General features: G+C 62.6%; 50 protein-coding genes and 1 tRNA gene (2 of these 51 cut by a window edge). 15 read left to right on the plus strand and 36 right to left on the minus strand.

What is annotated here, in order from left to right:
- Nucleotides 1-46 carry the final stretch of an NAD(+)--rifampin ADP-ribosyltransferase gene (gene arr, locus AC0L26_RS04310; RefSeq protein WP_473631538.1) on the plus strand. It extends 368 nt beyond the left edge of the window, so 46 of the gene's 414 nt are visible here — the last part of the coding sequence; its start codon lies off the left edge, out of view; the stop codon is at nt 44-46.
- 248 nt (nt 47-294) lie between these two features.
- Here arr and AC0L26_RS04315 read toward each other — a convergent pair whose 3' ends face one another.
- From AC0L26_RS04315 to zwf, 4 genes are all read right to left on the minus strand, one after another.
- On the minus strand, nt 295-807 hold the full coding sequence (locus AC0L26_RS04315; RefSeq protein WP_473631404.1) for a RidA family protein: 513 nt from the start codon (nt 805-807) through the stop codon (nt 295-297).
- A gap of 226 nt (nt 808-1033) precedes the next feature.
- Complete coding sequence (edd, locus tag AC0L26_RS04320; protein WP_473631405.1) at nt 1034-2875, minus strand: phosphogluconate dehydratase; 1842 nt, start codon at nt 2873-2875, stop codon at nt 1034-1036.
- A 74-nt stretch (nt 2876-2949) separates the two neighbouring features.
- Nucleotides 2950-3666: a 6-phosphogluconolactonase gene (pgl, locus tag AC0L26_RS04325; protein ID WP_473631406.1), complete on the minus strand. Its 717-nt coding sequence runs from the start codon at nt 3664-3666 to the stop codon at nt 2950-2952.
- Nucleotides 3648-5117, minus strand: coding sequence for a glucose-6-phosphate dehydrogenase (gene zwf, locus AC0L26_RS04330; RefSeq protein ID WP_352937109.1), 1470 nt, complete (start codon nt 5115-5117; stop codon nt 3648-3650). The genes pgl and zwf overlap by 19 nt, the downstream gene beginning before the upstream one ends.
- A gap of 305 nt (nt 5118-5422) precedes the next feature.
- Here zwf and AC0L26_RS04335 point away from each other — a divergent pair, with 305 nt between their 5' ends.
- Nucleotides 5423-6169 carry an SDR family oxidoreductase gene (locus AC0L26_RS04335; RefSeq protein ID WP_473631407.1) on the plus strand — a complete coding sequence of 249 codons (747 nt, stop codon included), beginning with the start codon at nt 5423-5425 and terminating at the stop codon, nt 6167-6169.
- Nucleotides 6170-6395: 226 nt separating this feature from the next.
- Here the strand turns inward: AC0L26_RS04335 and AC0L26_RS04340 are convergent, their stop codons facing one another.
- The 3 genes from AC0L26_RS04340 to AC0L26_RS04350 all read right to left on the minus strand — a co-directional run bounded on the left by AC0L26_RS04340 (nt 6396) and on the right by AC0L26_RS04350 (nt 10488).
- Nucleotides 6396-7223, minus strand: coding sequence for an SH3 domain-containing protein (locus AC0L26_RS04340; RefSeq protein WP_473631408.1), 828 nt, complete (start codon nt 7221-7223; stop codon nt 6396-6398).
- A 195-nt stretch (nt 7224-7418) separates the two neighbouring features.
- Nucleotides 7419-8705 carry an NAD(P)/FAD-dependent oxidoreductase gene (locus AC0L26_RS04345; RefSeq protein ID WP_473631409.1) on the minus strand — a complete coding sequence of 429 codons (1287 nt, stop codon included), beginning with the start codon at nt 8703-8705 and terminating at the stop codon, nt 7419-7421.
- Nucleotides 8706-8850: 145 nt separating this feature from the next.
- Complete coding sequence (locus AC0L26_RS04350) at nt 8851-10488, minus strand: glutamine synthetase family protein (protein WP_473631410.1); 1638 nt, start codon at nt 10486-10488, stop codon at nt 8851-8853.
- A 149-nt stretch (nt 10489-10637) separates the two neighbouring features.
- Here AC0L26_RS04350 and AC0L26_RS04355 point away from each other — a divergent pair, with 149 nt between their 5' ends.
- Nucleotides 10638-11354, plus strand: a complete 717-nt coding sequence (locus AC0L26_RS04355; RefSeq protein ID WP_473631411.1) for an HAD family hydrolase — start codon at nt 10638-10640, stop codon at nt 11352-11354.
- Between the two features lie 28 nt (nt 11355-11382).
- Here AC0L26_RS04355 and AC0L26_RS04360 read toward each other — a convergent pair whose 3' ends face one another.
- From AC0L26_RS04360 to aceA, 3 genes are all read right to left on the minus strand, one after another.
- Nucleotides 11383-11781 (minus strand): response regulator, encoded by a 399-nt coding sequence (locus tag AC0L26_RS04360; protein ID WP_352937115.1) that lies wholly within the window; start codon nt 11779-11781, stop codon nt 11383-11385.
- 299 nt (nt 11782-12080) lie between these two features.
- On the minus strand, nt 12081-12323 hold the full coding sequence (locus tag AC0L26_RS04365) for an SMc00767 family acetate metabolism repressor (protein WP_126043653.1): 243 nt from the start codon (nt 12321-12323) through the stop codon (nt 12081-12083).
- Nucleotides 12324-12387: 64 nt separating this feature from the next.
- Entirely contained in the window at nt 12388-13677 is a 1290-nt protein-coding gene (aceA, locus tag AC0L26_RS04370) for an isocitrate lyase (RefSeq protein WP_473631413.1), read from the minus strand.
- Between the two features lie 247 nt (nt 13678-13924).
- Here aceA and AC0L26_RS04375 point away from each other — a divergent pair, with 247 nt between their 5' ends.
- The 6 genes from AC0L26_RS04375 (at nt 13925) to AC0L26_RS04400 (ending at nt 20942) form a co-directional block, all read left to right on the plus strand.
- A complete protein-coding gene (locus AC0L26_RS04375) occupies nt 13925-15379 on the plus strand; it encodes a helix-turn-helix domain-containing protein (RefSeq protein ID WP_473631414.1) in 1455 nt (484 codons plus the stop codon).
- A gap of 148 nt (nt 15380-15527) precedes the next feature.
- Nucleotides 15528-16472, plus strand: coding sequence for a DMT family transporter (locus AC0L26_RS04380; RefSeq protein ID WP_473631415.1), 945 nt, complete (start codon nt 15528-15530; stop codon nt 16470-16472).
- A 356-nt stretch (nt 16473-16828) separates the two neighbouring features.
- Nucleotides 16829-17929: a polyamine ABC transporter substrate-binding protein gene (locus AC0L26_RS04385; RefSeq protein WP_473631416.1), complete on the plus strand. Its 1101-nt coding sequence runs from the start codon at nt 16829-16831 to the stop codon at nt 17927-17929.
- A gap of 74 nt (nt 17930-18003) precedes the next feature.
- Nucleotides 18004-19143: an ABC transporter ATP-binding protein gene (locus AC0L26_RS04390; protein WP_473631417.1), complete on the plus strand. Its 1140-nt coding sequence runs from the start codon at nt 18004-18006 to the stop codon at nt 19141-19143.
- A gap of 9 nt (nt 19144-19152) precedes the next feature.
- A complete protein-coding gene (locus AC0L26_RS04395) occupies nt 19153-20127 on the plus strand; it encodes an ABC transporter permease subunit (protein ID WP_473631418.1) in 975 nt (324 codons plus the stop codon).
- Entirely contained in the window at nt 20124-20942 is an 819-nt protein-coding gene (locus AC0L26_RS04400; RefSeq protein ID WP_473631419.1) for an ABC transporter permease, read from the plus strand. Before AC0L26_RS04395 ends, AC0L26_RS04400 begins: the two co-directional genes overlap by 4 nt.
- A 64-nt stretch (nt 20943-21006) precedes the next feature.
- Here AC0L26_RS04400 and AC0L26_RS04405 read toward each other — a convergent pair whose 3' ends face one another.
- Nucleotides 21007-22857 carry an AsmA family protein gene (locus AC0L26_RS04405; protein WP_473631420.1) on the minus strand — a complete coding sequence of 617 codons (1851 nt, stop codon included), beginning with the start codon at nt 22855-22857 and terminating at the stop codon, nt 21007-21009.
- A 182-nt stretch (nt 22858-23039) separates the two neighbouring features.
- Here AC0L26_RS04405 and AC0L26_RS04410 point away from each other — a divergent pair, with 182 nt between their 5' ends.
- Nucleotides 23040-24998 carry an acetoacetate--CoA ligase gene (locus tag AC0L26_RS04410; RefSeq protein WP_473631421.1) on the plus strand — a complete coding sequence of 653 codons (1959 nt, stop codon included), beginning with the start codon at nt 23040-23042 and terminating at the stop codon, nt 24996-24998.
- A 278-nt stretch (nt 24999-25276) separates the two neighbouring features.
- Here AC0L26_RS04410 and AC0L26_RS04415 read toward each other — a convergent pair whose 3' ends face one another.
- On the minus strand, nt 25277-28936 hold the full coding sequence (locus AC0L26_RS04415; RefSeq protein ID WP_473631422.1) for a PAS domain S-box protein: 3660 nt from the start codon (nt 28934-28936) through the stop codon (nt 25277-25279).
- Between the two features lie 263 nt (nt 28937-29199).
- On the opposite strand from AC0L26_RS04415, the gene AC0L26_RS04420 reads away from it, so the two are divergent.
- Nucleotides 29200-29658 (plus strand): phasin, encoded by a 459-nt coding sequence (locus AC0L26_RS04420; protein ID WP_473631424.1) that lies wholly within the window; start codon nt 29200-29202, stop codon nt 29656-29658.
- A 434-nt stretch (nt 29659-30092) separates the two neighbouring features.
- Nucleotides 30093-30169, plus strand: a tRNA-His gene (locus AC0L26_RS04425).
- A 241-nt stretch (nt 30170-30410) separates the two neighbouring features.
- Here the strand turns inward: AC0L26_RS04425 and AC0L26_RS04430 are convergent.
- From AC0L26_RS04430 to AC0L26_RS04460, 7 genes are all read right to left on the minus strand, one after another.
- Nucleotides 30411-31709: an NAD(P)/FAD-dependent oxidoreductase gene (locus AC0L26_RS04430; RefSeq protein ID WP_473631425.1), complete on the minus strand. Its 1299-nt coding sequence runs from the start codon at nt 31707-31709 to the stop codon at nt 30411-30413.
- Nucleotides 31702-32451, minus strand: coding sequence for an ABC transporter ATP-binding protein (locus tag AC0L26_RS04435; protein WP_473631426.1), 750 nt, complete (start codon nt 32449-32451; stop codon nt 31702-31704). The genes AC0L26_RS04430 and AC0L26_RS04435 overlap by 8 nt, the downstream gene beginning before the upstream one ends.
- Nucleotides 32375-33205, minus strand: coding sequence for an ABC transporter ATP-binding protein (locus AC0L26_RS04440; protein ID WP_473631427.1), 831 nt, complete (start codon nt 33203-33205; stop codon nt 32375-32377). Before AC0L26_RS04440 ends, AC0L26_RS04435 begins: the two co-directional genes overlap by 77 nt.
- Nucleotides 33202-34197 (minus strand): branched-chain amino acid ABC transporter permease, encoded by a 996-nt coding sequence (locus tag AC0L26_RS04445; RefSeq protein ID WP_352937144.1) that lies wholly within the window; start codon nt 34195-34197, stop codon nt 33202-33204. The genes AC0L26_RS04440 and AC0L26_RS04445 overlap by 4 nt, the downstream gene beginning before the upstream one ends.
- Nucleotides 34197-35147, minus strand: coding sequence for a branched-chain amino acid ABC transporter permease (locus AC0L26_RS04450; protein ID WP_473631428.1), 951 nt, complete (start codon nt 35145-35147; stop codon nt 34197-34199). The genes AC0L26_RS04445 and AC0L26_RS04450 overlap by 1 nt, the downstream gene beginning before the upstream one ends.
- A 147-nt stretch (nt 35148-35294) precedes the next feature.
- Nucleotides 35295-36407 carry a branched-chain amino acid ABC transporter substrate-binding protein gene (locus AC0L26_RS04455; RefSeq protein WP_473631429.1) on the minus strand — a complete coding sequence of 371 codons (1113 nt, stop codon included), beginning with the start codon at nt 36405-36407 and terminating at the stop codon, nt 35295-35297.
- Nucleotides 36408-36548: 141 nt separating this feature from the next.
- Nucleotides 36549-37322 (minus strand): GntR family transcriptional regulator, encoded by a 774-nt coding sequence (locus AC0L26_RS04460; RefSeq protein ID WP_473631430.1) that lies wholly within the window; start codon nt 37320-37322, stop codon nt 36549-36551.
- Between the two features lie 109 nt (nt 37323-37431).
- Between AC0L26_RS04460 and AC0L26_RS04465 the strand changes: the two genes are divergently transcribed.
- Complete coding sequence (locus AC0L26_RS04465; RefSeq protein WP_473631431.1) at nt 37432-38193, plus strand: pyrroline-5-carboxylate reductase family protein; 762 nt, start codon at nt 37432-37434, stop codon at nt 38191-38193.
- A 27-nt stretch (nt 38194-38220) separates the two neighbouring features.
- Here AC0L26_RS04465 and AC0L26_RS04470 read toward each other — a convergent pair whose 3' ends face one another.
- The 7 genes from AC0L26_RS04470 to AC0L26_RS04500 all read right to left on the minus strand — a co-directional run bounded on the left by AC0L26_RS04470 (nt 38221) and on the right by AC0L26_RS04500 (nt 44464).
- Entirely contained in the window at nt 38221-38970 is a 750-nt protein-coding gene (locus AC0L26_RS04470) for an SDR family oxidoreductase (protein ID WP_473631432.1), read from the minus strand.
- 24 nt (nt 38971-38994) lie between these two features.
- Nucleotides 38995-39918, minus strand: coding sequence for a 3-hydroxyacyl-CoA dehydrogenase NAD-binding domain-containing protein (locus tag AC0L26_RS04475; protein ID WP_473631433.1), 924 nt, complete (start codon nt 39916-39918; stop codon nt 38995-38997).
- Nucleotides 39918-40784: a hypothetical protein gene (locus AC0L26_RS04480; protein ID WP_473631434.1), complete on the minus strand. Its 867-nt coding sequence runs from the start codon at nt 40782-40784 to the stop codon at nt 39918-39920. The genes AC0L26_RS04475 and AC0L26_RS04480 overlap by 1 nt, the downstream gene beginning before the upstream one ends.
- Nucleotide 40785: 1 nt before the next feature.
- On the minus strand, nt 40786-41109 hold the full coding sequence (locus AC0L26_RS04485; protein ID WP_473631435.1) for an NIPSNAP family protein: 324 nt from the start codon (nt 41107-41109) through the stop codon (nt 40786-40788).
- A 103-nt stretch (nt 41110-41212) separates the two neighbouring features.
- On the minus strand, nt 41213-42505 hold the full coding sequence (locus AC0L26_RS04490) for an acetoin dehydrogenase dihydrolipoyllysine-residue acetyltransferase subunit (protein WP_473631436.1): 1293 nt from the start codon (nt 42503-42505) through the stop codon (nt 41213-41215).
- Nucleotides 42506-42516: 11 nt separating this feature from the next.
- Entirely contained in the window at nt 42517-43491 is a 975-nt protein-coding gene (locus tag AC0L26_RS04495) for an alpha-ketoacid dehydrogenase subunit beta (protein WP_473631437.1), read from the minus strand.
- A 1-nt stretch (nt 43492) separates the two neighbouring features.
- Complete coding sequence (locus tag AC0L26_RS04500; RefSeq protein ID WP_473631438.1) at nt 43493-44464, minus strand: thiamine pyrophosphate-dependent dehydrogenase E1 component subunit alpha; 972 nt, start codon at nt 44462-44464, stop codon at nt 43493-43495.
- Nucleotides 44465-44567: 103 nt separating this feature from the next.
- Here AC0L26_RS04500 and AC0L26_RS04505 point away from each other — a divergent pair, with 103 nt between their 5' ends.
- The gene (locus AC0L26_RS04505) at nt 44568-45314 is read left to right on the plus strand and encodes an SDR family oxidoreductase (protein ID WP_473631439.1); all 747 of its coding nucleotides are present in this window, start codon (nt 44568-44570) and stop codon (nt 45312-45314) included.
- A 40-nt stretch (nt 45315-45354) separates the two neighbouring features.
- Here the strand turns inward: AC0L26_RS04505 and AC0L26_RS04510 are convergent, their stop codons facing one another.
- From AC0L26_RS04510 to AC0L26_RS04525, 4 genes are read right to left on the minus strand one after another with little or no spacing between them, the layout of a single operon-like run.
- The gene (locus AC0L26_RS04510) at nt 45355-47094 is read right to left on the minus strand and encodes a cobalamin-dependent protein (protein WP_473631440.1); all 1740 of its coding nucleotides are present in this window, start codon (nt 47092-47094) and stop codon (nt 45355-45357) included.
- Entirely contained in the window at nt 47084-47896 is an 813-nt protein-coding gene (locus tag AC0L26_RS04515) for an alpha/beta fold hydrolase (RefSeq protein WP_473631441.1), read from the minus strand. Before AC0L26_RS04515 ends, AC0L26_RS04510 begins: the two co-directional genes overlap by 11 nt.
- Nucleotides 47896-48672: an aspartate dehydrogenase domain-containing protein gene (locus AC0L26_RS04520; protein WP_473631442.1), complete on the minus strand. Its 777-nt coding sequence runs from the start codon at nt 48670-48672 to the stop codon at nt 47896-47898. The genes AC0L26_RS04515 and AC0L26_RS04520 overlap by 1 nt, the downstream gene beginning before the upstream one ends.
- A gap of 10 nt (nt 48673-48682) precedes the next feature.
- A complete protein-coding gene (locus tag AC0L26_RS04525; protein WP_473631443.1) occupies nt 48683-49219 on the minus strand; it encodes a cupin domain-containing protein in 537 nt (178 codons plus the stop codon).
- Nucleotides 49220-49369: 150 nt separating this feature from the next.
- On the opposite strand from AC0L26_RS04525, the gene AC0L26_RS04530 reads away from it, so the two are divergent.
- Nucleotides 49370-50974 (plus strand): FAD-dependent oxidoreductase, encoded by a 1605-nt coding sequence (locus AC0L26_RS04530; RefSeq protein WP_473631444.1) that lies wholly within the window; start codon nt 49370-49372, stop codon nt 50972-50974.
- A gap of 153 nt (nt 50975-51127) precedes the next feature.
- Here the strand turns inward: AC0L26_RS04530 and AC0L26_RS04535 are convergent, their stop codons facing one another.
- From AC0L26_RS04535 to AC0L26_RS04560, 6 genes are all read right to left on the minus strand, one after another.
- Nucleotides 51128-51856 (minus strand): SDR family oxidoreductase, encoded by a 729-nt coding sequence (locus tag AC0L26_RS04535; RefSeq protein WP_473631445.1) that lies wholly within the window; start codon nt 51854-51856, stop codon nt 51128-51130.
- A gap of 97 nt (nt 51857-51953) precedes the next feature.
- On the minus strand, nt 51954-53090 hold the full coding sequence (locus AC0L26_RS04540) for an ABC transporter ATP-binding protein (protein WP_473631446.1): 1137 nt from the start codon (nt 53088-53090) through the stop codon (nt 51954-51956).
- Between the two features lie 4 nt (nt 53091-53094).
- Nucleotides 53095-53928, minus strand: a complete 834-nt coding sequence (locus tag AC0L26_RS04545; protein WP_473631539.1) for a carbohydrate ABC transporter permease — start codon at nt 53926-53928, stop codon at nt 53095-53097.
- Nucleotides 53928-54860 carry a carbohydrate ABC transporter permease gene (locus AC0L26_RS04550; protein ID WP_473631447.1) on the minus strand — a complete coding sequence of 311 codons (933 nt, stop codon included), beginning with the start codon at nt 54858-54860 and terminating at the stop codon, nt 53928-53930. The genes AC0L26_RS04545 and AC0L26_RS04550 overlap by 1 nt, the downstream gene beginning before the upstream one ends.
- A 191-nt stretch (nt 54861-55051) precedes the next feature.
- Nucleotides 55052-56338 (minus strand): ABC transporter substrate-binding protein, encoded by a 1287-nt coding sequence (locus AC0L26_RS04555; protein WP_473631448.1) that lies wholly within the window; start codon nt 56336-56338, stop codon nt 55052-55054.
- Nucleotides 56339-56468: 130 nt separating this feature from the next.
- Nucleotides 56469-57274 carry the 3' portion of a hypothetical protein gene (locus AC0L26_RS04560; protein WP_473631449.1) on the minus strand. 211 nt of this gene lie beyond the right edge of the window, so only the last 806 of its 1017 coding nucleotides appear in the window; the start codon falls outside the window, past its right edge; its stop codon occupies nt 56469-56471.

Genomic DNA, 57274 nt, shown 5'->3' on the forward strand with positions numbered 1-57274 from the left:
CCATCTCGAACGCTTGAAGGCGCAAGGCATCGAGGCGATCGACTGATCGTTAGATAAGGCATACGCCCGCCGAGCTTGGCCTTGGATCGCGGCCGCTGTGTCGTACAGATCGAACGGGCATTCGCATTTCTGCCCGGCGCGCCAATCCATCGCAAGATAGTCACAAGTTCTCCATATGCTGCTGCAAGCACGAACATAGCGCGACTTCTGTGGAAAAAGCTGACACCGTAGACCGGCTCGCAAGCCTCGTAGCCAAGCGCGGCGTCCAACGCCGCCGCTATTGCTAGGCTGTGCTCATGCCTCGGCGATCATTGCTATCGAGACTTTCATGTCCGGAATGCGCACCGGCATCTTGGCGCCCTGTCGAGCAGGTGGATTGCTTGGAAACCACTTAAGCCATTCCTCATTGGCACCTGCGAAGTCTTCCTCGTCGGCCACAATCAGCGTCGCACTGACCGCCTTCTCCAAACTGCTCCCTGCGGCTTCCAGAATAGCGGAGATGTTGCGAAGACATTGTGCGACCTGGGCCTGCACCGGCCCCTTCACAACCTGCCCTGTTGACGGGTCGATCGGCGCAGTCCCTGACACGAAAACCAATCCTGCGGCCTTGACGGCTTGGCTGTAGGAAGCTGGCGCCGCTGGTGCGGCCGGGGTGGTGATTATCGTGCGCGACATGAAGCTTATTCCGTGAGATTTTTGATCCGGGCCGACTAAGCTTGGCCAAACAGGGCGAAAGTCAAGCATCAGAATCCAAAGCTGGATGGAACGGCCGGTTTTCAGTCGCAATAGACCGCCGCCATTGATCAACCGGATATCCGCTTGTGGAGTGCAGCCGCGGTCAGCTGTACGACCGAGATGAGGCGGTGGGTTCAACCGATCGTCGCAACACCTTTAATCTGAGAAGATGAGGAGGTGTCGCATGGTCACGTCACGAGAGATAGGTCAATGATGGCTCAAAGGTAACATATTGGCCAAAAAGGCAAATTTGCGTGGCAATCGACAGCCAGCGTCAGGCGGCCACGAGCCGCCCTTTTCACTGCAGCGCGAATTCCGCCACGTTTCCGAAGGCACTGGCGCCGTGGTCGGCACGGCCAACCATTTGCCGGAATCCAGCAAAAAGCTCGCGGCCAAAGCCGAATTCATTGGCGATAAGATCGCTGTCCGCCGCCCGGCGCAGCGCGAAATCGCCGGCCGGCACCAGCACTTCCAGCGTCCCGGCGTCGGCGTCGAGCCTGATGATGTCGCCGTCATGGATCCTGGCGATCGGCCCGTCCTCGACTGCCTCCGGCGTTACATGGATCGCCGCCGGCACCTTGCCGGACGCGCCCGACATGCGCCCGTCAGTGACTAGCGCCACATGCTGGCCGCGGTCCTGCAGGACGCCGAGCACGGTGGTCAGCTTGTGCAGCTCCGGCATGCCATTGGCTTTCGGCCCCTGAAAACGGATGACGGCGATGAAATCGCCGGTCAATGTACCGGCCTTGAACGCCTCGTTGAGCCCTTGCTGACTGTCGAACACCTTTGCCGGCGCCTCGATGATGCGTCGCTCCGGTTTCACGGCGGAAGTCTTGATGACGGCGTGGCCGAGATTGCCTGAGAGCATTTTCAATCCGCCCGTCGGCTGGAACGCTTTCTTGAACGGCGCCAGCACCTTCTCGTCGCCGCTTTCGCGGGGCGAGGCCTCGCGCACGACACCGCCATCGGGACCGAGCTTGGCTTCCACCGCATAAGGCCTCAAGCCTTCGCCCCAAACCGTCTGGACGTCCTCGTGCAGGATGCCTTCGTCGAGCAGTTCGCGGATCAGGAAGCCGAGCCCGCCTGCGGCGTGGAAATGGTTCACGTCGGCAAGGCCGTTCGGATAGACGCGCGCCAGCAGCGGCACGGCTTCCGAAAGATCAGAAATGTCCTGCCAGGTAATGGCGATGCCGGCCGCGGCCGCCATGGCGATCAGATGGATGGTGTGATTGGTCGATCCGCCGGTGGCGTGCAGGCCGACGATGCCGTTGACGATCGAGCGCTCGTCGATCATCCAGCCGACCGGCGTGTAGGCGTTACCGAGCGCGGTGATCGCCAGCGCCCGCTTCGTAGCCTCCCGGGTCAGCGCGTCGCGCAGCGGCGTGCCGGGATTGACGAACGAGGTACCCGGCGTGTGCAGGCCCATGATTTCCATCAGCATCTGGTTGGAGTTCGCCGTGCCGTAGAAGGTGCAGGTTCCCGGCCCGTGATAGGATTTGGACTCGGCTTCGAGCAGTTCGGCTCTTCCTGCCTTGCCTTCGGCATAGAGCTGGCGGACCTTGGCCTTCTCGTCATTAGGCAGGCCCGTCGTCATCGGCCCGGCCGGGATGAACACCGCCGGTAGATGGCCGAAAGTCAGCGCCGCGATTACCAGCCCCGGCACGATCTTGTCGCAGACGCCGAGATAGACGGCCGCGTCGAACATGTTGTGCGACAGGCCGATCGCCGCGGCCATGGCGATCACGTCGCGCGAGAACAGCGACAGCTCCATGCCGGGCTGGCCCTGCGTGACGCCGTCGCACATCGCCGGCACGCCGCCGGCGACCTGGGCAATGCCGCCGGCCTCGCGCGCCGCATCCTTGATCAGCGCCGGAAATGTCTCGAACGGCTGATGCGCCGACAGCATGTCGTTGTAGGAGGTGATGATGCCGAGGTTCGGCACTCGGTCGCCGCCAAGTGCCACCTTCTCGGAGGGGCTGCAGACGGCAAAGCCATGGGCAAGGTTGCCGCAGGAAAGCACGGCCCGGTTGGCGGTGCGGTTCGATGCTTCGGCGATGCGGCCGAGATAGGCCTCACGCCCTGGTTTGGAGCGTTGGCGGATACGCTCGGTGATGGCTTCGATATCGCGTCGTGCGGTCATGTCGTCGGTCCTTTCAGGCGCGGTCCCGGAAAACATCCTCCCGCCGTCCGCCGGGAACCACGGCAAGTTGAAAATCAGGGCGCCCAGAACACCTCTACGGGTGCCCCGGCAGCGTCGAGCACGGCGCGAATGGGCTTTTTCGCGCCCGGTCCCATAGCGCTCTCGAATGCCTTGCGCTTGTCCTCGCCTTCGATGTGCAGTGCGATGAAGCCGGCTTCGATGAGCCGTGCCAGCGACAGCGTCAGGCGAGGCTCGCCGGCGCTTGTCGCGTGAACCGGCAGCACAGTGCTTGTCGAAGACGGGTCGAGCAGTTTTTCCAGATTGTCGGCGTCAGGAAAGAACGACGCGGTATGGCCATCGGTTCCCATGCCAAGCACCACAACATCGAGCGGCCAGGAAAGCGACCGCGACATCCTGCTGTCGGCCTCCGAAGTTTCCTCGACGCTTGCTCCCTCTTGGTAGAGCGGCACGAAACGTGCGGCTGCGGCCGCGTTTTGCAAAAGATTGGCGACGACCAGCCCGGCGTTAGAGCGCGGAGAGGAGGCCGGCACGCAACGCTCGTCGACCAGCGTCACCGTGACCTTGTTCCACGCGATCGGGATACTCGAAAGTGATGCAAAAAATCGCGCCGGCGTCGTGCCGCCGGAAACGGCGAGCAATGCCGTGCCGCGCTCAGCTATTGCATTGGTCAGGCGGCCTGCGACGTGGCCGGCAAGTGCTGCCGCCAGGTCCTGGCGTTCGGCAAACGCATGCCAGCTGTAGGGGGCGCCGTTCAATTGCTCTCGTGCCATGTCCGCCCGTCGCGTTCGATCAGCGCAATCGAGGCCGAAGGGCCCCATGTGCCGGCCGTGTAGCCCTGCGCTTCTTGCCGTCCGCTTTCCCAGGCATCCTGGATCGGGTCGATCCATTTCCACGCCGCTTCGACCTCGTCGCGGCGCATGAACAGCGTCTGGTTGCCACGGATGACGTCCATGATCAGTCGCTCATAGGCATCGGGCGCGCGGCCGTCGAAGGACTGCGCGAAGCTCATGTCGAGCGGGATCTGGCGCAGCCGCATGCCGCCCGGCCCCGGATCCTTGATCATGATGAACTGCTTTACGCCTTCGTCGGGTTGCAGCCTGATGACCAGCTGGTTGGCGGAGATCGGCCCGGCGCTGTCGCCGAAGATCGAGTGGGGGATCGGCTTGAATTCGATGACGATCTCCGAGACACGGGTCGCCAGCCGCTTGCCCGTCCTGAGGTAGAACGGCACGCCCGCCCAGCGCCAGTTGCCGATTTCGGCTTTGAGCGCAACGAAGGTCTCGGTGTTGCTGTTCTTGCCGAGCTCCTCGACATAGCCTTTTACCGGCCCGCCGGCCGAGGCCCCGGCACGGTACTGGCCACGCACCGTGTGCTTGGGCGCTTCGTTGCCGTTGATGCGTTTCAGCGCCCGCAACACCTTCAGCTTCTCGTCGCGAACGGCGTCGGCGTCCATCGATGACGGCGCCTCCATGGCGACGAGGCAGAGAAGCTGCAGCATGTGGTTCTGCACCATGTCGCGCAGAGCGCCGGCCTTGTCGTAGTAGGTGACGCGGTCTTCGAGGCCGACCGTCTCGGCGACGGTGATCTGCACATGGTCCACATTGGCGGAATTCCACAGCGGCTCGTAGAGCGCATTGGCAAAGCGCAGCGCCATCAGGTTCTGCACCGTCTCCTTGCCGAGATAGTGGTCGATACGGAAGATCTGGCTTTCATGGAAATCATCGCCGACCAGATCGTTAAGCTCGCGCGCCGAGGCGAGATCGCGCCCGATCGGCTTTTCCAGCACGATGCGCGAATTCGGCGTGATCAGCTTGTGTTCCTTCAACTTGTGCGAGATGTCGCCGAACAGCGCCGGCGCCACCGCCAGGTAGAAGGCGCGGATGCAGTCGCTGTCGCCGATTGCCTTCTTCAATTCGTCGAAGCCTGCGCCGGTCGTTGCGTCGGCCGAAACGTAGGAAAGCCGGGCAAGGAACGTCTTCAGCTCCGTGGCGTCGATGTCGGCCGGTTTCACATGGTCGGAAATCGCCTGCCTGGCGAAATCCCGGAATTCCTCGTCGGTCATTTTCGAGCGCGACGTGCCGATGATGCGCGTCGGTTCGGAAAACTGGTGATCGCGCTGGCGATGGTAGAGCGACGGCAAAAGCTTGCGTTCCGACAGATCGCCGGTGCCGCCGAAAATGATGAAGTCGAAAGGGTCGACGGGAATGATCTGGCTGGTCATGGTTTGTCCGCTTTGACGCCGGTCGCTGTGACGCGGCTGATATAATCTAATCGATTTAGATTTTCCAGTGCCACGGCGTCGCATCCCAAGCCCAATCGAGCTTTAACGATTGGTCCTGAAGTGTGCCCTTGACGCTGGCGCAACCCGGACGCTTCTCGGTGAGGTGGTTCCGGAAAGCCTTCGCAGATGCAGCATAGAGCGGGATCGCGGCGAAAGCCAAAGGAGAAATCGAGAGTATATTGATCTTTCGCCGGCCATCGCCGGCGGTTGCCGAACGATCCTGTTCAATTATGAGTGAGAAAGCCATGCGCCTGGAAAACAAAGTTGCCGTCATCACCGGTGCCGCGTCAGGTTTCGGCGAGGGCATGGCCAAGCGCTTCGCCGAGGAGGGCGCGCGCGTCGTTGTCGCCGACCTCAACGCCAAGGGTGCCGAACGCGTCGCCAACGAGATCGGCCGGGCGGCGATCTGGACCCAGACCGACGTCTCGTTGCGTTCCGAGTTCGACGAAATGGTCCATGCGGCAAAGAGCGCATTCGGCCGCATCGACATCATGGTCAACAATGCCGGCTACACCCATCGCAATGGCGATATGATCGAGGTCGACGAGACGACCTTCGACCTGATCACGGCTGTCAACATGAAGGCGATTTACCACGCCGCTCTGGCGGTCGTACCGATCATGGATCGGCAAGGCGGCGGCGTCATCCTGACCACGGCTTCGACGGCCGGCATCAGGCCGCGGCCCGGCCTCACGTGGTACAACGCGTCGAAGGGGTGGGCGATCACCGCGACCAAATCCATGGCGGTGGAGCTCGCGCCGAAGAACATCCGCGTCAACTGCCTCTGCCCTGTCGCCGGCGAGACCGGCATGCTGGAAAAATTCATGGGCGCCGACACGCCCGAAATCCGCGAGAAATTCCGCGCGTCGATCCCGCTTGGCCGGCTTTCGACGCCGCTCGACATAGCCAACGCAGCACTCTGGCTCGCTTCGGACGAGGCGGCTTTTATCACTGGCGTGGCGCTGGAAGTCGACGGTGGACGTTGCATCTGAGCCGTCCGGCAGCTGGACAAGCTGATTGTGATACAGGCTGTATCGCGAGTCTCGCAATCGCCGGGGCGCATGATGTCAAATGTTGGGCTTCATACCCGCGGCAAACCCGGGAGGGTGCTTGACCTGCGGTCCATTCGAGTTTCCGTTCGAATAGACGTCTGCTCGGCAGATCACGATACGCAAGCCATCCGAGCTGTTGCAACGTCAAAGGATCGCCTGATCAGCCCTACGCGCCAGTCTTGACAAAGCTCTTATAGACCCAGCCGCGTTTGCCGTTGTAGATGATCTGACACCATTGCTTGCAGCCCATCACCTGAACCGAGGTCTTGGCGGGAACGGTGACAATCGCGGCCGCATTCTTCTTCGGTCCGGTACGCATGGTGACGGCCCTGAGGATGCGTCCGGTATCTGCCGCGCTCACTTTCTTGGCTTCGACTTTGGCCTGGCTATCATCACCCTGCGTCGCTGCCGGCGATTGCGGCTTCGGCGTCGGAATGGCGGCGGTTTGCGCGCCGTCTGTTGCCGCCTTGCTGGGAGCAGCGACTTTGGCAAGCAATGCTGCGGCTTTGGTTTTCGCTGCAGGATCGGCGAATGCCGCCGCGGTGGACGGCTTGTCTGCCGTCTTTTCCGCCTGGCCTGCCACTTGCCCGGGCGCGGTCTTCGTTCCCGACCCTGTCCAGCGGGGATCATTGGGCGCCAGCGCCGGTATCTCGGCCTCGGCCGCAATCACCGCCGGCGAAACCGCATCCGCCTTGCCTGTTGCCTTCTGCACCGCGGCGACCGTCGAGGCAGCGGCCGGCACGATCTTTGTTGTTTTTACCGGAACGCTCGGAACGATCTGCTCGGGACTCGCGACTGCTTGTCTCTCGTTGGCCGGCAATGCCAGCCATAGCGCCACTGCGGCCACGCCAAGCAGCGCTGCTGTGCCAAGTGCGGCGATTACCAGATGCAGGTTCGACCGGACTTTTTGCCAGAACTTGGGCCGCATATCGTAGCCAAACTGCATCGCAAAGCGCCGTCGTTCCGGCGCGCCGAAACTGAAGGGCTCTCTCACTCTTGCAACCTCCATTTGCGGGCCGACGTTCAATCGGAAAACCGGCGTTCGATCAGTCCCAGAACCAAAAGCGGGCAGGCCCGCAAAATTCCCAGTTCAACTGTCCCACGGCGCTCATCTGTTGCCCGCGATTGTGGCATCACTGCGCCCTCGCAAGCGATTCTGCACGCTTGCAAGGGATTATGCAACCTGTGGTTAGATCCGGTCCCTCAAGGCATACCAGTTGAGCGCCAGAAAGAGCAGCGGAGCGCGGAAGCGTCGGCCACCGGGAAAGGCCGGAATTTTCAGATCCTCGATCAGCCTCAGCCGGTCCCGGTTGCCGGCAACGGTTTCTGCATAGAGCTTGCCGAAAAAGTTCGACAGCATGACGCCGTGACCGGAATAACCACCAACCGAGATCACATTGGGCATCACCTCGCGCACGAACGGTTTTCTCGACACGGTGATACCGACATAGCCGCCCCAGCCATGGGAGATCTCGACGTCCCCGAGCTCAGGGTAAAGCTCGGCGATCTGCCGGCGGATGTGGACATGGATGTCTTTCGGATCGTTGACGGCATAGATCTCACGCCCGCCAAACAGCAGCCGTCCATCCGTCGATTTGCGGAAGTAGCGCACGACGAAGCGGGAATCATCGACCGCCTCACCGCCCGGCAGCACTTTTGTGTCAGCCCCCAACGGCACCGTCGCGCCGATGAAGGAGCCGATCGGCATGATGTGCGCGGCACTGACCGGCTCGATCGTGCCGCCATGGGCGTTGACGCCGATCAAGCATTTCTCGGCTGATATCGTGCCTTTCGGCGTCGTGACCTTCACCTTGCCGCCGAGTGACGCGATGCCGGTCGCCGGCGTCTGTTCGAATAGCTGGGCGCCTGCCTGCGCCGCCACTTTTGCGGTACCGATCACCAGCTTCAGCGGATGGATGTGCCCGGTTCCGGTGTCGCGGGTGCCGCCGATGTAGCGCGTCGAGCCCAACCGCTGCGCCGTCTCCTTCGCGTCCATGAAGGTGATGTGCGGATAGCCGAAACGGTTCGCCATGATTTCGGCATGCGCCTTGTAGTCGTCGACGTACCGCTGCTTGTGCGCCACCGACATCTGGCCGGGCATGTAGTCGATCTCGATCTTGTTGACGGCGGCGAATTCGAGGAGATGCGTTTTGGCCTCTTCGGCGAGGTCGAACAGCGCCTTGGCACGGGAAAAGCCGTACTCCGCTTCCAGTTCCTCGGCCCAGGCGCGCTGGCCGGTGCCGAGCTGGCCGCCATTGCGGCCCGATGCGCCATCGCCGAAACGATGCGCTTCGATCAGCACGACATTGCTGCCGGCCTTGGCGAGGTGCACCGCCGCCGACAGGCCGGTGAAGCCGCCGCCGACGATGACGACGTCGCATGTCCGGTCGCCATCGAGCGCCTCGTATTCGGGCCGTGGCCCGGCCGTGTCCTCGTACCAGGAGCGGCCGGGGGAGATTGGGGATTGGTAAGTCATGGCGCCGCCTTTCGGCGGCGGTGAATGGTGAATAGTGAATGGTGAACGGAAAACGGTGGGATGACTCGTATGCCGTCACTTATCTCAACTACCATCAAGGCCATTCACTATTCACCATTCACTATTCACACGACGAAGTCGCTACTCACACATTTAGCAGCAGATACTCCCGCTCCCACGGGCTGATCACTTCCATGAAAGTCTCGAATTCAGCCCGTTTGATCGCAGCATAGGTCGCGGCAAACGACTTGCCGAGCAGCGCGCAGAGTTCCTCGTCGGCTTCGAGCAGGTCGACGGCTTCGAGCAGGCTGCGCGGCAGGTCGATCTCGGCTTCGTTGGCGGTGGTCAGAACCGGCGGTTCCGCCTTGATCTTGTTGGTCATGCCGATCAGCCCGCAGGCGAGCGACGCGGCCAGCGCCAGATAGGGATTGGCGTCGGAGGAGGGGATGCGGTTCTCGACGCGCCTGGCTGCCGGGTCGGAGCGCGGAACGCGGAACGCGGTGGTGCGGTTGTCGTAGCCCCATTTGTTGTTGACCGGCGCCGAAGCCGACTGGGTCAGCCGGCGGTAGGAATTGACATAGGGCGCAAACATCACCAGCGCGTTCGGCACGTGTTTTTGCATGCCGCCGATGAAGTGAAAGAAGGCCTCGGTTTCCGAGCCGTCCTCGGCCGAAAAGACATTCTTGCCGGTCTTCTTGTCGATGATCGACTGGTGGATATGCATGGCCGACCCGGGCTGCCCCTGGATCGGCTTGGCCATGAAGGTGGCATAGATATCGTGCTTCAGCGCCGCCTCGCGGATGGTGCGCTTGAACATGAACACCTGGTCGGCGAGTTCGATCGGATCGCCGTGGCGCAGATTGATCTCAAGCTGGCCGGCGCCCTCCTCATGGATCAGCGTGTCGATCTCCAACCCCTGGCTTTCGGAGAAATGGTAGATGTCGTCGATCAGTTCGTCGAACTCGTTGACGCCGGCAATGGAATAGCCGGCGCCGCCCCCCCGCCCCCCACCCCCCCCCCCCCCCCCCGCCCGGCCGGGGGGGGGGGGGGGGGGGGTTTTGCGCCCCCGGGTGGACAGCGGGGAGGGGGGCCCCCCCCCCCGGAACCCCCCCCCCGCCGGCATTCCTAATTTTTGTCCCCGCCCCCCCCCCCCCCCCTCCCTCCTTTCCCCCCCCCCCCCCCCCCCCCGCCCCCCGCCGCCGATCGCCCGTCCCGAGCGCCCGACCGGCGGCGTCAACGGATAGTCCGGATCGGGATTCTTCCGCACCAGGTAGAACTCGATCTCGGGAGCCACCACCGGCTTCAGCCCGCGCTTGTCGTAAGCTGCAAGCACGCGCTTCAGCACGTTGCGCGGCGTGAACTCGACCGAGCGGCCGTCCTGGTGGACGAGGTCGCAGATGACCGCCGCCGTCGGATCCTCTTCCCACGGCACCACGGTCAGTGTCGAAAGGTCCGGCATCAGCTTGAGGTCGCCATCGTCTTCCGGATAGTGGAAGCCGTTGCCGTCCTCCGGATAGCCGCCGGAGATCGTCGTCATGAACACCGCCGAGGGCAGCGCCAGCGAGGTGTTGGAGGTGAATTTCTTTGACGGCATCATCTTGCCGCGCGCAACACCCGCCTGATCGGGCGTGATACATTCGATATCCTCGATGCCGCGCCACTCCAGCCAGGCGCTGACTTCTTTCCAGTTCTTCACGCCACGCTGATTTTTCACGAAGGCAGGCGTGCGGATACGTCCTCCGCGGCTCGACGGACGGACTTCCTTTTTTGCAGGCGGCATCATTCACCAGATTGGGTTGCGGATTTGGGAGTATAGCCGTGGCCGGTGATGGAAGGGAAGGGGAGCCGGCCCTGCGTTCGCCTGACCAGTTGAAAACCGCTCCGGGCAGCTTAGGTTCGACGAAAGTCAATGAACTCGGTTGAAGACGTCGAATGCAGAACAATCATGAATTGACCACGATCGGCTTTGATGCCGACGACACGCTCTGGCAGAACGAGCAGTTCTTTCGCATCACCGAGAGGCGCTTTGCCGCGCTGCTTGCCGATCATGCCGAGGAGGGGCACATCTCGGCAAGATTGCTGGAGGCGGAGAAGCGCAACCTCGCCGTTTACGGCTTCGGCATCAAGGGATTTACCCTGTCGATGATCGAAACGGCGATCGAGATTACTGAGAGCCGCGCGCCGGCCTCGGTCATTGCCGAAATTCTTGCTGCGGGCCGCGAGATGCTCGGCCATCCGATCGAGCCGCTGCCCCATGCGCGCGAAACCGTGGAAAAGCTGGCGAGCGCATATCGCCTGGTGCTGATCACCAAGGGCGACCTCTTCGATCAGGAGCGCAAGCTGGCGCAATCGGGCCTCGGTGATATGTTCGACGCCGTCGAGATCGTCAGCGACAAGAGCGCAGCCACCTATGCCAGGATCTTCAGCCGCCACGGCGATGGCCCGGAAAAAAGCATGATGGTCGGCAACTCGCTCAAGTCGGACGTGGTGCCGGCGATCGAGGCCGGCAGTTGGGGCATTCACGTGCCGCATGAACTGACCTGGGTGCTGGAACATGTCGAGCCGCCGGTCACCGCGCCTCGCTTCCGCCAGATAGCCGATCTCTCGGAATTGCCCCGGCTGATCGAAGCTATCGGCAAAGCCCGTTGATCGCGTGTCGGCGTCGGCCTGACGCCGACTACTTACGTCCCAGTCCAATTAGATGGTCGATCACCGGCTGCAGCCGTTCCGTCGTGATCGGCTTGACGACCACTGCATCGACGACGCTCGACAGGCCGAGGCTCTCCGGCGTGCCATTCTTGGTCGAGAGCAGGATCACTGGGGGACGCGATGTGCCCGAGGTGCGCCGCAGCGCATCGATGCCCGGCATCAGCGCATCGCAGTCCTTATTGTCCGCTCCGCCATCGAGGACGACAGCTCCGGGAATGAGCGATCGCAACGTCGTTGCTGCCGCCTCGGGCGATTCCGAGATCGGCTTGAGCCCGGATCGTTCGACGATTTTCGAAACCACAACCCGGTTGACCGGCGATTTTCCAACGACGAGCACGCGGCTGAAGTCGGCGAGCACGGATCCCATATTCCTTTCCCCTAAACTCGGGTGCTTTGCAGTTTTGGACTCGCGGTTCACGGGGCGCATGAGCGGGACGGGCACTCGTCTGGTTTCAATGCAGGGTTGAAACTTACAGACAATTGCCGTGAGATCGCTGCCTATGTCAAGCTGAAATGGCGGACGTCGAGAATATGGCTAGAAACGCTAAAGTTTAAAGAAAGTTCTATTTTCGCCCTATACGCAAACCGGCCGTGCAAACGCAAATCACCTGCGCAGAGACTGCGCAGGTGATGCCGGATCCACAAACAGGCTTGGTCGGATGACGGTCAGCCGAGGCTCCGCTGCGTGACGATCACCGGGATCAGCAGATCGCCCCAGTTGCCGTCGCCGCCATGGTGCCGTGCCGAGCGCACGAGCTCCACCGACACACCGGCCTCGACCGCCTTCATCACCGACTGGTTGAGCCTGTGCAGGTCGTTCGCCAGCATGCGGATGGTCGCTTGCTGGTCGACGTTCATGGTGGTGGCCTGTTCTTCGGCCCGTTCCTTGACGCGGCTTATCGATGCCATTGGTCTTCTCCTTCAGCGTATTTATACCCCTTTGGGGGCGTTACCTCTGTTCGTTGCTTTGCTGCTATTCCGCCGCCGGTTTGAACTGGGCGTGCTCGGTCGATTCGTGCATGGCCGTGGTCGAAGACCGGCCACCGGTGATCGCCATCGACACGGCGTCGAAATAGCCGGTGCCGACTTCGCGCTGGTGCTTGGTCGCGGTGTAGCCATGGGCTTCCGCCGCGAATTCAGCCTCCTGCAACTCGGAATAAGCCGCCATCTGCCGCGCCTTGTAGCCGCGGGCGAGTTCGAACATGCCGAAATTGAGCTGGTGGAAACCAGCCAGCGTGATGAACTGAAACTTGTAGCCCATGGCGCCGAGTTCCCTCTGGAATTTGGCGATCGTGGCGTCGTCGAGGTTCTTCTTCCAGTTGAACGACGGCGAGCAATTATAGGCGAGAAGCTTGCCAGGATGGTGCCTGTGCACGCCCTCGGCGAACTTCTTGGCCTGCGCCAGATCGGGTTTGGAGGTTTCGCACCAGATCAGGTCGGCGTGTGGCGCGTAGGCGACGGCCCGCGCGATGCAAGGCTCGATGCCGTTCCTGACCTGGTAGAAGCCCTCCACCGTACGGCCCGCGTCATAGTCGACGAAGGGCTGATCGCGCTCGTCGATGTCGGAGGTGAGCAGCTTTGCCGCTTCCGCGTCGGTGCGCGCCACGACCAGCGTCGGCGTGCCCATGACGTCGGCGGCAAGCCGCGCGGCGTTGAGGTTGCGGATATGGGCGGCGGTCGGTATCAGCACCTTGCCGCCGAGATGGCCGCATTTCTTCTCCGACGCCAGCTGGTCCTCGTAGTGGACGCCGGCCGCACCCGCCTCGATGAAGGCCTTCATGATCTCGAAGGCATTGAGCGGCCCGCCGAAGCCGGCTTCCGCGTCGGCAACGATCGGCGCGAACCAGGTGTCGACCGAAAGTCCCTTGCCTTCGGAGGTCTCGATCTGGTCGGCGCGCTGGAGCGTACGGTTGATGCGCTTGACCAGTTCGGGCGCTGCATTGGCGGGATAGAGCGACTGGTCCGGATACATGGCGGACGCGGTGTTGGCGTCGGCGGCGACCTGCCAGCCCGACAGGTAGATCGCCTTCAGCCCGGCTCGGACCTGCTGCATCGCCTGGTTGCCCGACATGGCGCCGAGCGCGTTGACGAAGTCCTCCTCGTGGATGAGCTGCCAAAGCCGGTTGGCGCCCATTTCGGCGAGGCTCTGCCGGATCTGGACCGAACCGCGCAGCCGTTTCACATCGTCCGGCGAATAGGGCCGCTCGATGCCGTCGAACCGGCCTTCCGGCGCCGAGGGGACGAGGTTGTAAAAATCGGTCATTGGTCGCTCCGGATAAATTGCTGCAGGGACATAAACGGGGCTTCAAGGAGATTTTTGCGCCGTTTTGGTGTGACAGCATTTACATCTCAGCGCGAAACAGGCGAGAAAAAACCGTAGGGTCGGCCGATAAATAAGGGAAAACCTGTGTTGCGTTTGACAGTCCGGCGCTGTAAATTTGTCATGATTGTAAAGACCAGTACGGCGTCGCCGTGCAGAAGCAATGTCAATTTCTGTCAAGGATAGCCGAGTGGCCGATCAAAAGATCTTTGCCGGGCCGCGCATCCGCCGCATTCGCAGCGCTAAAGGCCTGACCCAGACGGCGATGGCCGAAGGGCTCGGCATCTCGCCCTCCTATCTCAATCTCATCGAGCGCAACCAGCGGCCGCTGACGGTCCAGCTGATCCTCAAGCTGGCATCTGTCTACAAGGTCGACCCGCATGAATTGCAGGGCGAGGCGAGGGGGTCGGTCGCCGCCCTGAAGGAAGTGTTTTCAGATCCGCTGCTGGTCGGCGAATTGCCTGGTGACCAGGAGCTGATCGAGCTTGCCGAGGCGGCGCCCAATGCTTCCGCCGCGGTGATAAAACTGTTTCGCGCCTATCGCGAGCAGGCCGAGCGGCTTTCCGACCTCAACCAGCTCCTTGCACGTGAGGGCAAAGCGACGGCGCTTTCCGGCGCCCGCTTGCCGATCGACGAGGTGCACGAGATTTTCGAGCGTCGGCCGAACCATTTTGCCGCGATCGAAGAGGAGGCCGAGGCATTCACGTCGGTGCTCGATCCCAGCGACGATCTGCTCGGTGCGCTGAAGGCCTGGCTGAAACGCGAATACGGCATCGTCGTCAAGGTGCTGCCGGTCGCCACCATGCCGAACTGGCGCCGCCGTTACGACCGTCACTCGCAGCGCCTGTTTCTGTCCGAGCGCCTGTCGCCATTCGACCAGTTGCGCGAGGTGGCGATGGAGGCCTGTCTGATCCGCATGACCGTCGCGGTGGCAAGCGAGATCCAGGCGCTGAAGCTGACCTCGGATGAGGCCCGCCGGCTCGCCCGCTTCGAGCTTGGCCGCTACGCCGCCCACGCGCTGATGATGCCCTACCAGCCCTTTCACGCAGCCGCGATACGCGCTCGGTACGACATCGACGTGCTGCGTTCGCGTTTCGGCGTTTCCTTCGAGCAGGCGGCCAACCGCCTGACCATGCTGCAGCGGCCGGGCACGCCGGGCGTACCGTTTTTCATGATCGAGGTCGACAATGCCGGCAACCGCTTCCGCAAGGCGGGAAGCCAGGGTTTTCCGCAGAGCCGCTTCGGCGGAGGCTGTCCCAAGCTTCCCGTGCATGCCGCCTTCACCCAGCCCGGCCAGATTTTCGTCGAGGCGGTGGAAATGCCCGATGGCGCCGAGTTCCTCTGCGTCGCCCGCACGCTGGAAGGGCCGCAAGGCTCGTTTGCCGAGCGCCCGCGCCGTACCGCACTTCTGCTGGGTTGCGACATCGGTTTTCGTGACGAGATCGTCTACGGCGCGGCACTGCCGGCGCCGGCTGCCGCGGCGACCGGAAAAGCGGGACAGGGCATCAATCCGGCCACGCCGATAGGCCCCGCCTGCCGGCTGTGCGAACGCATCGGCTGCCTTGCACGCGCCGAGCCGCCGGTGACGCGCCCGCTCGGCCTCGACGAGATGGTGACCGGCTTGAGCGCCTTCGATTTTCAATGAGGCCCCGGCGGGCGACCTGCTATCTTTGCCACAACCGTCGCCGTCCGGTGGACCACGCTCCGCCGCTGCCTTTGCGCTACGCGAATGAGGCACGTTCTTGTCGTCCGTTGCACATCGTGCCGCCCAGAAATCGCCGACAGTCGCGCCCATGACCGATACCGCATCACCGATTGCGCCTGCTGTCTCGCCGCGCGACGAGCGTATCGGCTTCTTGCTGGTGTTCCTCTCGGCGCTGATGTGGAGTTTCGGCGGCGCCATCGCCCGTTTCATCGAAGCGGGCGACAGCTGGACGGTGGTGTTCTGGCGATCGGTCTGGGCCGCCGCCTTCCTGATCTGTTTCATGATCTGGCGCGACGGCTGGCACGGCACGGTGAGGTTGTTCCGCGGCATGGGCCTGCCTGGCCTTGCCGTGGCGTTCTGCTTTGCCACCGCATCGACTTGCTTCGTCGTGGCGCTTGCCTACACCACCGTCGCCAACATCCTTTTGATGCAGGCCGGCGTGCCGCTTCTGGCGGCGCTGTTTGCCTGGGCGGTATTTCGCGAACGGGTCGCAATGGCGACCTGGGTAGCGATTGCAGCCGTTATTGCTGGCGTTGCCATCATGGTATCGGAATCGCTCGATGGCGCGGTGTCACCCATCGGCGACGGCTTGGCGCTGCTCATCGCCGTGATGTTTTCGATCGCCACCGTCATCACGCGACGCTTTGCCCATGTGCGCATGACGCCGGCGACCTGCCTCGGCACGATGCTTGCTGCCGCATTCGCCGCCTCCCAGACATCGCAATTCGCGGTTTCCGACAGCGACATGGGTTTCCTGTTTGCCTTCGGCGTGGTCAATCTGGGTCTCGGCCTTGCCTTCTTCGCCACCGGCGCCCGGCTTGTTCCGGCGGCGGTCGCGGCACTCCTCGGCACCTTCGAACCGATCCTCGGCCCGATCTGGGTCTGGCTCGTCCATTCCGAGGTGCCGTCGGGGCGCACCATCCTTGGCGGCACTGTTGTGGTCACGGCGCTGCTTGTCCATATCGGGCTCGAATTTAAGCGCCAGGCCAAACCCGTGCGGCCGGGCGTCACCGGCATGCCGTCGCCCAATTGATGCGGCGCACGCGCCAAAGCGAGATGAACCATTGACAATGGCTTGGCCGCACGGGCAGGCTGCCAATACGGCAACAACAAGACAGGCGCATCTTGCCAAGTCTCCCCTCCGGCCCGATCGAGACCGGACAACATCGTCGTTTTCCTGCCCGCGTCGTGGCGAGAGCTGCTGACGGCGCCGGAACGCCATCTGGATCACGACATGGAATCGGAAACCTTGGCCGCTGCATGACGAACCATCACGATGTCGGCGGTTCGCGCTTGTCGCTTGCCGGAAAGCTCAATAATCTGAAGCAAGGCCTAGCCGCGCAGCCCCGCGACGAACTGGCTATGGAACACTCATCAAAGGAGAGACGCATGACCCGCAAAGCGTTCTGGCTTTCGGCGACCTCGGCATTTCTAATGCTTTTCACCCTCGGCGCGCATGCCCAGGACCGCGTCGTCAACGTCTTCAACTGGTCGGACTATATCGACAGTTCGGTCATTGACGACTTCACCAAGGAAACCGGCATCAAGGTCGTCTACGACACCTATGATTCCAACGAAATTCTCGAAACCAAACTGCTTGCAGGTGGCAGCGGCTATGATGTCGTGGTGCCGACGGCAAGCCCGTTCCTGGCCCGTCAGATCCAGGCCGGGGTATACCAGAAGCTGGACAAGTCGAAGCTGCCCAATCTTACCAACATGTGGAGCGACGTGGCGGACCGGGTTGCGAAGTTCGATCCAGGCAACGAATACTCAGTCAACTATATGTGGGGCACGACCGGTATTGGCTACAACACCAAGAAAGTGAAGGAAGCCCTGGGTGTCGATACGATCGACAGCTGGGATGCGGTCTTGAAGCCGGAGAATATCGCCAAGCTTGCGAGTTGCGGGGTGTATTTCCTGGATTCGCCGACGGACATCATTCCAACCGCGCTGAATTATCTTGGGCTCAAGCCCGACTCGACCTCTCCCGACGACATCGCCAAAGCAACGGATCTCTTGCTGAGCATCCGGCCGTCGATCCGCAAATTCCACTCATCGGAATATATCAATGCGCTCGCCAATGGCGACATCTGCGTAGCTGTCGGGTTTTCTGGCGATCTCTTCCAGGCTCGCGACCGCGCGGCCGAAGCGGATAAGGGGGTGGAAATCGCCTACGTCATACCTAAGGAAGGAGCGGAAATGTGGTTCGATCAGATGGCGATTCCGGCCGATGCGCCGCATGTCGCCGAAGCGCACGAGTTTCTGAACTATATGATGAAACCCGAAGTGATCGCCAAATCCACCAACTATGTCTTCTACGCCAATGGCAACAAGGCCTCGCAGCCACTCGTCAGCAAGGAAATCCTTGATGATCCGGGTGTCTACCCGGACGAAGCGATGCTGGCCAAGCTGTTCACCGTGGGTCCATACGATCCCAAGACGCAACGTCTCGTCACCAGGTCGTGGACCAAGGTCGTCACGGGACAATAGCAATCTGACGCGACCCCGGCAGCTTGATGCCGGGGTCGAATTCTTCAGGGGCAGGATCAGGGACGGAGTGGGACATGAAATCGCTTGGCAGCATCCGCAGGGATTTCGCGCCATGGAACGATCCGAACGCCAAGCCATACATCCAGTTCGACAAGGTCACCAAGAAGTTCGGTGACTTCACCGCCGTCAACAATTTGTCGCTGACAATATTCGAGCGTGAGTTCTTTGCCCTGCTCGGGGCGTCGGGCTGCGGAAAATCGACGCTTTTGCGGATGCTCGCCGGATTCGAGGAGCCGACCGCCGGCCGCATTCTGCTCGATGGCCAGGATCTGCGCGGGATTCCGCCATATCGGCGGCCGGTCAATATGATGTTCCAATCCTACGCGCTGTTTCCGCATATGACGGTCGAGAATAACATCGCCTTCGGCCTCAAGCAGGACGGCATGGCGAAGCCCGAGATCGCGGCGCGCGTTGGAGAGATGCTGAAGCTGGTCAAGCTCGAGCAGTTCGCCAAGCGAAAGCCGCACCAACTGTCCGGCGGTCAGCGCCAGCGCGTCGCGCTTGCCCGCTCGGTCGCCAAAAGGCCGAAGGTGCTGCTGCTCGATGAGCCATTGGGCGCGCTGGACAAGAAGCTGCGCGAGGAAACACAGTTCGAGCTGATGGATCTGCAGCAGTCACTCGGCCTCACCTTCGTCGTCGTCACCCACGACCAGGAAGAGGCGATGACAATGGCCGACCGCATCGCCATCATCGACAAGGGCGAGGTGATGCAGGTGGCGACGCCGGCGGAAGTCTACGAAGCGCCGGGCTCCCGCTTCGTCGCCGGGTTTGTCGGCAACGTCAACATGTTCGAAGGCAAGCTCGCGCGTGGCGAGGCCGGTGCCGCAAGCATCGACGCGGGCAACGGCATCACCATCCGAACCGAGAATGCCGGCAATGCCGCCACCGGCGCGGCCGTCGCCTTCGCCATCAGGCCGGAGAAGATCAAGATATCGTCGAAGAAGCCGGCCGGTGCCGTCAACGCCATCGAAGGCGAGGTCTACGACATCGCCTATCTCGGCGACATGACCGTCTATCACGTCAGGCTCGACGACGGTCACGTGGTGCGGGCGAGCACGATGAACGCAGCCCGCATCACCGAGGATCCGCTGAGCTGGAACGACCGTGCCTGGGTGTCGTTCCAGCCGGACGCCGGCGTCGTGCTGACGCGATAGGGGACGGTCATGTCGAATGCCGCTGTCACCGCTGCAGCAAGCTCTCAGACCACCGATGCTGGCAAATCCGCCCTGGCCAGATTGAATGCCGCCTTCATTGGCCGTCTCGTCATCATCATCCCGTATCTCTGGCTGGTCTTCTTCTTCCTCGTTCCGTTCGTCATCGTCTTCAAGATTTCACTGTCGCAGACGGCGATCGCTATACCGCCGTACACGCCGGTGCTTGGCTTCGGCGACGGGTTTTCCGGTTTTCTCGCCCAGCTGAAACAGCTCAGCATCGATAACTACACCTGGCTGACGCAGGATGCGCTGTACTTCAATGCCTATGTGACGAGCCTCATCGTCGCCGCCATCTCGACGGCGCTGACGTTGCTTGTCGGCTACCCGATCGCCTATGGCATGGCCCGCGCGCCGGCAACGCTCCGCCCGACTTTGCTGATGCTGGTGATCCTGCCGTTCTGGACCTCGTTCCTGATCCGCGTCTACGCCTGGATCGGCATCCTCAAGCCCGAGGGGCTGCTCAACCAGTTGCTGCTCGCCACCGGCATGATCAGCCAGCCGCTGATCATCCTCAACACCTACACGGCGATCTTCATCGGCATCGTCTATTCCTACCTGCCATTCATGGTGCTGCCGCTCTATTCGTCCTTGGAAAAGTTGGATTATTCGCTGATCGAGGCGGCCAAGGACCTCGGCTGCCCGCCGACCAGCGCCTTCTGGAAGATCACCTTTCCGCTGTCGTTGCCCGGCGTCATCGCCGGCTGCCTTCTGGTGTTCATCCCCGCCGTCGGCGAGTTCGTCATTCCCGATCTGCTCGGCGGGTCGCAGACGCTGATGATCGGCAAAACGCTGTGGAACGAGTTTTTCGCCAACCGCGACTGGCCGGTGTCGTCAGCCGTCGCCGTCATCCTGCTGTTGCTGCTGATCGTGCCGATCATGCTCTTCCAGCGTGCCCAGGCCCGCGCCCAGGAACAAGACAAATGAACCCGACCTGGAGCCGTTTCAACATCACTTCGATCGTGCTGGGCTTTGCCTTTCTTTACCTGCCGATCGTCCTGCTTGTCGTCTTCTCCTTCAACGAGTCGAAACTGGTCACTGTCTGGGGCGGCTTCTCGACCAAATGGTACGTCTCCCTATTCCACAACCAGGGCCTGATGGACGCCACCTGGGTGACAGCCCGCGTCGCCGTCATCTCGGCCACCGTGGCGACCGTGCTTGGCACGCTGGCGGCTCTCACCTTGACGCGCTACACGCGCTTCAAGGGCCGGATGCTGTTTTCCGGCATGGTCTTTGCGCCACTGGTCATGCCGGAAGTCATCACCGGCCTGTCGCTGCTGCTGCTCTTCGTCGCCGTCGGTCTCGATCGCGGCTTTCTCACCGTCACGCTTGCCCACATCACCCTGACCATGTGCTTCGTCGCAGTCGTCGTGCAGTCGCGCCTGGTCACGTTCGACCGCTCGCTGGAAGAAGCCGCGATGGACCTCGGCGCGCCGCCGGTGAAGACGTTTTTCCAGATCACGCTGCCCGTCATCATGCCGGCGATCGTGTCCGGGTGGATGCTGGCTTTCACATTGTCGCTCGACGATCTTGTCATCGCCAGTTTCACCTCAGGGCCTGGCGCCACCACGCTGCCGATGAAGATCTACAGCCAGGTTCGTCTCGGTGTGACGCCGGAGATCAACGCCGCCTGCACAATTCTGATCGCGGTCGTGGCGGTCGGGGTCATCATCGCTTCGCTCGCCAACAAGCGTCGCGAAGTCCAGCGCCGGCGAGACGAGCAGGCCGCTCAACGGGGGTGACGAACGGGCGGCGGCAGCAAACGCTGGCAGGAAGCACTTCTGACGACCGCAGCAGCCTCGCTGCCTATTCTCCGGAAACCCCACGGCTTATCGGCGAAATGAACGGCGTGTTCCACGTTCCGCCGACGAAGAACGAAGACTGGTTGGGACCCTGGTTATTTGTCTGCGTGGCTGCCTGGTCCGCCTGAATGATGCCGCCGGACAGCGCCAGCCCCCGCCCCGCATAGGAGGCGATGCCGGAAAGCCAGACCTTGTACTTCGCCGAATTCGCTTCGGCTTTGTCGATCTTCGCCACTCCGTTCGAAATGCTTGCCTTGAGTTCGGCTCCGTCGATCGGCAGCGTTCCATCGGAGACATCGTCGAGCGCGAAGAACCCACCCTGTTCGTTGTGTTTGAGAAATGCCGGCAGATCGAGCCGGCTCAACGCGCCCTGGCCGAATTTCGCCGAAACCGAGCCGTCGGCGTTTTCGAAAATGGAGTCCCAGGTTCTGCCCGGCCCCTTGAGGATGACCGAAACGGTTCCCCTGCCGATCGGCACCAGTCGCGTCATCCCGGCTGCGGTGCCAAAGGCGCCGCCGTCGACGTCAGAGGCGAGCAGCCTGATCTCGACCTGCGTGCCTCCTGGCTTGCGGTCGAAACGAAGACTGCTCTGGATGTTGCCGCCAAAGGCCGATGCATCGGAAATATCGAAGACCGCAAGACCGTTCTTGACCTGGGCGGTGGCGGCGACGTTGGCAAGCTGGATGGCGCCTGCGGTCGCCTGCGCTGCCGACAATCTGAGATCGAGATTGATCCGGTCGGCGACGCTTATGTCGATTTCGCCGGGGCCGGTACCATTTGTAGGCGCCAGCGGCGTGAAGGCGGAGAGAAACGACCGCAAGTCGAGCGTGTCGAAGGCGAGCGTACCGGCGATCACCGGCCGCGCCTCGCCAAAGGAGAAGTCCAGCGCACCCATTCCCGGATTGTCGTCCAGGGCGATCTCGGTGTTTTCGAATTTAATGCGGCCGGAGGTCGCCGTGACTTTGCTGGAAACGGAAACCGAGCCGATTGCCGCGCCAGGCGCTATGCCGGCCTGCGACCATTCGAGCACGCGCCTGAGCGAGGGTGCGGCAAATTTCGCCTGGCCGTCGAAATAGGCGTTCTCGGACATGCTGGCCACGCCGTCGAACGAAAAAGTGGCAGGGGCCGCCTTGAAGGAAAGCGTCATCGGCGCAGCACCTCCCGCAAACAACACCAGCGGGTTCGACGATGCTGCATCGATGGCGACGCTTTCGCCGCGCCAGATCCCGGTCGCCGACAGCGTCGCATTGCTGTTCATCGCGGCCCAGTTCGCCTGTCCGCTCAGGCTGCTCACTATCTCAGTTTCTTTGCTATCGACGGCGGTCACCACGCGGCCGTTCCTGAACTCCACCGTGCCGAACGGATCTGCCGGCAGCTTGCTCAGGTCCGGTTTGGCTGGATTGGCGCTGACCACGGCGCGAGCGGTGTCGATGGAACGCGTGATGCGCCCGCCCGAAGGCAGGGCGGGCAGGAAAAGCCCATTTGCTGCGCGCTGAACCCTGATCGTCGGCCGGATCAGCCGCGTCGTCGAGAATACCACGTCGCCACGCAACGCCGCCATGGCGGAGAGATTGACCTCGACCCGTTCGGCCTCGATCACCGGTGGCGCGTCGGTCTCTGTCCATTGCGAAAGCGTCACGTCGGTCAGGATGGCCCGGAAATTCGGCCAGACCTCGATCCGCGGTGCGCCGTCGATGGTGACCCGGAAACCGCTCCACGCACTCATTTCCCAGGCAATGCGATCGCGCACGATCCGGGTAGAGGCAACGAGCGGCAAGGCGGCGACGGCCAGCGCGATGACGAGCACGGCAACGCCGATCGCCCATATTCCGCGCCGGATCAAAGGTGATGGCATGTCGCCCCGTATGCTTCCGTTCCGACAAAAATCGCCCGACGGGTGTAACCCACGGCTGACGCATTTCAAGTCATTATGGCCCAGCGATGGCATTTGCGCACATCCACGTCGCTCGGCCGAACAAAATCTTGCTCTGCTGCGCTGCGATATGCATAAGCGGTGGTGACCGCGGAGGAACTATCATGGCTGGCGACGCACCGCTCTGGGCACCGACGAAAGACCAGGTCGACGCCGCGCCGATGACCGCCTTCATGAAGGCCGCCACTGCCGGGACCGGCAAGGATTTTTCCTCCTATGCCGATCTACATCGTTGGTCGATCGACGATCGCGAGGCGTTCTGGAGCCTCGTCTGGGATTTTTGTGGGGTCGTTGGCGACAAGGGGGAGCGCGTGCTTGTCGATGGCGAGAAGATGCCCGGCGCCGCGTTTTTTCCCGACGCGAAGCTGAACTTCGCCGAGAACCTCCTGAAGAAGACCGGCCCCAGCGATGCTATCGTCTTTCGCGGCGAGGACAAGGTCGAGCGCCGACTCTCCTGGAATGAGCTGCATGCGCTGACCTCGCGGCTGCAGCAGCTTTTCCTGTCGCTTGGGGTGAAAATCGGCGATCGCATCGCCGCCATGATGCCCAACATGCCGGAGACCGTCGCCGCCATGCTGGCGACAGCTTCGATCGGCGCTGTCTGGTCTTCCTGTTCTCCCGATTTCGGCGAACAGGGCGTGCTCGACCGGTTCGGCCAGATCGAGCCGGTCGTCTTCATCGCGCCCGACGGCTATTGGTATAATGGCAAGGCGATCGAGGTCGCCGACAAGACCGCCGCCGTTGCGACAAAGCTTCCCACCGTGCGCAAGATCCTGATCGTCGACTATCTCGGAACGTCGACGGACGTGGTGGCGACCATCGAGAAGGCGACTGCGCTGGACGAGGCGCTCTCATCCTTCGCAGCCAAGGCGGTCACGTTCGAGAGATTGCCGTTCGCGCATCCGCTCTACATCCTGTTTTCTTCCGGAACGACCGGTATCCCCAAATGCATCGTCCATTCGACCGGCGGAACGCTGATCCAGCACGTCAAGGAAGAACGGCTCCATGCCGGCCTGCTCGACGGCGACCGCTTCTTCTATTTCACCACTTGCGGCTGGATGATGTGGAACTGGCTGGTGTCTGGCCTGGCGTCGGGCGCAACCCTTCTGCTCTATGATGGCTCGCCCTTCCACCCCGACGGCAACGTGCTGTTCGATTTTGCCGACGCCGAGAAAATGACCTATTTCGGCACCTCGGCCAAATTCATCGATTCCGTGCGCAAGGCCGGGCTCAAACCGATCCGCACGCATGATCTTTCCACCGTGCGCACGATCTCCTCCACCGGCTCGCCACTGTCGCCGGAAGATTTCCGCTTCGTCTATGACGGCATTAAGAAAGACGTGCATCTGGCCTCGATTTCCGGCGGCACCGACATCGTCTCCTGCTTCGTGCTCGGCGTGCCCATCGAGCCGGTGTGGACAGGCGAAATCCAGGGACCCGGGCTCGGCCTTGCCGTTGACGTCTGGGATGACGACGGCAGACCGGTCCGGCAGGAGAAAGGCGAACTCGTCTGCAGCAAGGCTTTTCCAGCAATGCCGATCGGCTTCTGGAACGATCCCGAAGGCAAGAAATACCACGCTGCCTATTTCGAACGTTTCGACAATGTCTGGTGCCATGGCGACTTCGCCGAATGGACCTCCCATGGCGGCCTGATCATCCATGGCCGCTCCGACGCGACGCTCAACCCGGGCGGCGTGCGGATCGGCACAGCGGAGATCTACAATCAGGTCGAGCAAATGCCGGAGATCCTGGAAGCACTGTGCATCGGCCAGGATTTTGACAACGACGTGCGGGTGGTGCTGTTCGTGCGGCTGGCTGCGGGCGTTGAACTCGATGCCGAGCTGGAAAAACGCATCCGGGCGAAAATCCGCAGTGGGGCGAGCCCTCGCCACGTGCCGGCCAGGATCGTCGCCGTCACCGATATTCCGCGCACCAAATCGGGCAAGATCACCGAGCTTGCGGTGCGCGACATGGTGCATGGCCGCGCCATCAAGAACAAGGAGGCGCTGGCCAATCCCGAAGCGCTCGAGCTGTTCCGCGATTTGCCGGAATTGGCCGACTAAGAAACGGAACGGCGCCGTCATCCGAGTTGATGGACGCCGGGCGAGCATGGTTAACCAAATATCTCGCTCGAATTTACCTAGATTTCATGAGTGGTACACATTGGTAAATTTTCCGCCGCGCCGGTAAGGTTTTGTTAACGGCCGGCGTCGATAGTCGTGCGTAACTTGAGGGAGAAATCCCGTTCCTCTAAATCCCCAGAGGATCTGAATTCGCTCAAGCCCGTTGTGACAGCAATCCCATTATTCAAGGCGTCCTGTTGGACGCCTTTTCTTTTAGATTAATCCGCAAGCACGCGGGTTGACGGAAACGCGACTTCGACCAGAGTGCCCTCGCCAGGCGTCGAGTTGATGGCGAACCGGGCCCGGTTGGCCTCGACCATGGCCTTGGTCAACGGCAGCCCGAGACCGGTGCCGTCGCCGCGCCCGCGTTTCAGAGCGTTGATCTGCTTGAACGGCTTCAGCGCCTGCTCGATCTCGGACTGGCTCATGCCGATGCCGGTGTCGCGCACCCGCATCACGACGTCGCCGGAGATTTCATAGGCTGTCGATACGATCACCTGGCCGCCGGCCTGCGTGTAGCGGATGGCATTCGACAGGATATTCAACGCGATCTGGCGCACGCTGCGCAGGTCGGCCACCACCTCCGGCAGTCGTGAGGCGAAGCTGGAGCGGATGATGACCCGTTCGCGGTTGGCTTGCGGCTGCATCATTGCCACCGTCTCGGCCAGCGTGTCGTTGAGCGACACCGCCTCATAAGCCATCTCCTGCTGGCCGGCCTCGATTTTCGAGATGTCGAGCAGGTCGTTCACCAGGTCGAGCACGTGGTTGCCCGACCGGTTGATGTCGCGCAGATAGTCGCGGTAGCGGTCATTGGCGACCGGCCCGAATTTCTCGTCGACCATCAATTCGGAAAATCCGATGATGGCGTTGAGCGGGGTGCGAATCTCGTGGCTGATGCGGGCGAGGAACTCGGTCTTTTGCGAGGAGGCGCGCTCGGCCACTGCACGCGCCTGGGTCAGATCCTCTTCGGCTCGCTTCCACTGGGTGATGTCGCGCACCACCGCACAGAACCCGCTGTCATTGGGCAGTCTGCCGATGGTCATGAACAGCGGAATGAAGCGCCCCTGCGCCTCGCGTCCGATCACCTCGCGGCCGTCGTTGAGCACGCTCGCCACGCCGGGCTCGGACAATCCGTCGAGATAGTCGCGCGCCGCGCGCTGGCTTTCGATCGCAAACAGCGAAAAGAAGGGTTTGCCGGTCACCTCGTCGCTGTCGAAACCGAACAGCGCTTCCGCCGGGCGGCTGATCGAGCGGATCGTTCCGTCACGGCCGATCAGCACGACCCCATCGGTCGCGGTGTCTATGATGGTGCGCATCTCGGCGATGCGCGCCTTGAGCTCGGAAATGTCGGGCTGGGTCTGGTCGTCGGCGACGCCCTGCGGAACAGCTGTTGCCTCGTCGCCGGAACGGCGCACGACCAGCATCAGCGCCTTGCCGCCACGCCACGGTACCGAGCGCAGAATAGCCTCGATCGGGAATTCCTGACCGTCATGCGTCTTCAACCGCAGCGCGTGATCGGTTCCGTCGGAGGCGTTGTCGTCGTAAGGATCGGCAAACAGCCCGCCGAGACCACCTGCATCCTCCAGATCGTCGAGCGTGTCATACCCGGTCAGGCTGAGAAATTCCTCATTCGCATAATGAAGATCGTCGCCGGAATGGATGAGCACGGGCACCGGCAGCTTGCCAAGGATGGAAGTGTCGGGAGCGTTGTTGCCATCCGCTGTCGAAAAGGCCGATGGCACGAACCCTTCGAGCTTGAGCGGCGGCGCCTGCGGGGATGGCCGCTCGACAAGCGCCGGCTCCGTGTCACCTGCATTGCCAATGTCATTGGCTGACGAACGGGTTTCATCCTCGTCGGACGGCGCCCAGTCCTCGCTGTCTTCCGCATCGCGGAAATCGGCAGCCGTCATGCTGTCGTCGTCTTCGGCCGTCGGCCGATCGTCCGTGTCGGCGGGTTCGGTGATCTCTTGCGCCGCCTTGTCCGGCCCCGAAACCGGGGCACCGTCGCCATCGTCCGCGACATAGTCCCGCTCGGCGTAGTCGAGCAGCGAGCCTGAGATGTCCGGCCTGGTTGCTTCCGGCTGCTCGCCGTCGAGCCTTGCGACATCCTTCCCGTCTTCGGCATCGGTCGGTTCCGCCGCTGCCGTTTCTGCCGGCATTGCAGCATCGGGCTGTTCGGTCGAGGGATTGTCCTTCTTGAGCCGCTCGCCGATCTCACGGAATGCACTGCGTTCTAGTGTCGACAGGCCTTTGTCATTGGCCGGCTGCCTGTGCTCGGCCAGCCGGATCACTTTGTCGGCAAAGCGCCGCTCCGGCTTCGGCACGATGGTCAGCGCCGGCACCTCGCCCTGGAACGGGTCGGTTTCATCAGGCGTTTCGGCAACTTTCGGCTCGGCGGCTGCGGGGGCCTCCGCATTGGGGACAAGCGCCATGCCGATCGCTTCCGGATCGACCACCGCATCGCCGGTGCGGGCCACGCCGAAACCGCGAAAACCTTCGAAGGCACGGCTGCGGCTGTAGACGGGCAGCGCCGCCAGGTCGACGGGGATTTTGAAATCGGTGCCGGCAACCGGCCACAGCACCGAGCGGCCGGACCAGGTATCGCGTCGGTCGAGCAGACCGGCGATCTCCCCTGAAGCATCGAGGTCGAAGGTGGCCGCGACGTCGCTGAAGCGCCGGCCGATCACATCGGCGGCAGGCTTGCCGACGAGCTCCGCGAATTCCGGCGACAGGGCACTGAATTTTCCTTCGGCGTCGGTGCGCCAGACGAAACGCAGGGGCGCCGCCCCGCGGTCGATCGAGGGGATCGCACGCTCAGTCGGGGAGGCGGCGGCGCCCTGCGCGGTACGTTCCGCCGGCGCATCCGCCTGGATATGCCCGGACGCATCCGGTCGGCCCGGCTTTTGCGTTTCATCCTCGCTGGCACTGAAATACCAATGATCATGCTGCGCGGGCGCTCTGCCGGCCGGGGCGCTGGCGCTATCGGCCGCTTCCGGCTTCAGCCCGGTCGCATCGGGCCGGGTCGAATCGGAAATGTCATGCTCTCCAGACACCGATGTGTCTTCTCCGGCTGCCGGGCTTGTCTCCGCTGCCGCATCCGCCTTCGCGGCTGTCGCCGGCGCATTGTCCTGTTCTGCTTTTTGCCGGAACGCGGCATCGTGTGCTGCCGCACCGGTGCCGGTTTCCATCGCCTTGATGTGCTCGCCGTCGGCGTCAAGTTGGTCCTCGTCGATCACCACCAGCAGGTGCCGATCATCCGTCAGCCGGGCAAGACCGGCCGGGTAGGAAGTGGTGCCGCCTGGAACGAGGCGTTTGACAATGCGATCGCTCTCGTTCGCCACATCGGCCACAAGTGCTGCCAGCGTCTCGGGCAAGATGCCGAGCGCCGAAAACCCTTCCGAAGCGGCCTCGATGTTGCCCTTGGCGTCGACGAAGGCGATGAAATGACTGTCTTCGGTAAAGCCGCTGATGGCCCGGGCGGCGATCTCGGCAGCGCTGCGCGAGCCGATCTGTGCCGCCGGCACCGCCAGCATGATCGCATTTTCGCCGTCAGGCATCGTCACCGCGCTGGCCAGAAAGCCAAGCGCGCGGCTGGTCAGGCCGGTTGCCAGCCGGACCGTGATGGCACGGTCGCGGCCGATCTCCGGAAAACCGCTGGTCGCCATGATCTGGCGCCTGGCGACCAGCGGCAAGCCTGCCGAGGCGCCGATGATGGCTTCAATGTCCGGGTAGCCGAACACCGCCGCCCCTGGCCCGTTCGCCCAGATCACCTGTTCGAGGTCTGCCGACAAAAGGACGATTGCGTCGCCGGCGGCAAAGCGCTGGCGGATCGTGTCGAGCACGGCGACATCGAGGAAGGAGTAGTTTTCGGACGGCATGCGCTTGGCGGACCTCTTAGCGAATCCTCACGGAACGGGCAGTTTTCCGGTTAACGTTTTGTTAATAAAAGCCGATGGCGCGAACGTCCACAAGCCACAGCGTGCAACCGCTGGAATCTCTGGGCTCGTGGTTAACGCAGGGAAAGAATTTTATGGTGCGCTGCAACAAAGATATTGCAATGCACAAAAATTGCCTTTATATTGCCATCATACATGAACGAGACGGCTTTCTGTCAAAGCCGCTGCCGCCCAAAGGATGGAAAATGTCCAGGACCAAGACTGCCGAAACGATCGAAAACGTTGAATTCCCGAGCTTCGACGCCTCCAAGGCCACCGACCAGATCCGTGCTTTCGCCGAAAAGGGCGTCGAGCAGTCGAAAGAGGCCTATGCCAAGCTGAAGACCGGCGCAGAAGAGACCCAGAAGGCTCTGGAGTCGACCTTCGAGACCGCCAAGACCGTTTCCAACGACCTGTCGCTCAAGACCATCGCCGCTCTGCGCGCCAATACCGAAGCCGGCTTCTCGCATTTCGAAGCCCTGATCGGCGCCAAGTCGCTGTCGGAAGTGTTCGAGCTGCAGACAGCATTCCTGCGCAAGCACGTCGAGATGGCCGTCGAGCAGGCAAAGGATTTCCAGACCGTCACCTCCAAGGCGGCCGAGGACGTCTCCAAGCCGATGAAGACCGCCTTCGAGAAGGCGATGAAGGAAATTAAGGCCGCCTAATATTTGCGCATACTTTGAAGATGCAACAAAACGTCGCATTTCTTCGAAAGAGATTATGTGAGATATAGTGGTCAAAGCGAATACCCGGCGGGTGGAACCTCCTCCCTCTGCTCTCCGGGGTGACCAGCCAGCACCTCCTCCCGCTGGCTCGTAACAGGAAAAGGCCGGCACCTCCTCCCGCCGGCCTTTTTCTTTTCCCGGCGTAAAAAGGCGGCAATCTTTGCCTAAAGCGCCGCGCGTCCTCCTGGGCGCGCAAAGGACGCTATAGAACTTTGGATTCGCGCGCGATCATTTCGGAAAATCGGTTCTGATTTCGGGGCATGGGCGGCCAAAAGCCTTGAATTAAACTCCGATAGCCCGTATGGACGCATCGCCGAACGACAGAGCGGGTCCAGGGGAATGATTGTCCATCTCGATCCCGCTCGAGCAAACGTGCCGTTGTAGCTCAGATGGTTAGAGCGCCGGATTGTGGATCCGGAGGTCGCTGGTTCGATCCCAGCCAACGGTACCACCCCTTTTCCATTAAGCGATTTGATTCTGTTATGAAATTTTGTCTTTGACGGCAAGCGCGGCGAATGTTGAGCCTTCGAGGCAGGCCGTCATCCGCGCCCATTTAGGCGGTGTTGCCGCCTAGCCTTTTGTTTTTGCGCAATTCCCTAGGGAAAGCGCTAAGCGCCTTTCCCGGGAAAACCGTTTCACACTTATCCCGGAATTGCTCTAGCACCGTACGAACGATGAGAACTCCGTCCGTGTTACTTTACCGGGAGCAGGTGATCCTGCAGGCGGTTCCAGGGGTGCATGCGGTTGGCGACCTGCACCGCGATCGGGTGAAACGGAACTGGCTTCATGTTGGTGACCGGAAGCGACATCTGCTCATCCGTGCGCCGACCTGCCGCCCAGCGGCCGATTTCCTGGCCAAGTGACATCGAAAGTGCCACGCCACGACCGGAATAGACGCCCCCAAACACAAGACCGGGCGCCAGGCGATAAAGGCGCGGCCTGCGGTCAGGCACCACGGCGAACGTCCCGTGCCAATACTCCACCATCTCCGGCTTGCCGCCGAAGGCGAGAAAGGCCTTGCCCAGCATGCGCGAGACCTTGGCGCGGCCGCGGTCGGCCTCGTCGAACCAGAACGTATGCGTCCCGCCGCTGACCAGCCGATTGTCGCGGTCGTAGTGGAAATAACGGATATCGTTGCGCATGTCGGATACGGCAGGATTGCCGACAAGGATCTTCGCGCGCATTTCCTCCGGCAGAGGATTGGTTGCCGCTTGGAACACCTTGAATGGCACGAGCGTCTTCTTCAGCCCTGGCCAGATGTCATTAGTCAACGCATTCGTCGCCAGCACCACTTCCGATGCCGTGACGCTGCCCGATTGGGTGAAGACGCGCCAGCCGCCTTCCACCTTCTCGATGCGCGTTGCCCGGGAGTTCTCGAGGATGATCACGCCTTCACGTTCCAGCGCGGCCGCAAGGCCGATGGTCATGGCAAACGGATTGATGTGGCCCGAATTGTGCACCATCCAGCCGCCGAGATAGGGACTGCCGATGCGCGCAGTGATTTCGTCGCGGTCAAGGCTGGAGACATTGGCGCCGAAGGCTTTCCACTCCTCGTAAAACTGGCGCGTGCGAATAAGCGTCGCCTCGGTGTGCGCCGGCTGGATCCAGCCTTCCTGCACCTGGTGTGCATCGATATTGAAGCGCTGCATCAGGCCGAAGGCGACGCCGGCCGCGTCTGCCACCATGCGGTTGTAGCGGTCGCCGATGATCTTGCCGTATGCCGCTTCGAACTCCGAAGGCGATGCCTTGGAATGATGCGAGATGACGAGGCCGTTGTTGCGGCCGGAAGCCGCCGATCCGATCTCGTTGCCTTCGAGGAGGATGACGTCGACGCCGCTGTCGCGCGCCCCCAGCGCTGCGGCCATGCCGGTGAAACCGCCGCCGACGACCAGCACGTCCGTCTTCAGGTCGCCTTGCAACGCGGGAGCGGTTTGGCGCACGTTCGCAGTCTTGCGCCAGAGATGCGGGGTTTTCCAATCGACTTCAAACATGAAGCACTTCCTCGGTGGCCCCGCCGAGATAGTGCTCGCTCAGCGCTGAATGCTCGGTCATTTCCAGTGCAGGGGCATGAAGCTTCACCTTGCCGGTGTTCAAGAGATAGGCGTAGTCGCCGCATTCAAGCGCGAGCTGGACGTTCTGCTCGACGAGCAGGATGGAAATGCCGTTGCGCGACAGGTCGAGGATGATGCGGAAGATCTGGTGCACGATCTTCGGCGCAAGGCCGAGAGACGGTTCGTCGAGCATCAGAAGTTTCGGCTCGGCCATCAGCGCGCGGCCGATCGCCAGCATCTGCTGCTGGCCGCCGGACATGCGGCTCGCCAAGCCGTTGCGCCGCTCCTTCAACACCGGAAAGAGCTCGAATGCCTCGGCGCGCAGCGTTTCGAAACTTTTGCCACCACGGCCGATATGGGCAGCGACTAGATTTTCCTCGACCGTCAGGCGCTGAAAGATCTGCCGGCCTTCCGGGCAGTGGGTGATGCCGAGGCGCACGACCTGCTCGGGCCGCAGGCCGGTGATGTCGCGCCCTTCGAAGGTGATGCTGCCTGCGGTCGGACGCGCCACGCCGGAGATGGAGTTGAGCAGCGTCGTCTTGCCGGCGCCGTTCGGGCCGAGCACGACGACGATCTCGTGCGGATCCACTTCGATATCAATGTCTTCAAGAACGCCGACGCGCCCGTATCCCGAGCTGAGCCCGGCGATCCTGAGCAGCGGCTCTGATGTCGTCGATGTCATTGGCGGTTCCCAGATAGGCGAGTTGGACCTCGGTGCTGGCCTGCACCTCGGCGGGTGTGCCACGAAAAAGCAGCTTCCCGTGATGCATGACGATGATGCTGTCGCAGAGCGCCATGACCAGATCCATGTCGTGCTCGACGACGATCATGATCCGGTCGGGCGAACGCAGTGCGGTGAGTTTCGCAGTCAGCTCCGCCGTCTCGTGATGGTTCAATCCGGCGGCTGGCTCGTCAAGCAGCAATACGCGCGGATTGCAGACCAGCGCCCGGGCGATCTCGAGCATGCGTTGCCGGCCATAGGGCAGGCCGCCGGCATCGGCCTCGGCATAGCCTTGCAGATCGAAGAAACGCAATATCTCCATGCATTTTTCGCGACGGCGCTGCCGCTGCGCCGTGGCGTAGGGCGGCCAGATCACTTCCTTCCAGGTCCCTGCGACCTCGGCGGGATAGAAACAGACTTCGAGGTTCTCGATCACCGTCATCTGATCGAAGAGGCGGATGTTCTGATATGTGCGGGCGATACCCGAATTGGCGATCTGGTATTTCTTGAGCCCGTCGAGGCGCTTGCCGTTGAGCGTGATCGACCCCGAGGAGACCGTGTAGGAGCCCGCGGTCATGTTGATGAGCGTTGACTTGCCGGCGCCGTTCGGTCCGATCACGCCGTGAATCATGCCAGGGGTGAAGGAGGTCGATACGTCGTCAATGGCGACGACCTCGCCATACTCCTTGCGAAGGCTCTGAAAGACCAGCGTCATTTTCCGAAAAGCCCCCGGATGAGCTTCTCAGGCCCGAAACTGCGCGGCACGATGCCGGCCGGGCGCACGATGATAAGGAAAATCATCAACAGCCCGAGGAAGAGGATACGCCATTCGGCGAATTCGCGCAGCACTTCCGGCAGCAGGATCAGGATCGCCGCGCCCGCGACGATGCCGAGGATGTTGCCGATGCCGCCAACCACGATCATCAGCACGATCAGCACGGATTCCTGAAGCGTGAAGCTCTCCGGGCTGACGAAGCGCTGCGAGGCGCCGAATATCGCGCCGGCGATCGAGCCGATCGTAGCCGATGTGGCGAAGGCGGCAAGCTTGGCGTTGGTGGTGTTGATGCCGATGCCGCGCGCAGCGTCCTGATCTTCGCGGATCGCGGCCCAGGCCTTGCCGAGGATGGAACGCTCCAGCCGCCAGGCAACCACGCCGGCAATGACGACGACGACAAGCAGCAGCCAAAAGAAGTCGACGGGGCGGGCGATCTGCAAGCCGAGGATCGAAGCCTTGTCGAGACGGGCGATGCCTTGTGGTCCGCCGGTGAGCCAGTCGAGATTGTTGATGATGATGCGGATGATCTCGCCGAAGCCGAGCGTGACGATGGCGAGATAGTCGCCGCGCAGTCTGAGCACCGGGATGCCGAGCAAGATGCCGGTTATCGCGCCAAGGCAGGCGGCGATGACCAGGATAAGCAGGAAAGGCAAATGCAGGTCGAACTGAGGGCTGGCAAGCAAAGCATAGGTGTATGCGCCGACCGCATAGAACGCGACGAAGCCGAGATCGAGCAGTCCCGTGTAGCCGATCACGATGTTCAGGCCGATGCCGAGCAGGATATAGATCAGCAGGCTGTTAATGACGCGGACGTAGTAGTTGGGCAGAAAGGGCGTCGCCACGATCAAGGCGATCGCGATGGCGAAGACGAGCAGCGGAACGATCCGGCTTGAGCGCGGCCTGACAGCGGTGCGAGCCTCGGCAACGGACATCAGAACTCCCTCTTGTACACGACGCTTTCCTCGGACACGGTCTCGCCCAATATGCCGGCGGGACGAACGAGAAGCACGAGTATGAGGATCGCGAAGGTGAGCACGTCGCGATATTCGGTGCCCAGCACGCCATGGGTGACGACAGGCAGCAGCGCGGTTCCGCCAACTTCGACGAAGGCGAGGATGAAGGCGCCAAGCATGGCGCCGGGAATGGAGCCGATGCCGCCGAGGATCGCTGCTGTGAAGGCCTTCAGCCCAATGACGGCGCCCATGGTCGGCGACATGATGCCGTAGTAGCTGGCATAGAGGATGCCGCCCGCCGCACCGAGCAGCGGCCCGACGAAGAACACCATCGAGATCGCGCCGTTGACGTTGATGCCCAGGAGCTGCGCCGTGGGGCGGCTTTCCGATACGGCGCGCACGATGATGCCGATACGGCTACGGTTGACGAGGAAATGGAGGCCGAACATCAACACGAAGGCGGCAACCAGGATGCCGATCTGCATCGAGGTAATGGTGCCGCCCATCACATCGTAGCGGACGACGGGAAAAAAGCTCGGGAAGGCAACCGGCTGCGGGCCGGCCAAAATCTGTATGCCGGTGACCAGCGATAGCGAGACACCAAGCGAGGAGAGCATCGGCGCAAGGCGGGTGGAGTTTCTGAGCGGCTTGTAGGCAACTCTTTCAATGCCAACGCCCACGGCGCCGACCAGGAAAATCGCTACGACAAAAGCCATGGCAAGCGCAACGGCGCCCGCCATGCCGACATCGCCGACGAGCATGCTGAGCAGCAGAAAGGCGACATAGGCGCCGAGCATGAACATCTCGCCATGGGCGAAATTGATCATGCGCAGCACGCCATAGACCATGGTGTAGCCGAGCGCGATCAGCGCGTAGATGGCGCCAATGGTCAAGGCGTTGACCGTCTGTTGAATGAGGTTTCCCAGCATGGGCTGGCGTCCTGTGCAAGGGGTTCCGATCGACCGGTCGAGCCGGAAAGACAACCGCTCGACACGGCCGCCGCACTTTGTCAGGCGAGGCCGTCGACAGGCAATGGGAGCCGCATGCGAACGGCAGGCGGCTCCGGCGCCAGGCTGCTATTTCGAGCCGACAAGCTGGAAGTTCGACCCATCGACCTTGTAGAGGTAGGATGGGGCGACTTTAAGTTCGCCTGTCTCGTCGAATTCCAGGTCGCCGACAGCGGTCTTGACCTTGACTGCGTGCAGCGCCGCGTTGAGGTCCTCGCGCGTCAGGCCCTTGGTCGTCTTCAGCACCTGCTCGAGGATCTGGCCCTGGACATAGCCGTAGATCGAGTAGGGGCCGGCTTCCTCGCCGTACTTGGCCTTGTAGGCCTTGGCGAAATCGGCGATTGCCGGCGAGGCATCCATCGGCGGCACCTGGATGGCGACGAGCGTGCCCTGGATGCTGGGTTCGCCAGCCTGCTTGATGAGGTCCGGCGTATAGCCGCCGTCGGGCACGATCAGCGTGGCGGTGATGCCCTGCTCATGCATCTGCTTTGCAAACAGCGCCAGCTGCGGCATGACGGCGCCGAGATAGATCACGTCGGGCTTCTTCGGCTTGATTTGCGCAAGCACGGCAGCGAAATCCACGTCGCTAGGCGCAACGGCAATGGTGTCGAGAAGCGTGCCGCCGCCAGCCTGGAAGTTCTTGGCGAAGATTTCGGAGATGCCCTGCCCGAAAACCTGCTTGTCGTTGACGACCAGGGCGGTCTTGGCGCCGAGCTTGCCGATCGCGTATTCGGCCGGCAGCAGCGCGCCGGCCAGGTCGTTGGCGACCGGGCGCACCATGAATTTATAGCCCTGCTTGGTGAGCGAGGGGTTGGAGCCGAAGGTCATCGTCGGCAACGTGCAGTCCTCGTAGATCGGCAGAGTGGATTGGGCGACGCCGGAATTGAAGTTGACGAGGCCAAGGACCACCTCGTCATTATCGCAGAACTTCTGCGCCACCAGCGTTCCCTCGCGCGGGTCCGCCTTGTCGTCTTCCTGCTCATAGGCGACGGTTACGCCATTGACCCCGCCATCGGCGTTCAGCTTGTCGACATAGAGCTTGAAGCCGTTGTGCCATGTGGTGCCGAAATAGGCCTGCGGGCCGGAGAGCGGAGCCGACAGACCAACCGTGACCTGCTCGGCCATGGCCGGCGCCGCGAACAGCGATGCCCCGAAAAGAAGTGCGGCGGTAAATTTATTCATGATGGTTCCCCTTGACTACTGATCACTACGGGAGCGGCCGTTGCGGTCTTCAACTCCCTTGTCATCCATCGAAGCAGACAAAGAGGCTGTCGTCAAGAAAGTGTCGACACTATTGCGTTCAATTTTGTGGTCAGATACCGATTAGACGTCGCTAGTCCTTCGGCGGCGCTTCAGTTCGGCGCCGTTGTCGGGCGCGAAAACCTTGAGCAGGGCGTCCTTGAGCGCTTGCTGCGTGGCGGAGACGGTCATTTCGATATGTTCGCGCAACAGTTTCGCGCCATTCTCCGCATCGCGCTTGACGGCGGCGTCGACGATCGCCGAGTGGGAGGTGATCTGCGCCCTGTCATGCGAGGGGTGTTCGATCTGGATGCGCCTGATGAAGCGAATGCGCGCATTGATGGAGGCAAGCTGGCCGACGATTTCCGGATTGCCGGAAAGTTCGGCGATGAGCAGATGAAAGCCTTCGTCCTCCGCCAGGATGATGTCCGGCGGCTGGTTCGGGTAGACATCGACGATCGCTTCCCAATAATGCCGCAAACGGTCGATCTCGCTGTCATCCGCGCGCTCGCACATCAGCTTGAAGGCGGCGCATTCGATGATGGAGCGCAATTCGTAAAGGTCGAGCAGGCCTTCGGTGCTGAGGCTCCTGACGAAGAAGCCGCGATTGGGCGTCAGCGAAACGAAGCCTTCCGAGGCAAGCCGGTTCAGTGCCTCGCGGATCGGGGTTCGCGACACGCCGAGGCTGCGCGAGAGCTGGACCTCGTTGATGCGCTCGCTGGGCTTGAGCTTGAACTCGACGAGAAGCTTGCGGATGGTGTTGTAGGCGCGTTCGCTGCTGTCGGCGGTGCGGCGCGTTTCGGCGTCGTTCGCAAGCGACGGCTCGCTGTCGGCGCCGGTCTCAGCTTGTTCGGTCATGAAGGTTCCAATCTGATTTGTCTGCAGCCTGTGTCGACACTTTATGATGCGCCTTTCTTTCCCAACTTCCTGTGAATGGCAAGCCGCAGGTTCAACCCCGGAGACAACGATGATTATAGGCATTCTTGGCGTCGGGCATCTGGCGGCGTCCATGCTGGCTGGTTTCCTGCGTTCCGGGCTCGACCCCGCAGCAATCCTCCTGTCTCCGCGTGGCAAGGCGGCGGCGCTTTCCGCCCGGCATGGCTTTCAGCTCGCAGTCGACAATCGTGACCTCGTCGAACGGTCGGACGTCGTGGTTCTTTCCGTGCGGCCTCAGCACGCGCCGGCGACGGTTGCAGGCTTGCCGTGGCGCATCGGACAGACAGTGGTGTCGGTCTGTGCCGGCGTGCCGTTGTCGCGGCTTAATGTTGCGCCCGCGCGCGCCGTGCGCGCCATGCCGTTCACCGCTTCCGAGATTGCCGCAAGCCCGACGGTCTATTTTCCCGACCTCGGGGAGGCGCGGGCGGTTCTCGACCGGCTCGGACCCTCGATCGCGCTCCCCAGCGAAAAGGACTTCGAGGTGGCGACGGTCAGCGCCGCGGTCTATGGCTGGGCGCAGGATCTGATCCGCAAGACGGCAGAATGGTCTAGCGCTGAAGGCCTCGACCCGGCAATTTCCCGCCGGCTGGCGGCGATGACCTTCGTGGCGGCCGGGCAGCTGATTGCCGAGAAGGATGAACCGATGGACCAGATGCTCGAAGAACTGGTGACACCGGGTGGCATCACCGAACGGGGACTGCAGGTTCTTTCATCACGCGGCATGCCAGCGGCGTGGGAGGAAGCTTGCGCAGCGGTGCTCGACAAATTGACCGGGCGACAGGCCGACGCTTAACCGCGCCGCTGACGCTACGCGGTCCGGTCAGCGTTGCGGCGCGGGCGGATAGATCTGGCCGCCTGATGCCTGTTCGCTTGGCGCGACGATCAGTTCGGCGATATCGACGTGATCGGGCAGACGCAGCGCGGAAACGAGCACGGTGGCGATGTCCGCCGGCCCAAGCGGCCGCTGTTCGGAATACATTCGTTTGCGCAGGCCTTCGCGGTCGCCGTCGAAGGCCTTCAGGTAGAAATCCGTTTCCACGCGCCCGGGCGCGATCTCGGTCAGCCGCACGCCTGTGCCTGCCAGATCAAAGCGCAGGATGCGGCCGGCCTGCGAGAGGCCTGCCTTGGCCGCGCCATAGGTCGTCGTGCCGGGAAAGACGCCGCTTGCCGCAGTGCTGGTCAGGTTGAAGATATGACCACGCTTGCGCGCGATCATGCCGGGCAACAGCAGGCGGATGAGCTGCAGCGGCGCGGTGAGGTTCAGCGCCACCACCTCGGCAGTCTCTTCCGCGCTCTGCTCATACAGGGGACGCACGGTTGCCAGACCGCCGGCGTTGTTGACCAGCACATCGATTTCAGCCGCGCCGAGCGCAGAGGTGATCGCTTCATGGTCGCGCACATCGGCGACAATCGGCTTTACATTTGGTCCGAGGCGCTGCTGCAGGACCCGCAGCGCGTCGTGGCTGCGCGCGAGCGCATGGACCGTCAATCCTTCCGCGATCAGGCTCTCGACGATTGCCGCGCCGATGCCTTTCGAGGCGCCGGTGACGAGGGCGGTGCGGTAATTCATGGCCGTTCTCCTGAACCGTGATGATTAGAGTGCGCCGCGTTCGGCCACCGTTTTCAATATGCCGACGAGGCCGGCTTCGCGCGCAGCTTTCAATTCCTCCAGGCTGCGTCCGTCGATTGCGGCACCCGTCGAAGTCGTGATCGCGCGGATCGTCTCGTCGTCGAGCTTGGCGTCGAGCAGCGTGTCCCAGATCGCCTGATATGTCGGGCCATATTTGCGCAGAAAGTCCTCGATGCCGTCGGCGTTGAGGCTGTTGGAAATGAACGAACCCTGCAGCGTCCATTTTGGCCCCGGCCCGTACATGAACGCGCGATCGACATCCTCGACGGAGGCGACACCATCGCGCACCAGCGCAATCGCTTCGCGCCACATTGCGCCCATCAGGCGCAGGGCAATGTGGCCTGTCACTTCGCGGTTGAGCGTCACCGGCTTCTTGCCGATCGCTTCATAGATCGCGCGTGCCTGGGCGATTGCCCGCGGATCGGTTGCCTTGCCGCCGACGATTTCGACCAGCGGCATCAAATGCGCCGGGTTGAAGGGATGACCGAGCACGATGCGGCCGGGCAGGCGGCATTCGGCCTGCATGTCGGACACGAGCAGGGCCGAGGAGGAAGACGCGATGGCGATCTCATCGCCGATATGATCTTCGATCTCGGCCAGCAACCGGCGCTTGAGAGCCAGGTCCTCGGGACCGTTCTCCTGCACGAAATCGACGCCTTCGAGTGTCTCGGCCAGAGTCGGGTAGAGACGGATCGGACCCGGTGCGGGCGAGGGCCCCTTCAACGCGTCAAGGTCGGCCATGAGTGCAGGCAGCGCTTCGCCGAAAGCTGCCTCGCGCCGTTCCGTCGGGTCGAATACGCGCACCGCGTGGCCGGCATGCGCAAAGCAGGCCGTCCAGCGTTGCCCGATCACGCCGAAGCCGACGATGCCGACGGTCAGCTTTTCCATTACCCGGCTCTCCTGCCATCAAGCGCTGCACGGAAGGCTTCGTTGAGGTCGTTCCACGGGATGAGCAGATCGAGCCACGCGCCCACTCGCCCGGCCACCAGGATTGCCTCGTCGATCAAGGCATCGAAAGCATGTCCTTCGCCCATCGCCGCCTTGAGCCGGAGAAGCAGGGCCGGCGTTTCCTCCATGTGGCAGAAGTCGCGCAGCCGGGTCGCGGCCTTGTCGAGCGCGAGCGCGGCCGTCTGGCGTCGCACTGCTTCGTCCTTGCCGCGTTCGGCGCGTATCCACCACAGGAATTCATGCAGCACCCGCGCTTCCGACTCCGCGGTGAAGACGGGGCCTGCCGGGTGCATGATGGCGCGGGACGTGGTGGTACGGCTGATGTCGGCAGGACAAGCCGCCCACAGCGCCTTGCGTGCGGCGACGATGTCTTGCGGCAGCAGCGGCGAAGCCGATGGCTCCGGCGCAGCGCCGTCCGACCTGCCAAGCGTGCCGTCCAGCACACGGCGGCCCTGGTCGTGTTTTAGTGTCGCGGCGAGCTCGGCAATGCCTGCCACCGGTGCGTCGAGATGCCCGAGAACCGTGATCTCGGCATTCTCGGCCTGTAGTGGAGCGAAGGTGATTTCGAGGAACTGCCGCACCGGCCAGTAGATGAAGGCGCCGGCGGTCGCGGAAAGCACATGCGTCGCGCCCTCCAGATCCTCCACGAAGGGCGCGTGCCAATAGATATGGCTGCCGGCGATCTTGGGCGTGTGGAGCTGCAGGCGCATGGGCAGGGCCGAAAGCAACGCACGGCGGGTGCGGCCGGCATCGCCGGTAAGGCGAAGCGGCCAGCTTCGCCCTTCGGCAGAGAAAATCAGATCCATCTTATTTCCCGGGATTGAAGAAGGAGACGGGTTTCAGGATCTGGTTGCGCATATCGAGAAGATAGTCGGTCTCGATCACCTTGCGCCGGTAGGCCTGCCATTCGGGATCGGCCTCCATGCGGTCGCGCCGCTCCTCCCGATCGGCAAGGCTTTCAAATTTCCACAGATGCACGGTGCGCGAGAGGTCCCCGATATGGGTCTGGAAGAAGCCAAAGGGCTCGCCCAGATAGTGCCGCTGCATCGGCAGGCCGACATCCTCGTAAAGCTTGAGGAAATGCGAAAGCTTGTTTGGACGGGCGGTGTAGGTACGATGGTCGAAGATCATCCTGGTCACTCCTTCTGGCATTCTGTTCCGGTGCCCTCGGCGCCGGCGTGGTGTGGTCTTGTCTGCCTCTCGCGGTTGATCCGCGGGTCGGTCGGCTGCCGGTTCAGCCGGCGCTGCGCACCGTCTCCGTAATGAGCCGGGCCGTCAGCGCCGGCGCCTCCATCTGCGCTGCATGGCCAATGCCATCGAGAAGATGAACCGCGGCGAAGCCTGGCGCGCGGGCCGCATGGGCAACCGGGATGATGCGATCGAGCTTGCCCCAGATGAGCCGCGTCGGCACGTCGAGCTCGGCGAGTGCGGTTGCCAGATCGAAGCCCTGCGTGCCGTCCGGGAACAGGCTTTCAGCCATCGCCGCGAGCGCGTCGCGATTACCGATCTTTTCGATTTGTCTCAGCGCGGCCTGCGCATAGCCGTCCGGCAGCGCCGAGGGGTCGCCGACCATGACCGTCAGCCACCGTTCCAGGGCTTGCACTGTGGTCACGCGGGCAAGGCCGGCAATGAAACCTGAATTGATCTCGGGGCCAAGCCCGCCGGGCGCGAGAAGCGTGACCGAGCGTACGGTGAGACGGCCCAGCCTGGCGAGCGCAAGAGCCGCCGCACCGCCGAGCGAATGGCCGACGAGATGAGCATTCTCCGCCCCCATCTCCTCCAACCGGTCGGAGAGGATAAAGGCGATCTCCTCGATGCTCGTTGCGGGTCTCGCTGCTTCGGTACCGTGGCCAGGCAGGTCGAGGCTGATCGTCTCGACCCCCGGCTCGAGCAAGGGAATAACCTGACGCCAAACGGAGCGATCCGCCCCAAACCCGTGGATAAGGACGATCGGCGCCGTCTGCCGAGCCGGTGCGGAAACGGCTGACACCCGGGGACCAACCGCAGCCGACCTCGACTGGCCAGCTGCGCTGTGCTCATTCGAGAGAGCGGTAAGGGCGGCATCGATGTCGCGCTTCTTGATGCGCCCGTTGGGGCCGCTTCCAGGGATGGTGGAAAGGTCGAGCCCGGCCGAAACGGCAAGCCTCCGGGCGAGGGGACTGGCAATCGCGCGGCTGCCGGCCTGCGGGTTAGGGGAAGGAGCGTCAATCGCTGTAAGCACCGGCGGATTGGCTGAGCCGGCGGCTGCCATGGCTTGCGTGGGCGCGTGGCCAGGCACGGGCTTTTCGTCCGCGATCGTGCCGAGCACCGCGCCCACCGGCGCTTCCTGCCCCTCGGCGAAGAAGATCTCAGCCAGCCAACCATCGCGGTCGGCCTCGATTTCGGTGGCCGCCTTGGCTGTCTCGACAGTAACGACAAGATCGCCCGCCTTGACCGGATCGCCTGAATTCACCGCCCAGGCAACCACCAGCACGGCTTCCATATATTCGCCGCCGGCGCTGTCGATGCTGATCGGATGGGTCGCCATTGCTGCCCCCGTCACTTCAGCGTCTTCAGCGCGGCGGCGCGGATCTTCTCGGCACTCGGCAGCATCGCCGTTTCCAGAGGTTCGGAATAGGGGATGGGCATGTCCGGCAGCGTGACGCGCGCGACCGGCGCGTCCAGCTCGTCGAAGGCGTGGTCCATGATCGTTGCCGAAAGCTCGGCGGCATAGCCGCAGAAGCGCCAGCCCTCGTTGACCACCACGGCATGGTGCGTTTTCGAGATCGAGGCTGTAATGGCATTGACATCGAGCGGGCGGAGCGACCGGAGATCGATGATTTCGGCCGAAACACCGTCGGCAGTGAGAAGATCCGCGGCTTTCAGCGCCTCGACCACCATTTTGGAGGTGGCGAAGATCGAGATGTCGCTGCCTTCGCGCATGGTTGCCGCCTTGCCGAGCGGCACCGTCACGTCACCTTCCGGCACCTCGCCGCGAGTGTTGTAAAGCAGCTTGTGCTCGAGGAAGACGACCGGCTGGTCGTCGCGGATGGCGGCCTTCAGCATGCCTTTGGCGTCGGCGGGCGTCGATGGAGCAACGACCTTGATGCCGGGTATGTGGGCAAGCATGGAATCGAGCGCCTTGGAGTGCTGTGCGCCGGCGCCGGCGCCACCGCCGCCCTGCGTGCGCAGCACGAACGGCATCTTTACTTGGCCGTTCCAGATGTAGTTGTAGATCGATGCCTGGTTGACCAGCGCATCGAGCGTCAGCGGCACGAAATCGGCATACATGATTTCCAGCACCGGCCGCGTGCCGGTCATGGCGGCGGTCACCGCCATGGCGGCCAGCGCCTGTTCGGAGATCGGCGTGTCGCGCACGCGCGTCTGGCCGAATTCCTCCATAAGCCCCTTCGTCACCTTGAAGACGCCGCCATAGCGGCCGATGTCCTCGCCGAAGAGAAAGACGGAGGGGTCGGCCTGCATCTCTTCGCGCAGCGCGGCGTTCAGCGCTTCAGCGTATCGCATCATGGCCATGTCAGTGCGCCTCGCTGTAGGGATTGCAGGCTTCGTCGATGGAAAATTCCGGCATCGGATCGGAAAGCGCGGTCTCGAAAGCCTCGGCCACCTCGGCCTTGGCCGCCGCCTCGATCCCGGCGAGCTGCGCCTCGCTGAATTCGCCGAGAAGTGCCGTGCGCGAAATCTGCAGCGGATCGCGCGCCTTCCAGGCGGCGATATCCTCCGGCTTCTGGTAACCGCCCATGTCGGAGGTGGAAAAACCTTCGATGCGATAGGTTTTGCATTCGACCATGCCGGGGCCTTCGCCGCGCCGGGCGCGTTCGACCATGGCCGAGACGGCGCGGTAGACGGCCACCGCGTCGTTGCCGTCGACGATCTCGGCCGGGATCGCGTAGCCGGCGGCGCGGATCGACAAATCTTCGACTGGCGACTGGACATCGGAGGGAACGGTCAGGCCGAACTGGTTGTGCTCGAGCACGAAGACGACGGGCAGCTTCCAAAGCCCCGCCATGTTCATCGCCTCGTGGCAGATGCCGGTCTGGGCGGCGCCATCGCCGAAAATGCACATGGCGACATTGCCGGTGCCGAGAATCTGCATGGACAGCGCCATCCCTGTGGCCGCCGGAATGCCGGCGCCGACAATGGCGTTGCCGCCGACCACGCCTTTTTGCGCATCGGCTATCAGCATGTGGCCGGCGCGTCCGCCACAGGCGCCGGTGGCCCGGCCGAGAATCTCGGCGACCACGGGACGCATTTCCATGCCCTTACCGATATAGACCGCATGGCCGCGATGGGTGGTGGTGACCTTGTCGCCGGCCTCTAACACTGCGGTAGCGGCGACGCCGACGGCTTCCTGGCCGTCGCAGCGGTGGATCGGGCCGCGCGTGCGTCCTTCCTTGTGAAGCGCACCTAGGCTCTCTTCCAGATGCCGCACCAGCAGCATCCGGCGATAGATTTCCAGCTGTTGTTCGACGGAAGGAGTGTTTTTCACGGCGGTCCCCGATCTCGTGGCGAAATTAAATACAAAAGTGTCGACACTTTGCAAGGACTTCTGCAAGATAGCGCAAAACAAGTTTTTGAAAAGGCGATCTATGATGCGTTTGAAGGGCAGAGCAGCCATCGTCACCGGAGCTGGCGCAGGTATCGGCGCCGCCGTCGCGGAACTGTTCGCGAAGGAGGGCGCGCACGTCATGGCCGTCGACCGCGACGGTGCCCGGGCCGGCGAGGTGGCCGGCAGGGCCGGCGCGCTGGCCATGGAGGCGGACGTCTCGGACGAAGCTTCCGTCGCGACAATGGTGCGACGCGCGCAAGACGCATTCGGGCAAGTAGATATCCTGGTCAACAATGCCGGTTACGGCATACGCGGTTCGGTCGTCACCACCGCGGCGGCGGATTGGGACGCGCTCATGGCCGTCAACCTCAAGGGCGTCTTCCTCTGCTCCAAATATGTCATTCCCGTAATGACCGCGGGTGGCGGCGGCGTTATCGTGAACACCGCCTCCAACGTCGCCCATGTCGGCCTTGCCGACCGGGCGGCCTATGTCGCCTCCAAGGGTGGCGTCGCGGCGCTGACGCGTGCCATGGCGCTCGACCATGTCGCAGGCAATATCCGCGTCAACGCTGTGGCGCCCGGTGTCACCTGGTCGAACTATTTCGAAAGCATGCTGGAAAGCCATCCCGATCCTCAGGGGTTCGTCGCGGCACTGAATGCGCGTTCGCCGATGAACCGCGTCGCGCAACCGGTTGAAATCGCCAATGCAATCCTGTGGCTTGCCAGCGACGAATCCTCTTTCGCCACAGGCTCGATCCTGACAGTCGACGGCGGCATGACCGCCTGGTGAGGCACGCACCCGTCGGCGGCGGCAAACGGAGCCTGCCGCTTCAGGCAACAGGCCGGATGGCGCGCAAGCCTCTCAGCATCTCGTCGAGGTCGGCGCATGGCAGGCAGCCAAGGTCCGCGATCTCCTTGGTCACGTCCACCGGCAGGCCCGAATTGGAATCCTTGGGGACTTCGTTGAGGCGTCCGCCAATCAGGACCGGCAGGACAAGTCCGCGTGCGGCAAGCGCCGTCTTCACCGCCTGCGCATAGCGCAGCGCCACGCCGTTATAGGTGCTGACCGCGATGGCGTCCGCCCCGGTTTCGGCGGCGCGGGCGACGAGCGCTTCAGGATCGACCGCAACCCCGGCATCGGCAATGGTGATGCCCATACGTTGGAGCGCCTGTTCGACGAGATATTTGCCATGCTCGTGCACGTCGGTGGTGCCGATGCAGATGATGAGGGGTTTTGCAGTGTTCAACGGCCGCTGCCTGGCGACCCAGGTGGCTGCCTTGTGGTTCAGTTCGCGGGCCCATTCGGCATGGATCAGCGGCGTGCGCCCGCTCGAGCCGGCCGCGCCCGGGCCGAACAGCGCCTCCATGCGCCTTGGTCCCATGCGGCGGATCGCCAGCATCAGGGCGGCGGGGTCCTCGACATTCACGCCTCGTTCCACGAGACCCGCAAGGGCGGCATCGGCAAAGCGGCGCCCGCCTTCGACCAGCACATCGGCCATAGCCTCGGCCTTTGCCCAGTCGAAGACCGGATCGTAGAACGGCGCATGCAGCGTCAGCCGATGCGCGAAGGTCTGCGCATCGATGATCTCGTCGACATCGGGAATGCGCTGGTTCTCGGTCACCGGTACCGGATTGATCGCATGGCCGGACGGCCAGCGTCCGACAGCGAGTATGTCTGCCAGGAGATAGCTGGCCAGGCTTGCATAGTTGCCCGACGCGGTCGACTGGTAGGAGACGGTATTGCCGAAGATCATCGTCCCCGGCGTGTCGCTGACCCGGACCAGTGCGGCATGGAAGGCGGTGCGCGAAAGCGGATCGCTGAAGTGGTGGCCGTAGCAATGGCCGAGCCGCGCGCCGATCAGGTCCTCGACGATGTGCTTTTCGATCAGCACCATGCCGAGCGCGCAGGCCATGTCGATGAACAGCCCAGCGAATCCGTCATCGAGATTGGAATGGACGAGGATCTCGGCATCCTGCTCGGCAATGAGGCCGAGCGCGGTGACGGTCGCCTCGGTGGTCGCCACGTCGTCGTCCCAATAGGGCAGCCGGAAAGTGAAATATTGTCCGAGATTGCCCACGGCGGTCGCTCCGGCGGCGATCGCGGCGCGCGTGTTTTCCACCGCGGCCGGCAGGCCGAGCATGAAATCGCCGAAATGGGCGGCGGCAGGCGCGGCATTGGTGATGCGAGCGAAATCCTCCGGGCCGGCGAGTACGATGCCGGTGCCGCGCGCGGCCTTGGCCCGCATGGCTTGCGGATAGCCCATCGACCAGTCGAGGGTGATGCCGAAACGGTCGACCGTCACGCCGGCCTTCCGGCATTGCTCATGCACTTCGCCGATCGCCTCTATGGTGCGGTCGACGCTTCGAAAGCCGATATGGGCGTGCTGCATGACGCGCTTCTCCGCCGCCGCCTTGCGTTTCCATGCGGCTTCGGACGGCATTCCGGTCTCGGCCAGGAAGCGGCAACTGCCGAGCCGCCAGTCGCGCGCCATCCTGCGTCCTTCGTCAAGGAGCTCGGCGCCGGGCTTCAGGCGCCGGTCGATAAGAGCGGGGTCTATTTCAGCGGTCATGATGTCTGCTGTCGGCTTTGGCAATGAACTGACGAACGATGGCGGCAAAACCCCCGGGGTCGGCGAGGGGATGAAAATGCGCGCCACCAACGGTTACATAGGTCGCCTGCGGCATCGCGGTGGCAATAGAATGCGAAAGAGCGGGCGGCGTCAGTATATCGCCCGCAGCGGCAATCACCTGAACCGGGACGGCGATATCAGACAGGTCGGCAAGGCGATCGTGGTCGAGCAGCATGCGCACCCGCGCAGCTGCCACGGTCAGCGGAGCCAGGGTACGAGGAGCGTCGGCGACCGCCGCCTCGAGCTGCCCGGCATGCGTCTCGAGATAGGACGGCTCATGGCAGAGCACATGGCCGAGGCGCTGATAGGTTTCGGCCATGCCGGCATCAAGCAGTTCTGCGCGAGCGCTGAAGAGCGTGCGGAAACGGGCGTCTGCTCGCGCCCAGGAGCTGCTGATCGTATAGCTCAGGCCAAGTTCGGCATGATCGAGCGCCAGCACCTGCGCGACGGCGCCGCCGGTGGAATGCCCGACAATATGCGCCGGTCCACTTGTGCGCGCCAGCAGGGCGGCAATGTCGCTGGCGATCAGGGGAATGGAGTACGGGCTTTGCGGGCGGTCGCTGCGTCCCGCGCCACGATGGTCGGTGACGATCACGCGATGGTCGACTTCCAGCAGGCGCACCACGCCTGACCAGAACCTGCCGTCTCCGCCAAGTCCCGGGATGAGAACGACGTACGGGCCAACGGCGCCTGATGTCTCGTAGTGGATGCGGCAGCCATCGGCAGCGGTGAAGAAGGGCATCAGCGATGGCCTTCCACATCGAGCAGCTCGTCAAGCGCCGCGAACAGGCTGAGCGCCGTGAGCGCCGAAGTCTTAGGATTGTCGAGCGACGGCGCGTTGGTGAAGTGGAAGGAGGCAGTGCCGGCGGAACTCTCGGCCTCGATTTCATGGGTGTTGCCGGTCGTTTTCGGATCGGCGATCACACGCACCGTCACCTTGCCGACGCCCGCCGCGAGCGCCACGGCGAAGGCGGCGTTGAGGTTTTTCGGATAGGCTCTTGTCGCTTCGTCAGGCGTGCCTTCGAAAAGCATCAGCTCCTCGTGCTCGGCCGACAGGCCGAGAGTGGCAAGTTCGGCCTGCCAGGCCGCCGGCGGCTTTCTTGAGGTGTAGCGCACGCGTGCGTCGGGAAGTGCCGCAATCGCCCTGAGGTAGTCGAGGCCGCCGAGAGCGCCGGCAGGCAGGACAGCGCGCGCGCCACCTTTGCGGCGGATGATGGCGATCCGGTCGGCAAGTGCTGGATCGCAAAGTGCGCCGATCGAAGCGATGACGGTCGGTATGCCGGCTTCCAGAATCGCGGGTACATAAGCGGCCACCGCCTCCTGACCTGCTGCTTCCACCACCGCTTTGGGGCGGGCGCCGATCAGCATGTCGAGCTGCGTGACTGCACGCACATTAGCCGGCAAAGCAGGGCTGGCGCCGTCGCGCAGAAGCGCTATCCAGCCGACCGAGTCCGGCGGGAAAGCCGAGACAATCCCGCGCGCGACCGTGCCGTAGCCGATAAGGCCGAGCGTCAGCATCTGGAGCTTCTTAAGGGTTCTGCTTCGTGGGATCGAACTTGTCGGTGAGATCTGCCCCGAACACTGTCTTGCGCTCGATCTCAAGCACGTTCTCCGGCCGCGGAAAATTGGATGGCACGCGCTCACCCGGCTTGCGCGGCTTGCCGATAAGGCGAAAGAAGTCCTCCAGCCCGTTGGGCACGATCAGCCAGAGCCAGCGCAGGCGCGTCTCGCCGTCATTGATGAACATGTGCCTGACATTCTTCGGCAGGAACACCACGCTGTCCGGGCTGAGCGGATATTCCTTGCCCTCGACCACGGCGCGGCCATGACCTTCGATGACGTAGATCGCCTCTTCGTTGCGCTCATGCGTGTGCTCGCGCACATAGCCTCCGGGCGCCACCGATTGGGTGCCCAGTGCAAAGGGGTGCTCCATGCCGACGATGTGCGGCGCGAGCGCCACGTCGATATGGCCGTTTGCCGGTACCGGCTGCCAGTAGCTTTCGCGTGCATCCGATCCGGAAACATGGATGCCGGACGGGGCGGTTGGAAGGCTCGTATCGTCCATGGTTCTGCCTCTCGAAAAGGAGCTGCGAGGATCATGCCGGCAAGCTGCCGACCCTAGGAAGCTACAGCGCAAAAAGTGTCGACACAATAGTAGACAGATTTAATTTCCTGCCCCTATAGTGCTGCGGCGACGAAAAGCAGGGGAACGCCAATGGATGAATTCGACGTTCTGGTCATCGGTTCGGGGTCGGCGGCCTGCTCGGCGGCGCTGAGGGCCGCCAAGGGCGGTCTCAAGGTGCTGGTGATCGAAAAGAGCGAATGGCTCGGCGGCACCTCGGCCATGTCAGGCGCCGGCGTATGGGTGCCTGCCAACCATGCCGCGGCCGAAGCCGGCATTGCCGATAGCCGCGAAGATGCGCTGACCTATCTGCGCCACGTCTCGCCAGAGGGCTGGGCAGGCAAGGAGGACGCGCTCTGGAGCACCTTCGTCAGGGCCGCGCCGGACATGCTGCGGTTCCTGTCCTCCAACACGCCGCTCGATTTTCGCCTGGTCAACGAGCCGGACCCGTTTGCCGAAGCGCCGGGCGGCAAGCTCTACGGACGCATGGTCTCGCCCAGACCACTCAGCCGCCGCATCCTGGGCAGGTTTGCAGCCCGGTTGCGCCGCTCCACTCTGCCGCACAGCTTCACCTACCAGGAGGTGGTCGACCTCGATCTCTATCACCACCCCATCCGGGCCGGGTTCAAGGTCTGGCCGAAGCTGCTTTGGCGATGGCTGACGAATTCCGGCGCGCAAGGCACGGCGCTGATGACCGGGCTCATCAAGGGCTGCCTCGATGCCGGCGTCGCCTTTCGGCTGGGAACACGCGCGGTCACCCTGCTTCAGGAACCGGCCTCCCGCATCATCGGTGCGGAAGTGGAGAGCGACGGCCAGCGAACGAGGATTCTCGCGCGCCGCGGCGTGGTGATCGCCAGCGGGGGCTTCGAATGGGATGCCGAAATGCGCATGCGCCATTTCCCCGGTGCCTTCGACCGGATCGGCAGCCCGCGCAGCAATGAGGGCGACGGCCAGAAGCTCGCGGCTTCCGTCGGCGCGCAATTGGACCGCATGGACCAGGCCAACGTCTATCCCTGCCTGCCGACACGCTACCAGGGCCAGAAGCATGGTCTGCCGATGACCTTTCAGGCCGAGCCGCATTCGATCGTGGTCAATCGCGGGGGCAAGCGCTTTGTCAGCGAGAACGACTTCAATATCGGCGAGGCGATTGACGCGCGTGGGGCGGATGGTTCTCCCGTCAATCTGCCCTGCTATCTCATTGGCGATCACCGCTTCCTGAAAACGTCGCTGCCTTTCCGCTGGTACGCCTCCTACGAGCGCGATTGGGTCAAGAAGGCCGACACGATCGGTGGCCTCGCCGCCAAGCTCGGGTTGCCGGCGGTGGCGCTCGAGGAGACGATTGCCCGCTGGAACGAGTTTTGCGCGAAGGGCCGCGACACGGATTTCCGCTGCGGTGAGAACGGCTGGGAGGACTACAAGGCGCATGGGCCCGAGAACCGATTGAAGCCGATTGACAAGCCTCCCTATGTCGGCATGACGATCAATCGCTCAATTCTCGGTACCAAGGGCGGCGCCCGCACCAACGAGCGAGCGCAGGTGTTGAGAGCGGACGGCTCAATCATTCCCGGCCTCTATGCGGCAGGGCTCGCCATGGCCAATCCCGTTGGCACGCGCGCCGTGGGCGCCGGCACGACACTTGGCCCCAATTTGACATGGGGCTTCATCGCCGGCGAGACAATCTTGCAGCAGAACCGGTGATTGCGGGATGCCGAGGCCGGCGCGCGCGATCGCGCCGCCGATTACGTCGACCTTCGGCCATTGGCACCGGGCATCGTCCATCATCGAGTTGATGATGCGGCAAGGCGCGTGCGCCAGATTTGCCGTCCTACTATCTCACTCTCGATCTCGGGCTCATCGGCAGGTATAGCCGCCGTCGATGGGAAGCGAAATCCCCGTGATCATCGAGGCCGCATCGCTGAGCAGGAACACGATCGGCCCAGCGATTTCGTCCTCCGTTGCCCACCGGCCGAGAGGCATCTGCTTCAGAAAGGGTTCAGCGACATGCGGCTGGCTCCAGTGGCCGGACGAGATTGGTGTCATGACCACGGTCGGATTGACGCTGTTGACGCGGATTCCGTATTTGCCCAGCTCCAAAGCCGAACAGCGCGTGATGTTTTCGAGCGCGGCCTTCGAGGAGCCGTAGGAAATGTGCCCCTCGAGCGCGACCAGCGCCGCCTGGCTGGAAACATTGACGATCGCCCCGCCCTTGCCGATGCGCACCATTTGCTGCGTCGCATATTTGGTGACCAATAGCGCACCACGCGCATTGATGGTGATGACCTTGTCGAAAATGGCGATATCGGTATCCATTGGCGTCGCGATCTCGCCGCCGAAACCGCCGCAATTGACCACCCCCCAGAGGTCGAGCCCTTCGAGAGCGCCGCGAATCTCGTCTTCCGAGGCAAGGTCGAAGGTCACAGTGCGGCAGCCCGTCTCCTTTGCGATCGCATCGAGCGCTTCGCGGGAGCGCCCTGCCGCGATGACGTTGGCGTTTGCACGCACCAGGTGCCGCACGGTGGCACCACCGATACCGCCGCTGCCCCCCGTCACCAGGATCTTTCTACCCTGAAAATCCGTCATGATTCCTCCTCGTCCTTGTTTCTGCTCGTGTCGGGGCATTCCATAGCGTCCGGTCTCCGAAGACCATCGATTGCCGGACTGTGTTGCTTCTCATGGGTCAGTTGACGCGTTCCCTGGGGGAGAGGGGAACGGGCTCCGCATACGCTGCGGCGGCATCGGAAATTCTGTCTCCGGACTCGTTGAAAAGATGGCAGACGCGGGTCGGCAGCGAGATTGAGATGCAGTCGCCCGCCCGCACCATCCGGCCGCGGCTGTCGCGGATGACCAGGCTTTCCTCGCGTTCATTGGCATGAATGAAGGTGTCACTACCGAGGAGTTCGACCATAGAAGCCTGCACGACATGGGCATTGGCCTGTCCTTCGCCCGCAAGCTCAACGTGTTCCGGTCGAATGCCGAGCGTAACGATGTCGCCGGGCTCGATACGCCGCTCGACCGGAATGTCCAGCATCGGCCCCCAGGACAGAGCCACAGTCGCGACCGTGCCTTGAATGGCAACAACCTTGCCATTCAAGAAATTCATCGCCGGCGAACCGATGAAACCGGCAACGAACAAATTGGCTGGCCGGTGGTAAAGATCGAGCGGTGTGCCGACCTGTTCGATGCGCCCGCTGTTCATGACCACGATGCGGTCGGCAAGCGTCATGGCCTCTACCTGGTCGTGCGTGACGTAGACCATGGTGGACGCCAGTTCGGCTTTCAGGCGCGCGATCTCCACGCGCATGCCGACACGCAGCGCCGCATCGAGATTGGAGAGTGGCTCGTCGAGCAGGAAGAGTTTCGGCTTGCGTGTCATGGCGCGGCCGATCGCAACGCGCTGACGCTGCCCGCCAGAAAGCTCTCGCGGCTTGCGCTTAAGGTAGGAGCCGAGCCGCAGTTTTTCGGCAGCGCGGCTTACACGTTCAACGATCTCGGCGGCAGGCGTCCGTGCGATCTTCAGGCCGAAGCCGATGTTGCGGCCGACATCCATATGCGGATAGAGCGCATAAGACTGGAACACCATGGCCACGCCTCTTTCCGGTGGCTCGGCATCGCTCATATCGACGCCATCGACCAGGATCCGGCCGGAGCTAATGGGTTCCAGCCCGGCGATGATCCGAAGCAGCGTGGACTTGCCGCAGCCCGACGGTCCCACCAGTACGCAGAATTCGCCGTCCTCGATTGTCAGCGACAGTTCCGGAATGACCGTGGTGTTGCCGAACGCCTTGGTGACTTTGTCGATCGAAAGCGTCGCCATGGATCTAACCTTTTACGGCACCGGCGAGCAGGCCACGCACGAAGGCGCGCTGCACCAGCACATAGAGGAGGATGAGGGGAAGGGCGATCAGCGTCAGGATTGCGAAGAGGGCACCCGGATTGGCCATGTAGAGGCCGGAATACTGCATCGGCACGATGGTGAGCGTCTTCATCTCGCTTTTGGTGAGGATGATGAGAGCGAGGAAGAACTCGTTCCATGTCACGATGAACTGCCAGATCGTCACGAAGACCAGGGCCGGTCGTACAAGCGGCAAGGCCACGTGCCAGTAGGTTTGCCAGGCGTTGCAGCCATCTACCCGCGCCGCCTCAAAGAGTTCCTGCGGGGCATCCTCCATGAAGGACTTGAGGATGACCATGGCAAACGGCACACCGAGCGCCGCATAGGGCAGGATGAGACCGATATAGGTGTTCACCCAGCCGAAGTTTTGGAGCAGGATGGCGAGCGGCAGGACCATGGAGGCGAGCGGAACCATCAAGGTCGTGAGCAGCGTGGTGTAGAGGAAGATCGAGCCCTTCAACCTCAGGATTGCACAGGCGAACGCAAACAGCGAGGAGACCGCGACCACGATCACCACCGTCGCAACCGTGATGATCAGGCTGTTCAGAAAGATCGCCCCCAGCGGATTGTCGCGGACCACCGTGACGAAATTGTCGAAGGTCACCGGCCAGGTGAAGAGCTCGGCGTCGAAGGCCTGGGCCGGGGTGCGTAGCCCGATCGACAGCATATAGATCTGGGGCACCATCCAGAAGCCGAGCACGATGAAGAGGACCGCATGGATAAACATGCTGCGGATCCGGCTGCGGGCGAACGATATCATCACGGCCGCCTCCCGGCAGGCGTCAGACGGGCACCTAACGCTGCGATCTGGATCAGCGAGAGGGTGAGTGCGATGACCAGCACGATGACGGAGAGTGCTGCTCCGCTGCCGGTGTCGCCCAGCACGAAGCTCTGTTTGAAGATGAAAGTGCCGAAGACCTCACTGGCCCGGTTCGGGCCGCCTCCGGTCATCAGGTGCACGATGGGGAAGGTCTGCAACGTGCCGATGATGCCCAGAAGCAACAGGGATTTCGTTGCCGGCGCCAGCATCGGCACGATGACATGCACGGCAAGCCGCCAGCCCTTCGCGCCGTCAATGCGGGCGGCGTCGAGCACTTCGCTGGGCAGGTTGGCAATGCCGGCGATGTACATGAGCATCGAGAAACCAGTCCATTGCCAGATATTGACGATGATCAACGCATAGATCGCGGTTTTCGGGTCGCCGATCGGCGACGTCACCATGACGATGCCGACGTCCTTTAGGTATTCCTGGGCGATGCCATAGTAGGGCGCGTAAATTTGCACCCACACCAGGCTGATGACCGAAACCGAGGTCACCACCGGCAGGAAGAACATGGTGCGAAAGAAGCCGCGAAGGGCATGGGTGTGGCGCTCGATGAAATAGGCGAGCAGCCCGCCGATCAGCATCTGCACCGGTATGGTGATGACGCCCCATAGAAACATGTTGCGCACCACGACCCAGAAGGTCGGATCGCCTAGAACCGTCGTGTAGTTGGCAAGCCCGGCAAAGGCCGCTCCGCCACTCGTGCCGACATAGAGGCTCTGCCCGGCAACCCAGAGGATCGGGTAGGCGATGAAGACGACAAACAGAAGCGTCGCCGGAAGAACGAAAAGATAGAGCCTCGAAGCTCTGGCCGATCGCCGTTTGACCGCCGTGATGGCAGATCCGGCTCGCATGGCTTCTGTGCTCATGATGCTCGCCATTTCAGAGCAATTCCAGGAAAAGTGCGTAGCGGTTTTCCCGGGAAAAGCGCGTAGCGCTTTCCCTGGGGAATTGCGTGAAAACAGACACTTAGAGCGGGTCAGCGATTCTATCAAAAGCTGAACCGCTCTAGACTGAAAGGGAACCGGGCGCGCTTCTGCGCCCGGTCGTTCGTCTCAGTTTACTTTACAGCAAGTGCCTTCTCTGTCGCCGCCTGGACGGTGGCGAGCGCGGCTTCCGGCTCGATGCTGCCGGCCGCGACGCCGGCAAGCGCATTGTCGAGCGCCTCTGCGACTGCCGGCGAGGCAAAGCGCTGGTTTTCCGCTTTGGGCAGATCTGCCATGAAGCGGGCCGAAATCTCCTTCACATGATCGGTGATGTCGCCCTTCGGGGAATTACCCTCGAAGGCGGGAAGGTCGTTGAGGTCGTTCAACGCCTCCTGCAGGCCGACGCCGTTGGTGAGTTCGGCAAGGAAAGTCCAGGCTTCCGGGTTCTTGCCACCGTTCTTGGTCAGGCCGTAGCCGATGTCGATGCCGCCGACGGGCGGGCTCGCGGAATTGCCCTCCTTGACAGGAGGCATGTAGAAGAAATCGAAGCCGTCCATGTTCTGGACATAGTCCGAAAGCGGCGGCGGGAACTTGCTTTCCTGCATCCACCAAGAACCGAGTGCCATCATGCCGACCTTGCCCTGTGCAAAAAGCTGCGCGCCGGTCGGATAGGCATGAGCCCCGAGCGCTCCCTGCTGGAAGATGCCGTCGTCGAAAAGACCCTTCCAGGCCTTCATGGCATCGACGAGTTCCGGCGCCGTCCAAGGCGTTTCGCCGGCCTGGGCCTTGTCGGCGATGCCCGGCGAAAACTGGTTGGCGAGCATGAGGAAAACGTTCTCGTTCTGCCAGCCGTCGGCCGCGCCCTGGAACATCGGGATATAGCCGTTGTCGGTCAGCGCCTTGGCCGCAGCCTTCAACTCGTCATAGGTCTTTGGCGCCGAAAGATTTAGCTTTTCGAAGATCTTGCGGTTGTACCAGATACACAGAACCTGGGATTCCTGGGGGATGATGTAATAATTTTCGTCGCCCTTCGGGTTGCCCATCAGCATCTGCTTGCGGTTGACCGGGAAGATCTTGTCCGCCCAGTTACCGCCCCACTGCTTGGCGGCGCGTTCGTTCACCGCTTCGAGATGTTCCCGATACTGCTGGGTGAGTGATCCCGGCTGCAAGCCGATCACGTCAGGAAGGCTCCCGGACGCTGCCGCCGCCTTCAGGGCAGTGATGTATTCGGGCGAATAGTTGTAATAGGTATATTTCACCTTGACGTCCGGATGTGCCTTCTCGAAGGCGGCGATGGACTTGTTCATCGTGCTCTGCACGAACCAGGACCAGACCGTTACCTCTTTCTGTTCGGCATCCGCCGAAGCAGAAGAAAGAGCGGCGGCGAGGATCGTCGTCGCAAAAAACAGCATCTTCCTCATCATATTCCTCCCTTTTTCTCTCACGTGGTGCGCGTCGCAAGCCTCCTACTCGCGGGCGCAGCGACCCATTGGAGGGTCACGTTCCAAACGGAGCGGCGGTTCATGCTTCCGCCGCTCATCAGTTCCGGCGTCAGGCGGCCTTGGCCGCCGCGACCGTCAACACGTCTTCCGTGATTATCCGGTCGTCCGCGAGCGGGCGGTTTGGCGTCAGGCCGAGCTTCTGCAGGTCGCCGTGATAGGCGCGCACGGCTTCCTCCGGGCCAATTGTGCCGTCGGCAACCGCCCGCATCAAAACGATGAGATGAAGCGGCGCCTCGGCGAGGTTGATCTTGCGGCCGAAGAGCGCCAGGCGAGCGCCGTAGCGCTGCGACTGGGCGACTAGCTCGAACGTGTCGCGGGTGGTGCCAGCCCCGCCGCCGAGCACGCCGACGATCAACTCGGAATCGAAATTGGCGAGTTCTTCCATCGCCTTCGGCCCATTATACGATGTCTTCAGGAACAGCGGACGCTCGGCCTTCGGCACGCTCGCCAATGACTTGATGATGTTGTCGTTGACGAATTCGCCGATTTGCTCAGTGCTGAGACCGATATCGACGTTTGGATTGAAGACCTCGTAGAAATATTTGAAGTGGGTCCGGGCCGCCTCGGCACGGAACTCGGCAAAGGCATTCAACGTGCGGATGTCGAGTTCGACGTCGTTGCTGAAGGAAACCGAATAGAGGGCAAGGTCGGTGCCGCGCGTCGGATAGTTGGCGATGGCACGCGAAAGATTGGCATCGCGGAAGGGCACCGACGGCTTCTGGGTATAGACGCCGTGGCGCACGGCGCCCCAGCACATCGTTTCCAGATTGCCGCGGATCGCCGGTTTCATCTCACTGCCGAAGAAGGCGCCACGCTCGTCGAGAAGATCAAGGTTGGACTGCGACACCAGCATGA

Source organism: Mesorhizobium sp. WSM4823 (genome assembly GCF_055811195.1).

Bases quoted from the DNA above. Each gene is read 5' to 3' on its own strand.
- AC0L26_RS04455 (WP_473631429.1), bottom strand. From the start codon at position 36,407: ATGAATAAATTTACCGCCGCACTTCTTTTCGGGGCATCGCTGTTCGCG.
- AC0L26_RS04355 (WP_473631411.1), top strand. From the start codon at position 10,638: ATGCAGAACAATCATGAATTGACCACGATCGGCTTTGATGCCGACGAC.
- AC0L26_RS04460 (WP_473631430.1), bottom strand. From the start codon at position 37,322: ATGACCGAACAAGCTGAGACCGGCGCCGACAGCGAGCCGTCGCTTGCG.
- AC0L26_RS04475 (WP_473631433.1), bottom strand. From the start codon at position 39,918: ATGGAAAAGCTGACCGTCGGCATCGTCGGCTTCGGCGTGATCGGGCAA.
- AC0L26_RS04420 (WP_473631424.1), top strand. From the start codon at position 29,200: ATGTCCAGGACCAAGACTGCCGAAACGATCGAAAACGTTGAATTCCCG.
- AC0L26_RS04505 (WP_473631439.1), top strand. From the start codon at position 44,568: ATGCGTTTGAAGGGCAGAGCAGCCATCGTCACCGGAGCTGGCGCAGGT.
- AC0L26_RS04380 (WP_473631415.1), top strand. From the start codon at position 15,528: ATGACCGATACCGCATCACCGATTGCGCCTGCTGTCTCGCCGCGCGAC.
- AC0L26_RS04365 (WP_126043653.1), bottom strand. From the start codon at position 12,323: ATGGCATCGATAAGCCGCGTCAAGGAACGGGCCGAAGAACAGGCCACC.
- AC0L26_RS04465 (WP_473631431.1), top strand. From the start codon at position 37,432: ATGATTATAGGCATTCTTGGCGTCGGGCATCTGGCGGCGTCCATGCTG.
- AC0L26_RS04470 (WP_473631432.1), bottom strand. From the start codon at position 38,970: ATGAATTACCGCACCGCCCTCGTCACCGGCGCCTCGAAAGGCATCGGC.
- AC0L26_RS04535 (WP_473631445.1), bottom strand. From the start codon at position 51,856: ATGACGGATTTTCAGGGTAGAAAGATCCTGGTGACGGGGGGCAGCGGC.
- AC0L26_RS04530 (WP_473631444.1), top strand. From the start codon at position 49,370: ATGGATGAATTCGACGTTCTGGTCATCGGTTCGGGGTCGGCGGCCTGC.
- AC0L26_RS04525 (WP_473631443.1), bottom strand. From the start codon at position 49,219: ATGGACGATACGAGCCTTCCAACCGCCCCGTCCGGCATCCATGTTTCC.
- AC0L26_RS04490 (WP_473631436.1), bottom strand. From the start codon at position 42,505: ATGGCGACCCATCCGATCAGCATCGACAGCGCCGGCGGCGAATATATG.
- AC0L26_RS04545 (WP_473631539.1), bottom strand. From the start codon at position 53,928: ATGATATCGTTCGCCCGCAGCCGGATCCGCAGCATGTTTATCCATGCG.
- pgl (WP_473631406.1), bottom strand. From the start codon at position 3,666: ATGGCACGAGAGCAATTGAACGGCGCCCCCTACAGCTGGCATGCGTTT.
- AC0L26_RS04445 (WP_352937144.1), bottom strand. From the start codon at position 34,197: ATGTCCGTTGCCGAGGCTCGCACCGCTGTCAGGCCGCGCTCAAGCCGG.
- AC0L26_RS04450 (WP_473631428.1), bottom strand. From the start codon at position 35,147: ATGCTGGGAAACCTCATTCAACAGACGGTCAACGCCTTGACCATTGGC.
- AC0L26_RS04555 (WP_473631448.1), bottom strand. From the start codon at position 56,338: ATGAGGAAGATGCTGTTTTTTGCGACGACGATCCTCGCCGCCGCTCTT.
- AC0L26_RS04440 (WP_473631427.1), bottom strand. From the start codon at position 33,205: ATGACGCTGGTCTTTCAGAGCCTTCGCAAGGAGTATGGCGAGGTCGTC.
- AC0L26_RS04410 (WP_473631421.1), top strand. From the start codon at position 23,040: ATGGCTGGCGACGCACCGCTCTGGGCACCGACGAAAGACCAGGTCGAC.
- AC0L26_RS04495 (WP_473631437.1), bottom strand. From the start codon at position 43,491: ATGGCCATGATGCGATACGCTGAAGCGCTGAACGCCGCGCTGCGCGAA.
- AC0L26_RS04540 (WP_473631446.1), bottom strand. From the start codon at position 53,090: ATGGCGACGCTTTCGATCGACAAAGTCACCAAGGCGTTCGGCAACACC.
- AC0L26_RS04430 (WP_473631425.1), bottom strand. From the start codon at position 31,709: ATGTTTGAAGTCGATTGGAAAACCCCGCATCTCTGGCGCAAGACTGCG.
- AC0L26_RS04515 (WP_473631441.1), bottom strand. From the start codon at position 47,896: ATGCCCTTCTTCACCGCTGCCGATGGCTGCCGCATCCACTACGAGACA.
- AC0L26_RS04405 (WP_473631420.1), bottom strand. From the start codon at position 22,857: ATGCCATCACCTTTGATCCGGCGCGGAATATGGGCGATCGGCGTTGCC.
- AC0L26_RS04335 (WP_473631407.1), top strand. From the start codon at position 5,423: ATGCGCCTGGAAAACAAAGTTGCCGTCATCACCGGTGCCGCGTCAGGT.
- AC0L26_RS04390 (WP_473631417.1), top strand. From the start codon at position 18,004: ATGAAATCGCTTGGCAGCATCCGCAGGGATTTCGCGCCATGGAACGAT.
- AC0L26_RS04510 (WP_473631440.1), bottom strand. From the start codon at position 47,094: ATGACCGCTGAAATAGACCCCGCTCTTATCGACCGGCGCCTGAAGCCC.
- AC0L26_RS04415 (WP_473631422.1), bottom strand. From the start codon at position 28,936: ATGCCGTCCGAAAACTACTCCTTCCTCGATGTCGCCGTGCTCGACACG.
- edd (WP_473631405.1), bottom strand. From the start codon at position 2,875: ATGACCGCACGACGCGATATCGAAGCCATCACCGAGCGTATCCGCCAA.
- AC0L26_RS04485 (WP_473631435.1), bottom strand. From the start codon at position 41,109: ATGATCTTCGACCATCGTACCTACACCGCCCGTCCAAACAAGCTTTCG.
- AC0L26_RS04385 (WP_473631416.1), top strand. From the start codon at position 16,829: ATGACCCGCAAAGCGTTCTGGCTTTCGGCGACCTCGGCATTTCTAATG.
- AC0L26_RS04550 (WP_473631447.1), bottom strand. From the start codon at position 54,860: ATGAGCACAGAAGCCATGCGAGCCGGATCTGCCATCACGGCGGTCAAA.
- AC0L26_RS04435 (WP_473631426.1), bottom strand. From the start codon at position 32,451: ATGACATCGACGACATCAGAGCCGCTGCTCAGGATCGCCGGGCTCAGC.
- AC0L26_RS04360 (WP_352937115.1), bottom strand. From the start codon at position 11,781: ATGGGATCCGTGCTCGCCGACTTCAGCCGCGTGCTCGTCGTTGGAAAA.
- AC0L26_RS04400 (WP_473631419.1), top strand. From the start codon at position 20,124: ATGAACCCGACCTGGAGCCGTTTCAACATCACTTCGATCGTGCTGGGC.
- aceA (WP_473631413.1), bottom strand. From the start codon at position 13,677: ATGACCGATTTTTACAACCTCGTCCCCTCGGCGCCGGAAGGCCGGTTC.
- AC0L26_RS04395 (WP_473631418.1), top strand. From the start codon at position 19,153: ATGTCGAATGCCGCTGTCACCGCTGCAGCAAGCTCTCAGACCACCGAT.
- AC0L26_RS04480 (WP_473631434.1), bottom strand. From the start codon at position 40,784: ATGGATCTGATTTTCTCTGCCGAAGGGCGAAGCTGGCCGCTTCGCCTT.
- AC0L26_RS04345 (WP_473631409.1), bottom strand. From the start codon at position 8,705: ATGACTTACCAATCCCCAATCTCCCCCGGCCGCTCCTGGTACGAGGAC.
- AC0L26_RS04350 (WP_473631410.1), bottom strand. From the start codon at position 10,488: ATGATGCCGCCTGCAAAAAAGGAAGTCCGTCCGTCGAGCCGCGGAGGA.
- zwf (WP_352937109.1), bottom strand. From the start codon at position 5,117: ATGACCAGCCAGATCATTCCCGTCGACCCTTTCGACTTCATCATTTTC.
- AC0L26_RS04520 (WP_473631442.1), bottom strand. From the start codon at position 48,672: ATGCTGACGCTCGGCCTTATCGGCTACGGCACGGTCGCGCGCGGGATT.